This is a genomic window from Brevundimonas sp. (assembly GCF_046299595.1).
In the GTDB taxonomy this organism is placed as follows: Bacteria; Pseudomonadota; Alphaproteobacteria; order Caulobacterales; family Caulobacteraceae; genus Brevundimonas.
Map to the genome: position 1 here is coordinate 1,143,796 of NZ_JBKBHQ010000001.1, position 55,566 is coordinate 1,199,361.

The following is a 55,566-nucleotide window of genomic DNA, read 5'->3' on the forward strand; positions in this document are numbered from 1 at the left end:
CTCCCCCCCTCCCCCCCCCCCCCCCCCCCCCCCCCCCCCCCCCCCCCCCCCCCCCCCCCCCCCCCCCCCCCCCCCCCCCCCCCCCCCCCGCCGCGGCTCCCGCCGCCAGCTCGAACCTGTGGAACGGCGGCGAGCCCGCCCCCCTCGACATTCAGGTGGCCCACAGCAACGGGGTCGTCCTGCAGCTGACCTCGCTTCAGTCGCGCGCCACCGAGACCGTCGTGGGCGTTCGCGTCATCAACGGGCGCGAGCGCGAGGTGAACCTCAATCGCTTCAACAACAACCGCCACGGCTATCTGGTGGTGGACAGCGGCGAGCGCATCTATCTGTCGCCCCCGCCCGGCAATCCGCGCATCAGCATTCAGGCGGGGCAGACACTGGAAGGCGAGCTGGTGTTCCTTGGCCGCCTGCCGCCGGGCCAGAGCGCGGTTCTGGTGCTGAACGAGAACGCCAGCACCGACAACCGCTTAGCCACCGATCCGGGCTTCCGCATCAATCTGCCGCTTCAGGAACTGGGCGCAGCGCAATGAGCGCACGCACCCTCGCCACCGCCCTGATGGGCGCGTCTGTGCTGGCTCTGGCCGCCTGCGGTCAGGGCGGTGAGGGCGGCGCAGGTGCCGGCACTGACGCCGCCATCCAGATCGCCCATCCCAACGGCGTCGTCATGCAGATCACGCGCGTGCAGAGGGGCAGCGACAGCGTTGTCGTCGATGCCCTGATCATGAACGGGCGCGAGCGCGACATCACGCTGAACACGGGCTCGAACAACAGCTTTCTTCTGACCAGCGCGGGCGAGCGGCTCGCCCTTGTCCCGCCCGAGACCAACCCGCGCCTGTCCATACCGGGGGGCCAGAGCATAGAGGCGCGTCTGGTGTTCACCGGCGAGCTGCCCCGCGATGAGCGCCAGCTCACCTTTGTGCTGAACCAGCAGTCCGATGCCGCAAGTCCGCACACCAGCTCGCCGCGTTTCGAGACCGGCCTCACCCTGGACGGAGGCGGCGCGGCGCGCAATCTGCCAGCCAGCAGCGCCCTGTCGGGGATGCGTGCCAACCCGGCCTCCACACTTGGCCCTGCAACAGGGGGCGGCTCCAGCCTGAGCGCGGGCGGGGGATCGGTCAGCAGCCTTCAGGTGGTGGAGGCCCTGCGCACAGAGCTGGGCGCGGTGCAGACCGAGCGCGGCTCGGTCGTCTCGCTGCCGTCCGATGTCACCTTCGACTTCGATCAGGCCAGCCTGCGCCCCGAAGGCCGCAGCGCGCTGGACACCCTCGTGCGCCTGATCGAGGCGGAGGGCGGCTCTGGCACCATCGCCATCGAGGGCCACACGGACTCTGTCGGTGAGGACGCCTACAACCAGCGCCTGTCCGAGCGCCGTGCCGAGGCAGTGCGCGACTATCTGGTGGAGCGCGGCGTGCCGGCCGCCCGGCTTCGCACCTCAGGCTTCGGCGCCTCGCGCCCCGTGGCCGACAACACCCGCCCCGATGGCTCGGACAACGAGGCGGGGCGCCAGCGCAACCGGCGTGTCGAGGTCGTCCTGCCGCGCGCCGCCGAAAACGGCGCGCAAAGCGAGGGTGCCTCGCGGCTGGAGCCCTCGTCCTGATCTGCGCCTTGGCCAGCTTGCTCTGCTTGCCCGTTGCTGACGTAACGTGAGGCCCCTAAGGTTGTCCTGAACAGCAAGTGAGGGTGCCGTGAGTCGAGGCAGATCAATCACAGGCAGGCTTCTGCCCGGAGAACGCGTCATATGGTCGGGCCGTCCGGCGACCGGGCTGGTGTTTACGCCAAGAGATGCATTCCTCATTCCATTCAGCGTGCTCTGGTGCGGGTTCGCGATCTATTGGGTCCTCGGCGTGCTGGACCACGGAGGTGGCACGTTCATCCTCTTCGGGATGGCGTTTGTCGCTCTCGGGCTATTCTTCTGTGTAGGCCGTTTCATTCTCGACGCGGCCTTGAGGGGCAGCACCGAATATGCGCTGACCGACAGGCGCATTCTCATCTCGCGCGCCGGTCCGTTTTCCAGTTTCAAGGCCGTCGCTCTGGACCGGCTCCCCGAAGCGGACATCAGCGAACGCTCCGATGGACGCGGAACCGTCAGATTTGGCCGACCACAAGGCCTGTTCGATTTTCAGCAGTCCGGCTTTTCGGTCTGGATGCCGACTCTGGACCCGACACCACAGTTTATCGCGATCCCCGATGCGAGGAGGGTTTTCGACCTTGTCCAGAACCTTGTCGAGCGCGCCCGCCATTCGCCCGCAGCCGATTTTCGGTGAGTCCGGTTCTGGATGCCTGAGGCGGCACCGGAACAGCTTCAGGAGGCTGAAATGGCAGGCGAGGTGAAAGTCGGCATCGGCGGCTGGACCTATGAGCCGTGGCGCGGCGTCTTCTATCCCGAAGGCCTGACGCAGAAGCGCGAGCTGGAATATGCCTCGCGCCAGCTCACCTCCATCGAGATCAACGGCACCTACTATTCCACCTTCAAGCCGGACTCCTGGAAGAAGTGGCGCGACGAGACGCCCGACGGCTTCGTCTTTTCGGTCAAGGCCAGCCGCTACTGCACCAATCGCAAGGTGCTGTCCGATGGCGGCGAGAGCGTGGAGCGGTTCCTGTCGCAGGGCCTGACAGCGCTGGGTGACAGGCTCGGCCCGATCAACTGGCAGTTCATGGCCACCAAGAAGTTCGATCCCGAGGACTTCGAGGGCTTTCTGAAGCTGCTGCCGCCCGAGAAGGACGGCGTTCGCCTGAGGCACGCCCTGGAGGTTCGCAGCCCCACCTTTGATGTGCAGCCGTTCTACGATCTGGCGGCGAAATACGGCTGTGCCATCGTCTATTGCGAGGACGACGAGGCCCCGCAGTGGCCGCGCATCGATCAGGCGACCGCCGACTTCACCTATGCACGCCTGATGGCGAGCCGCGAGGACGAGCCTGCGGGCCTGAGCGAGGCAGAGATCAGGGCCATCGCCGCACGCCTGCGCGGCTGGGCCGGGCGCGGTGATGTGTTCGCCTATTTCATCAGCGGGGCCAAGGTGCGCAATCCGGCCGCCGCCATGGCCCTGATAAAGGCGCTGAAGTAGGCAACGCCCCCCGTCCCTTCGCGAACGCCCGCTTCCTGCGCGATGTCTGTTTCGGCTAACGACCCATTGCAGACATTGACCCCATTGCTCCACTCCCCGAGATTGGGCTGGGGATGGTGTAATCGAACACACCGGTCACAACCGGAGTCGCAGGTGCAAGCCCTGCTCCCCGCGTCCGCTTTCCGCCCTCAGGCGAACGATCGCTCCCGACCCTTAGCGGAAGTCCGGCCGAGCGAACCCTGAGGCTAGAGGCGCATCACCCGCCTATTGAGCACGCCTTGCGCAAGGAGGGCGAGCATCAAGGTCGCGAGGCACAAGAGCGCTACGAGGAACATGAAATGCGGGTGAGTTCCCCCGGGGCGAGGTGCGTCGAGATCGTAAGGGTCAACCGCGAAGGCTGTGACTTCAGTGATCGCGCCACCCCACAAGCCCAGATGACCCCGACCGTGAGGGTCGAACCTGCCGGTGACATAGCCCAACTTGCCACTGGAGGCGCCCACTTCGCTTTCCGTCAGTGGAGGTCGGTCTACCCATACGCCACGTTCATAGCGCTGACTGCGGTAGTCGTCTTCGCTCGCATAGATGGCGTTGCCTTCGTACTCCCAGACGACGAAGCCGTGCACCGTGACGGAGCGGCCAGCGTAGTGATGAGCGCTCTCCAGGAGGTTCGCCACGCCGACCACCGGCGGCGGTTGATCATCGGTAGATTGCGGCGCAGCCGATGCCCAACCGCCCAGGACAAGCAGAAGCATAAGCGAGGCGACGAGCTTCATGGACGCGCTCCAAATAGCCTGTTTCGAAGCTTAACGCTTCGATGTCCGCTTTCCACCCCTAGCTGACGCTTCTGACGTCTGCTCCGGAGCAGTCCCCTAAGTCCGCTTGCCGGCGCCTGCCGACCGACCGCTCGCGATCCGTTATCGACGTTGGGCGAGTCCGCTTTGAGCCCGATCCAGCATGGCAGCCGCATTCCGGTTGCGGTGGCCGCTCGCCTCATCTGCGAGTCGTTCCTCGATCTGTTCCGGGTCCCAGATTGCTGCGGCCTCGAAGTCGCTAAGGGGGGCGTCAACTGGACGTCTGTGGCCAGTCCCGTGTTGATAGAGTTCGACTGATTTCGTCAGTGCATCTTGGATATAGAACCACTGGTCATTTACCTCGGCGGCGACGGGCGCATTGCCGATCTTCCGCCAACGCTTGAAGGCGTCACGGTGGACCCATAGGCGGAGCTTGAAGGGAAGGCCCGCGATGCTCTCCACAGGCTGAGCCTCGAAAAAGCAGCCCTCATAGAAGCCCACCAGAGGTTCGCTCAGGGCCTGCGCGTATGTGAAGCGGTCCCCGCTGATCGGGACTTCGAAGACTGCTCCTTCGACCACACGTCTGCGTGCCATAGGTTGATGCCTCGTCATCTGTCCGCGCAACAAGGATGTCAGAGCTAACGTCCGCTTTCCACCCCTTGCGGACATTCAGTCGGTCTGCTCCCGGGCTGCGGTCCCGACGCGCACGTTCTTGAGAAACAGCTCGAAAGCCCGAATGTCTTCGGCAAGGCGCAAAGGCGTGGTCATGACGTATGCTTGGTACGTTGTGCCGGGATTGTGGCCCGATGCCGTGGAAGAATGGACACTGATCGCGACATCATCCCCATTGCGCAGTTCGCACGCCACTGATGGAAGGCCTCCCAGCGTCGGCCTTTGGCCGCTGAACAGCCTCGACGTTTCGGGAGACAGGGGACGCCACAGCGCGGATGATGCGTGGAGCTCCGCGCATACAGTCGGACGCGATCGTGCGACTTCGACGCCCATCTGAGGTGACTCATCAACCGTCTCGCACGGGATCTCAGGCGCGCGCACCATGGCATAGAAGCCGAGCGGCTCGCCCTCATCACCTCTGGCCGTGCAGACCGCACTGGACGCGGGAAAAACGGCACTCAGGCCAAGGTGGACATCTTGATATACGCGCCGCCCGTCCGAAACTGTTGGTCTTTCCATCCCGCATTGGATCTTGTCCTCTGGGCAGGGCACCAGGGCTGTCCGCGCCGTTCGGGTGTCGACCCTCACGGCGTGCGCACCGGGCCAGCCGCTGTCATTGATCGTCGACACGATCCAGTGGTCATTAAACCGCTTCGCCTGGAATGGTCTGTCCTCCAGGCTCGCCTGTGAAAGCGCGTCCCACGCGATCCGCTCTGCCTCGTTGCGATCTGTGACAGGCCTGATGCGGACCTGCCATTCGAATGCGCTCGGAGGCAGGGCCGCCCAACCCATGGCCTGGCATGTACCGTGCGTGTGACAGCCACTGCCTGCGATGACGAGCGTGACGGGCACGGGCAGTGCCGCAAAAAGGAAGGCTGTCACCAGCCGAAGCCGCCATGCCGCCAAGCCCGATCCCACCACGGCGATCAGCGCCAAGACGGTCAAGACGATGTGCAGGACGCTCCAGGTATCGAAAACCCTCGCTTCTGACGCAAGATGCCACAGGTAGGAGGCACCGCCAAAGAGAGACAACAGGGCACCAAGAAACAGAACAGCGACCAAAAGCCCAAGAAGGCACGTGGCGAACCACGCCAGAGGCGTTTTCGGCAGGCGTGTGTAACGTGCAGGACGGAATGGAAATCCGACCTTCACCATGGCTGTTGACCCCCGCTCCGTTTCGGCCACGCAACGGTATAGCCAAATGAACTTGGGTCAAAGGCTGGCGCTTACTGGCCGCGGCGGAACACCACCACGCCATAGACGCACGGATCGGCCGAACAGCCCGGCATCATGATCTCGATCTCCAGCGGGCGGGCGGCACCGGCGGGGATTTCCAGCACCGGGATGTTGTCGGCCAGCACGTCTTCGGCGATCACCCGGCCGCCGCTGGTGGCGCGCAGGTCCATGTCGGTGCAGTCGCTGTCGCACGCGCCGATGATGTAGACGGTATCGCTGTCGCTGGTCGTATAGCTGACCGTGGTGCTCTGAGCGTTGTTCAGGGCATCAAAGGCGATGGGCGAATAGTCGGTATAGCCCTGCGGCTCCAGCGCGTCGGCGATGGCGGCGAACTGGGTCAGGACATGGCGCACATAGGGCGACATCTGCTCATCCTGCGCCGAGACGCTGGTGACGCCGAGCCCGAGCACCAGGCTGAGCGAGACGGCGGCGGCCTTCAGGCCACGGTGAAACTTGGACATTGGAAACTCCCTCGAAGGCACTGGACCGCCCTGTCGAGGCAAGCCTTGGGCGCGGAGCTTTCTTTACGCAAGGCAAATGTCGCACCCGCGCACTCACGAACAAACATTTGCCCAGCCGCCTGCCCTTTGCGCCACACCCCCGTTCGGGGGAGTATCAGTGCAGTGTGGGGCGCTCGCGGTTGATGCCGAGCCGGTGGCCGATGCGGTTGACCAGGCTCACCTTGCCGCCCTCGGTGCTGGCCATGGCGCCCGTGCGCCGGTCCAGCCTGCGCGCCTGATGGGCGAAGGCTGCCGCCAGCCCCGCCGTTGCCGCCGCCGCACCCACCTGGGTCACGAGGCGCGAGGGCCTGCGCGCCACGGTCAGGGCATTGGCCAGCTGCAGCCCCATCCACAGGCCCAGCGCGCGGTGCTTGGCCGGGCGCGTCGGGCCGTTCCAGACCCTGAGCGCGGCCAACGTCGAGGCCGAAAAGATCGCCGGAGCCATGAGGCTGAGCGGGTTGCGCGGCGCCTCGACCGGGCTGTGCCGGTCTTCGCGCGAAGGCGACTTCGCCAGCCGCTGGCTCAGCGCCGTGATCCCGACCGACACCGCCGTGGCCAGGGCCAGCCCCATGGCAACGTGACGCGCACTGCGCCCCTCGCTGTTGAGAAAGCTCTGTGCCTTGCTCTCGATTCGGGCGGGCAGGTCGTTCATGGCGGGGCCTCCTTGTCGATTCACCTGAAAAGGCAAACCGATGGTGGCCGGGCCGGTTCCCGGCGCGATCAGCCGCCCTTGGCCGCCTCGTCGGTCTGGATCTGCTGCATGGCGCTTTGCAGATAGTTCTTCTCGCCCATGGCTTCGATCAGGCCGAGCTGGTTTTCGAGGAAGTCGATGTGGGTCTCGGTGTCCGACAGGATGTGCTGGAGGATTTCGCGGCTGACGAAGTCGCCCTTCTGCTCGCACAAGCGGATGGTCTCGATGACCGTCTGGCGGCTGCCCAGTTCCAGATCGAGGTCGACGCGCAGGCACTCGGGCACGCTCTCGCCGATCTTGAGCTTGTGCAGGTCCTGAAGGTTGGGCAGGCCGTCGAGGAACAGCACGCGCTTGATCAGCATGTCGGCGTGCTTCATCTCGCCGATGGATTCCTCATAGACGATGTTGCCCAGGTGCGAGAAACCCCAGCTCTCGAACATGCGTGCGTGAAGGAAATACTGGTTCACGGCGGTCAGCTCGTTGGTGAGCACCGCGTTCAGCCGCTTGATGATTTCGGGGTCGCCCTTCATGTCCGCTCACTCCTGTGCACAAGGCTATTGGGCGGCGAAACGCAGGGCCTCCTGGCTGTCCTGAATCATGCGCCGCATGTCGCAGACACACTTAGCACACTGCGGAGCGCATTGGCTTTTTGCGAATATTTCTCTTGGACGCGTGGCGCCCTGCTCGATGGCGATGCGCACCTCGCGCTCACGAATGCCGTTGCAGTTGCAGATGTACACGCGCGAAAACCCGAACCGGAACCCGACAGGAGATGAGAACGCCTCTCATTACGCTCGATCGGGCCAAGTTGCAAGCGGTTCTCAGTCGCGTTCGCAGGAACCGGAGCGTGCGTGAGCGTCGCGCCTGCGCTTGCGAAAGCCGCCGATTTCGCGCAAGCCCGCCTCATGCGCTTTGAATGTCGGCTCTATCTGATCACCCCGCCTGTCGTTGAGGATGGCGCGCGCTTTGCCGCCCTGCTGGATGAGGCCCTGGACGGCGGCGACGTGGCCGCGCTGCAGATCCGGCTCAAGAGCGCGGCGGGCCCCGCCCCTGACGATCATGTTCTGGCGGTAAGCCGCGCGCTCATGCCCGTCGCCCATGCCCGCGGCATTGCCGTGCTGATGAACGACCGGGCCGATCTGGCGCAGGCTGCGGGGTGCGACGGTGTTCACCTCGGCCAGGGCGATGGCTCGGTGCAGGCGGCGCGGCGTCTGCTGGGCGATCGCGCCATGATCGGCGTCACCTGTCACGACAGCCGCCATCTGGCCATGGAAGCGGCCGAGAGCGGAGCCGACTACGTGGCCTTCGGGGCCTTCTTCGACAGCGGCACCAAACAGGCCAGCCATCGCGCCGAGCCCGAGATTCTCGACATCTGGCAGAGCACCATGGAAGTGCCCTGCGTGGCCATCGGCGGCATCACCCACGACAACGCAGGCGCACTGGCGCGCGCAGGCGCCGACTTCGTGGCGGTCAGCGGCGGGGTCTGGAATCACGCCCACGGCCCCCGCGCCGCCATCGCGGCCATCAATGCCGCCATCGCCGAGGGCAGCGCGGCGCGCAGCGCCTCATAAGGCCTCGCGCGGGGCGCTCGGTGCCGAGCCCGCCACGTTCAAGGGATATTAGGAAGCGCGTGCCATTCAGGGACATTGATGTTCCCTGCCTGATCGGGGCCCGCCGTGCAGAGCCTTCGCGTAACCCATACGTCCCTTCCCACCGCGCCCGTCGGGGCCAGGCCGCTGGTTGCGCGCGCGCGCGCGCGCTCACGCCTGTTTTCGCGGCCCGAGGCGCCGCTGGCCGCAGCTCTGCTGGTCACGGTGCTCGCGCTTGTCGCCATTACCCAGGCCCGCTCGGCCGGCTATGTGGCAGCCCTGTGGGCCGCAGGTGCCGTCGCCATCACCATCTGGCTGCGCTCAGGCTCTGACCGCATCTATGATCTGGCCTTTGCGGGCCTGCTGTCGGTCGGCTTCGCCGCAGGGAACCTTCTGGCGGGCAATCCGCCCATGCTGGCGGCCATGTTCACCACCGCCAACATGATCGAGGTCATCGGTGCGGTGATGCTGGTGCGCCGCTTTGCGCCGGGGCCGGACCTGCGCACGGTCGAGGGGCTGTCACGCTTTCTGGCCGCTGCGGCCGTGGTCGCGCCCCTGCCTGCCGCCGTGTTTGCCGCCGCCTGTCTTGCCGCCATAGGCAACACCGATTTCCTCAGCGCGGTTCAGACCTGGTGGTTCGGACACGCGCTCGGCATCGCCGCCATCGCGCCTGTTGGACTGGCGGTTCGCAGCCTCGATATGCGCCTGCTGCGCCACCCCCTGCGCCTTCTCGAGGGCGTTGTGCTGCTGGGCGGGATCACAGCGACCGCCTTGTGGGTCTTCACCCAGGATACTGCCCCGATGGCTTTCCTGCTGACTCCGCTGCTCATTCTGGCGGCAGCGCGCATGCGCGTGGCCGGGGCCAGCCTCGCCATTCTCATCGTCACGCTTGTCGCCGTCGGCGGCACCCTTGCCGGTCACGGGCCTATGGCTCTGGCAACCAGCCTCGGGCGGCCAGATCAGGTCATTCTGGCGCAGCTGTTCGTGCTGATGGGCTGCCTTCCGGCCCTGGTGGTCGCGGCCCTGCTGGAAGAGCGCGACGCCTTCGCCCGTCAGGCTCAAGCGAGCCAGCGCCGCGCCGAGCGCGCCAGTGCCGCCAAGTCGCGCCTGCTGGCCAACGTCGCCCACGAGATCAAGAGCCCCATCGGCGGCATCATCGGCATCGGCGAGCTGTGGTCGGGCGGCAAGCTCGGGCCGGTCAGCCAGACCCAGGCCGAAATGTCCGACATGCTGGTGCGCACCGCCCGCCAGGTCGAGACCCTCGCTCATGACCTGCTCGATGTGGCGCGCGCCGAGTCCGGCTCGGTGCGCGTGTCGATCACGCCCGTGGACGTCGGCGCCCTGTTCGAGGATTTGCGCCGCGCCGCCCGCATGAGCGCGGGCGAGGCGTGCCCCGAGATCGTGCTGGCCCTGCCGCCCGAACCGGTGCGCGTCAGCGCCGACTCGGTGCGCCTGCATCAGGTGCTCTCGAACCTGCTCACCAATGCGGTCAAATATGCAGGCAGCCACGGCCCGATCACTCTGGGTGCCATCGTCAGCGACGACGAGACGCGCGTGGCTCTGTTCGTGCGCGACCACGGGCCGGGCATCAGCGCGGAGAAGCAGGAGCTTCTGTTCGAGCCCTTCAACCGCCTCGGCATGGAAAAGAGCAGCATCGAGGGCCACGGTGTGGGCCTGGCGCTCGCCAAGCGCCTGACCGAGCTTCAGGGCGGCCAGATCACCGTCACCAGCCGCGAGGGCGAGGGCGCGACCTTCACCGTCGAACTGCCGCTGGCCTAAGTCACGGGGCCCTGATCGCGGGGGCTGATATTCGGAGGGCCTGATCGCGGGGGCCTGATCGGTCGCGACCGCCGCCCCCGGCGAGCCTGCCGAAACCCGAGCGAGAGCGTGGCCGGGCGATTGTCCATACAATAGCCCTACTGCCTCGCCGCCGCGTTACTGCGCAACAGGTGGCATTGGAGGGTGCTGAGTTGAAAATGACAAACGATATTCAATGCGTAACCACAATATTATTACAATAGAGAAAAATCACCAGCTCGCTAGCCCTTCCTGTTAGAGCGAATAACTAGCAACAAACCTATCACGAACACCGTTAATGACACCGGCAACGCTACGAACAGAAAGAATAACTCAGGGTAATCTTCACTCCTTCTCCCGCCGGCAATCCACACTATCGGTGTAAAAGCGCAAACAGCACTTATTACAGTGGCGACAAAACCGAATAATAAAGTGAGCTTATAAAATATTATCTTATTGCGCACTGCGCGCGCTCGTGGAAATTTATTCACGTTTACTGTTCCCTTTAGAGACGAAGCTGCGCAACGCCACGTCATCAGTGTCCAACTCGACCACCCCCACTCTCCGATCTTGACCAGAGGGCGCGGGTCGCGTTCAAATTTTTATCCTCAGTCGTCACTCCGCAATATGGGGTAAAAGGCAATCCCCATCACAGCAATAGATCTCGAAACATCACAATATTGTTCGTATTCCAGAAAACAGTTTTCATCGATATCGGTGACGTCGAACAAAAAGATTATCTCGGTCCCTGTAGAATATCGAGCAACTCTTCCTGCGTCTGAATATCCCGTGAAAAGGTGCCCGTCGGGCCACGCCTCCATGACACGGCCAAGGTCTGACCCAACCCCGAGGCCGTAGTGATCCCGCACCATGGCAGAGCGGGTTTCAAAGTAGGCCACGCGAGAGCTTCCGTTCGACAGAGCCCCATCGAAGCTAACCTTGACATCAAGCCCATCCGCAATCCTGACAATTGCGAAGTTGTAGAGATCACCCTCCAGCAATTCCTCTCCCGCTTCGACGACTTCAAACGCGCTAATAATATATCTATATGTAGCGTTTGTCGGAATTCCAAATGCGTTGCCGCCATTACTATTCACGACATAGTACGTGGAGCCCAAAACCTCTTCATTTTTAACGCACGCGGCGGCAGAGCACGTGAGGGCGAGAAATATTATGGCCGCATACTTATGCATTTTGTTCATGGTCGCGACCCTGATCGTGTTTGCCAGTTTAAGCAAAATGCGGTTTCCAGGCCCCCGTCAAGTAAGGGCCTGATCGCGGCGCCCCTCTGCGCCCATGAAAAAAGGGCGGTCGCCCGCCCCTTTTCCTCGCAGAACTCTCGTGAAACTCAGGCCCGCAGCCGGATCAGCCCGCGCGCTCTGCCGGGGCCATGCCTGCGATCTGCGGCTGGGCGTCGCTGTTCTCGCGGTGGATGAAGCCATAGGTCGGATAGACGGTGGTGCCCAGGCCATTGATCGGGTTGTACCAGACCTTGACCGCGCTCCAGTCGCCGCGCTGGGACACATCGACCACCGTGACGTTTTCCTCGATGCGGCCGCGGCTGCCGCCCCAGTTGGCGTGGGTGATGCGGATCACGCGGTCGGTCAGAATGTCAGAGACGACCGCCACATGGCCACGGTTCATGCGGCCATGGCGCTGGAACACCAGAACCGAGCCCACTTCGGGGGCCGTGCCCACGCGAAAGCGCTCGCTTGCCTGAGTCCACCACGTCCACGCATCGCCGAAGATCTGGATTCCCGACAGCATCCGCGCGAAGGGCACGCATTGCCAGTAGGGCTCGTTGGCGCTGGCGATCGGCGTGGCAATGGCGAAAAAACCGACGGAAGCCGCAACTGCGGCGGCGGTGAGCCGTTTCATCATCTGGCGTGCTCTTGTGTTGCCCCGGGCTGCGCCCGACTCTCAGGGTTCGCCATAAAGCATAAGCCGAAGGGGTTGAAGAACCCTTTTCAGGCGAGTTTCGCCTTTTTCACAGCTTTGTCAGAGGCCGTGATCGCCCCTTTGCGAGCGTTCCGACTCCCGGCCCAGTCACGCATGGCCCAGTCACGCATGGCCCGGCGCGAGGGCTTTTCGATCAGGTGATAGGTCATGGCCGCGATCAGCGGGATGCAGGCCAGAATCAACAGCCACACCAGCAGCGGCAAGGTGCCGTCTCCCTGGTCGAACACGCGCAGGGCCGCATTCACGGCCAGCAGCTTCCACGGCACGCAGACCATATAGACCGAGTAGCTGATCTCGCCGAGATAGACGCCGACGCGCCCGTTAAGCCAGCGCACGGTCAGGGCGCCCTGTTCTGCCTGCCGGGACAGTGCGGCCAGCGACCAGATCAGCAGGGCGAACAGCGCCACGATCACCCCGTCCCACAGCTGCAAGGCGGAGGCAGCGACAATGGCGAGGGTGCTCAAGGCGGCCAGCAGGCCGGCGCGCGGCAGGGCCATGTTGGTGAACGCCAGATAGGTCGCGCACCCCAGTGCAAAGCACGGCACGATCCTGAGCGCGCCCCAGTGGATGGTGGCCTGGGTCAGAGGAAAGCCTGCCAGCGCCTCGAAGCCCGCATAAAGCGCCATCAGGGCACCCAGGCTGGCGATCAGGGCCGTGCGCGGGCGGGTGCGCAGCTTCCAGAACGCCAGGGCGAACACCGGAAACAGCAGATAGGCGAACCACTCTGCCGAGATCGACCACGAGGGATGGTTCCAGCTGGCCTGGGGCGCGAACCCCCAGGCGTGGACCATCAGGAGGTTCGCCGGAAGCGACGACCACGACAGGATGTTCGGATCGATGCCGATGCCTGCCACCGTCGCCGCGCCCGCCAGCACGCCGACGCCGATCAGGGTCGCCAGATGCAGCGGATAGACCCGCGCCAGCCTCGCCCAGAGAAAGCTGCCATAGCGAAAGCCGCCCTCGCCTGCCGCACGCAGGTAAACGTGGCACAGGATGAAGCCCGACAGCACGAAGAACAGCTCGACACCCAGATAGCCCTTGGCCACCAGCCCCGGCAGACCCGCCAGCGACAGGGCGGGCCAGTAGTGGAACAGCACCACCCAGAAGGCTGCGCCAAAGCGCATGGTGGTCAGGGCTCTCAGGTTCTCGGGGGCCGGTCCCGCCAGACTCATGGCGCGCTCTTTTCGGTCGGTGGGTCGAGATGATCGGCCCAGCCTAGCCCCTTTGCACTTGTGATCGGGTTAAGAGGCTCCCGATCAGCCCCGTCACTGCTGGACGGGATTGCCCTGCTCGTCGGTGTTCATGAGAAAATCGACGCTGGCCGCACAGCCGTTGAGCGTCCGTTCGCCCAGCGTCAGGCGCGCGCTCAGCGGATAGGTGCGATCGCTCATGCCGTCGGAACAGGCGGTATCGACCAGCACCAGCTCCAGCGACGTGCCGTCCTCTGCGCTCGCCCGCCACGTTGCCGTGGTGCCCTGGATGCTGGGTCCGGCATTGACGAAGCTGGGGCCTTCGCCCTCGGGATCGCTGTAGGTGAGCGCATCAGGGGTGATGTTCACGGCCCAGAACGGCTCTGTGCCCAGCACGCGCACCGGCTCGCCAAGGTTCACCCCGCCCAGTTCCACCGCCTGCGCGGGCGGCTCTGCGGGGGCGGGCGTGTCGGGGCGCTCGCAGCTGGCGAGCATGAGCGCCGGGACGGCGGCAAGAATGAGCAGTCGGGTCATGGGCAATCCTCCGTTTGTTGCAGCAGGTCACAGCCCGGCGGGCTTCGCAAGTGCTGCTGCGCGCGTCCAGCGGATCACGCCGTGCGCCGCCTCGCCGCGCGCAAAGCCCAGCGAGCGGAACAGGGCATGGGAAGCGGCATTCTCCTCGCGCACCACCGCCACGAACTCGCGGGCAAAACCCTCGGCCTCGGCAGCGGCCAGCGCCGCCTCAAGCGCAGGGCCCGACAGGCGTCTGCCGCGCGCCTCGGGCGAGAGCGCGATGCTGACCTCGGCCGAAGCGCCGTCGCGATCGAGGCGCACCATGGCCATGGGCCAGCCATCAATCTCGATCACATAGAGGCACACGCGCGCCGACGCGATCTGACGCTCCAGCCAGTCGAGGTGATCGGGCCACGACACCTCGGCCCCGTGCAGGGCCATCTGGCGGGTCACGGGATCGTTGCGCCAGGCGTGCAGGCGCGCGCCATCGCGCAACTCGGCCAGCCGGGCACAGGCGCCGGACGCAGCTTCAGTCAGTCGTGCGATCACCCTGTGGGTGCCCAGTCCGTCGATTGCCCCCTGCCCACGCCGCGAAAGCTGCGCGCGCGCGCGCCGGTCCTTCAGCGCGCCCATGGTCCGGCCCAGCTTGTCCCACAGGTGCGGATCGTCCCACCAGCCCACGGCCACGCAGCCGGGCACCGCGCGGTCGGGCTGTTGCTCATCATCAATGCCGGTCAGATGCATGGCCTGATTGTCCGCCACCCCGATGGCCAGGGTCGGCACGCCGCAGCGCGCCAGCTCGAACAGGCTCTGTCCCGCCGCGCTGACGGCCAGATCGCACTGCTGCATCAGGGCCGCCATGGCCTCGGGGCCAAGGCGGCTGTGCACCGTGACGCCCGAAAGCGTATCGGCGGCGCTCACGCCTGCACCCTGCACCAGATGGATGTCCGCATCGGGCAGGGCGGCGCGCACCGCCTCCACCGCCCGAGCCCCGAGGCCGCGCACATCGCTGCCGCCCATCATCACCAGCACGCGCCCGATGTCATCGCGGGTCTGGCTGCGCGGGGGCACATCCCAGAAGGCACGCCTTACCGACTGCCAGTGCAGGCCGCACAGCCACTGCGCCCCGTCGGGCGGATCGGGCGGTCGGCCCGGCGCATGGACCACAAGTCCGCTGTCATAGCGGCGCAGGCCCGTGTCCTCGATGAACAGGGCCTGGGTGCCCGCCAGCGAGGCCATGAATGTGTCGCCGATGTCATAGGCATCCACCAGCACCAGATCGAGATCGGGCGGGGCGGGCACCTTCTTCCACGCCACCGGCTCGAAGCGCGCATCGATCCGCGCCAGCCCCTCACCCTCGACGAACCAGCGCACCCGCCCGCCCAGATCGGCAAAGCGCTCCGCATAGGCCGAGCAGCGCGACAGGTGGCCGAGCCCCTTTTGCGCATCGCCTTCGGTGAAGATGGTCAGACAGCGCCCGTCCAGGGCACCGAAGCCGGGCTCCGGCTCAGTGCTGGCGCCCATGGCCCAGCACCTCGCGCACGGCGTCCATCACCTGCTCCACGTCCGCATCGCTCATGGCCGGATAGAGCGGCAGGGACAGGCACTGGTCGTAATAGCTCTCCGCCTGCGGCAGGCTCACGGCACCGCGTGCGGTGTAATAGGGCTGGGTGTGCACGGGGATGTAATGCACCTGGGTGCCCACGCCGCGCGCCTTCAGCGCTTCCATCACCCCGGTGCGCGTCAGGCCGAGCGCCGCAAAATCGATCCGCACCGTGAACAGGTGATGGCAGGCGTGCTCGCACACCGGCGGCAGGCCAAGGCCCGAGATGCCCGACAGGCCCTGATGATAGCGCGCGATGATCTGGCGGCGGCGCGCGGCGAACCGCTCCAGCTTGGCAAGCTGGCTGGAGCCCAGCGCCGCCTGCACGTCGGTCATGCGATAGTTGAAGCCCAGCGTCTGCATCTCGTAGCGCCACGGGCCGGGCTCGCCGCCGCCGACGAAGCGCGCCACATCGCGGGTGATGCCGTGGCTGCGCAGGGCCAGCAGTGCCTCATAGATCCCGTCGTCATTGGTTGTGACGGCCCCGCCCTCGCCCGTGGTCAGGGTCTTGACCGGGTGGAACGAGAACACGCACGCAGCGGCAAGGCGGCCATTGCCCACGCGCCCGCCGCCCTCATAACTGGAGCCGATGGCATGGGCGGCGTCCTCGATGATCCGCGCACCATGGGCCTGCGCCAGCTCGGCAAGGCCCTCCATGTCGCAAGGGTGGCCGGCGAAATGCACGGGCATGATCAGGCGGGTGCGGGCACTGACCTTCTCGCGGACGGTTTCAGGCGTGATCAGATAGCTGTGCGGGTCGATGTCGGCGAACACCGGCTCCAGCCCGCAATAGAGCGCCGCATTGGAGGTGGCCACGAAGGTATTGGGCGAGGTGATGGCCTCGCTGCCCGGCTCGATGCCGAGCGCGGCCACGGCGATATGCAGCCCCGCCGTGGCGCTCGAGACCGCCACGCAGTGGCGCGCGCCCACATAGTCGGCCAGCTCCCGCTCGAAGGCGGCGATGCGCGGGCCCTGGGTCAGAAAATCGGAGGTCAGCGCCGCCGTCACCGCAGCGATGTCGTCGTCCTCGATCAGCTGGCGCCCATAGGGGATCACGAGGCGGGCTCTCCCATGGCCTGTGCGTTGAAGGCCTTCAGCGCCTCGGCCTCGAGGAAGTGCGGATTGGTGCCCGAGTTGTACTCGAAGCCCGGCGTCACCGGCCTGCCCTGCTCGCCCAGGCGCGTGGTGGCATAGTCGTAGTCATAGTCGGTGAAGCGGATGGTGGGCTTGAGCAGATAGAAGTCGTCGAACTCCAGCGTCAGGTGCGAGTCATCGGCCGGGCACATGACCTCGTGCAGCTTCTCGCCGGGGCGGATGCCGATGATGCGCTGCTCCAGATCGGGTGCCATGGCGGTGGCGATGTCGGTCACGCGCACCGAGGGCAGCTTGGGCACGAAGATCTCGCCGCCATACATCCGCTCGATGTTCTTCAGGGTGAAGGCCACGCCCTGATCCAGCGAGATCCAGAAGCGCGTCATTGCCGCATCGGTGATGGGCAGGTGATCGGTGCCGCGCGCGATCAGGTCGCGGAAGAAGGGCACCACCGAGCCGCGCGAGCCCACCACATTGCCATAGCGCGTCACGGCAAAGCGCGTGACATGGCCGCCCGCCATGTTGTTGGCCGCCACGAACAGCTTGTCGGACGCCAGCTTGGTCGCGCCATAGAGGTTGATCGGATTGGCCGCCTTGTCGGTGGACAGGGCCATGACATGGCTCACGCCATTGGCCAGCGCCGCATGGATGACGTTCTCGGCCCCATGCACATTGGTGCGGATGCACTCGATGGGATTGTATTCGGCGGCGACCACCTGCTTGAGGGCGGCGGCATGGATCACGATGTCCACGCCGTTCATGGCCTGGATCATGCGCTCGCGATCGCGCACGTCGCCGATGAAGAAGCGCATGCGCGGATCCTGAAAGTCAGGATGCTGGCTCATGTCGAACTGCTTCAGCTCGTCGCGCGAGAACACCACGATGCGGCGCGGATTGTGCTCTTTCAGGATCTTGCGGATGAAGGCCCGGCCGAACGAGCCCGTGCCGCCGGTAATCAGGATGGATTTGTTCTCGATCACGCTTTTCGATCCCTGACTTCAAAGAATAACCGGGCCGTGCCCCCTTTTGGGCCCCGGCGCAAGGGGCGAGGGCACGCGGCACCGCTTTAGGCTCCGATTGTGACGGCGTTGCGTGGGCTCAGACGCTGTCGCGCTCGGGTATGCTCGACTGGGGCGCGGTGATCAGGCCGACGAGGAAGGCGAACACCATCGACAGCGCAAAGGTGCGCAGCGGGAACTCCACCACCGAGTGGGCCAGAAGCAACAGCACCGGAATGCTGGCAAAGGCAGCCATGCTGATGCCCCGGCGCGAGCGCTCCCAGCCATTGGCCGCGGCCAGCCCCACCACGATCAGCCCCGCCACCAGCACCAGAGCGCCGATCAGGCCGAACTCCAGGAACACCTCGACATAATCGTTGTGGACCTGATTGGGATAGCCCTCGCTCAGCTCCTCGACCGGCTCGACGGCGGCATAGACGCGCTCGAACGCGCCGCCGCCTGCGCCAAAGGGCAGATACTGCGTGCCCAGCTCCACCGAGCGCGTGACCAGCTGGCCGCGCACCGTGTCGTCGGCGATCATCATGCGGTTGACCGCCTGCCACTGGGTGCCGAGCGCGATGGTGCCCAGCGCCACGGCGGCGATCAGGGCGATGCTGACCAGGCCTGCGCCAGCGAACAGGGCCGTGCGCGGGGCAAGGCGCAGCGGGCCGACGCGCACGGGCTTGCCCTGACGGGGCAGGCGCGCCATCAGGCCGCGCACCGCAAGCACGCCGCTCAGGATCACCGACAGGGCCAGCAGCACCAGAGCGGCGCGCGAGCCGGACAGCGCCACACCGCCCAGCAGCGCAATGCCCACAGCCCCCAGCGCCAGCTTGCCGATCACCCCGTTCACGAGGCCGGGCCGCAGGGCCAGATAGACGGTGAGCGGCAGCACACAGGCGAGGAAGACGCCGAAATTGTTGCGGTTGGCGAACAGGCCCACGGGCGAATGGGTGGTGTTCAGGCTGTGGAAGCGCAGCACGCTTTCAGGCCCGCCGATCTGTTGCATGACGCCTAAGGTCAGACTGATCACCGCCGCGCCCACGATCAGCCAGATGGCCCGGTTGCGCGCACCCGATCCCAGCGACAGCGTCGCCAGCAGCACCGCCACGAAGGGCAGGAAATCCAGCCAGGTGCCAAAGGTGCGATCCGGGCTCAGCGACAGCGGGCGGCTGGCGGGATTGAGCATCAGGCCGTTCAGCTCGGCGGCCAGCTCGGCGCGTCCGCCAAGGCTCGCCCACAGGCCCACAGGCAGAGGTATGAGCTGGACCAGCGGCCAGATCATCATGATGCCCACCAGCACCACCAGCGCGCGCTCGATGCGCGTGACGCCGCGCTCCAGCAGGCGCCACACCGCCCAGCCCAGCAGGGGCAGGCTGATCAGCTGGATGATCAGGCTGGCCAGCGGATTGCCCCGCGAGGCCCCGCCCAGCACCAGCCCTGCGGCCAGAACGATCAGGAACAGAAGCTCGAACGCGCCTTCGCGCCGGGCCAGATTGCGCGGATGCAGGCGCGTCATGACGGGCTCCCCGGCTCGGCTTCAGTGCGCGCCGCACCGATGGACAGGTCGAAATCGGGCCGCGCCGTGGCGGGGGCCGCAGGCGCAGGGGCCGGATCGGCGCGCACGGCGCTCTCGCTGGCCTCGGGCGCGACAAAGGTGCCACGCTCCACGCTGAGCGCATCGACCCACACCACCATGGGCGCGAGGATGTCGCCGGGCACCGCCCGCAGCATCAGCCTCTGGGCCGGGCAGCCCTCGGCGGGCACGCGGATGCCGCCCTGAAGTCTCTGCCATGTGGTCGCGCGGTCGGGCACGCGCAGCTCCAGCAGCACCGGTCCGCGCTCGCAGCGCACGGTCCAGATCATGCGGTCGGTCTCGTCGAGACTTTCGACCAGCACGTCCACGCCCAGCACATAGTCGCCCGCAGGCAGCACCAGCATCTGCTCGACCAGCCAGGGCGCAGCCGTGGTGCCCGAATATTCCACATAGAGCGCCGAGCCCTCGCGCTGGGGCGAGCCGGCAATCTCAAGCAGGGCCTGAGGCAGGGGACTGAGGCGCCAGTCGAAGGGCGGAATGCCCGGCGCGTTCTCGAAGTCGCCGTCATAGACCAGCGACAGGCCATCGTGGCGATCGGCGGGCAGGTGCTGGGCCCAGGCTACATAGGCCGCCTGATAACTGCCCTCGCGGGTCAGGCGCGCCAGATAATAGCCCATCTCGCGGTCAGTGGGCGCGCTGTTGCCACGGCGTAAGGCATCGATCAGGCGATAGGGCCCGGCGGCACTGGCGGCTTCATCGGTGTAGTGCTGGATGAAACTGTCGCGCCAGCGCGGGGCAAAGCGCAGGCGTGCCACCAGCGGGCTCAGCGCCTGCTCGTCTGTGGCCACCACGGCGCTGATGATCGGATAGAGGCTCTCGCGCGTCTCGTTGCGGCGGCGCAGCACGGAATCGGCACTGGCGAAGGCGCGCTCAAAGTTGCCGTCCTGCAAGCTGCGATAGAACCACCACAGGGCGGTTGGGGTGTCGCGGCGCGAGCGGCGCCAGGCGGCATCGAAATAGAGATCGGCGGCGCCCACATCCTCGCGCTCGGCCGAGGCGCGGCCCAGCACGCGAAAGGCGGCGTGGTCGATGGGATTGCGCGCGATGGCCCGGCGGGCGGCGGCCTCGGCCTCGGCCCGCTGGCGCGTGTCCTCGCCTGCATTGGCGATCAGGCGCTCAGCGTGGGCGCTCCAGGCGCGGTGGCTGCCGCCATTGACCATCACCGCCAGGGACGGATCGCGCGAGATCAGCATCTCGCCGATGTGATGACGCCCGATCACCAAGGCCAGCACGAGAGCTACACCGATCAGCGCGAGGCGTGCCCAGCCCGGCGGGCCCTTGGGCTGGGAGCCGCTTCTGCCAGGCGCTGTGCCCTCCCCCCCGGACGAGAGCCTGCGGCGCTTGCGGGGCGGAGGCGGTGTGCGGGGGTCTTCGAGAACCATGGGCGTTCAGGCTCAGGCGACCGACTTGGACTTGCGCGACTTCGCCGGCTCCGGCTCGTTGCCGTAGTCGTAGGAGTAGGCGTAGTCGTAGCCATAGCCGCCATAGCTGGAGCGCTTGGCGTCGAACTTCTCGAGGATGCCGCCGATGATGTCGGCCCCGGCCGCGTTGAGGCGCGCGATGGCGGTCTGGGCTCCGGCGCGGCGGATGCCCCCGGCTCCGGCCACGAACACCACCACCTCGACCGCGCGCGAGATCAGCGGAGAGTCGGCCAGACCCATGACCGGCGGGCCGTCCACGATCACCAGGTCATACTGGCTGGCCGCATCGGTGAGCAGGCGCGACAGCTCCGGCCCGGCCAGCACATCGGCGGGGCTGACGGGGCGCGGGCCGGACGGCAGCAGGGTAAGGTTCTCCTGATCGGTCTTCTGCACCGAGCGCTCGAGCGTGTCGCGCCCTTCCAGGATCGAGGCCAGCCCCATGCGGTTGGGTGCCGAAAAGGCCTTGTGCAGCGACGGATCGCGGATGTCGCCGTCGATCAGCAGCACCGCGCGACCCGTGCGGGCAAAGGTGCGCGCCAGCGAGATCGAGCTGGTGGTCTTGCCCTCGGCCGGCTGGGACGAGGTGATGAGCATGGTGCGCGGCAGGCCGGTGCGCCGCGCGAATTGCAGGGCCGAGCGCACCGAGTTGTAGGCCTCAGAGAAGGCCGAGCGCGGGTCGCGGATGGCCACGGCGGGCTCGACGCCCGAGGGCAGCAGCGGGACACTGCCCAGAAGCGGCAGGCCCAGCTTGGTCTCGACCTCCTCAGGGGTCTTGAGCGATTCATCGAGATACTCGAGGACGAACACGGCCACCGTGGCCAGCACGGTGCCCAGCACCAGGGCCAGCACCAGAATGATGGCCGGGACCGGGTGCACCGGCACCTGGGGCGCATCGGCGCGATCGACCACCGAGACATTGTTGGTGCCCACCCCGCCCGCGATGCCGATCTCGCGATAGCGTTGCAGCAGGCCGTCATAGAGGGTGCGGTTGGTGTCCAGCTCGCGCTGGAGGATGTTGTAGCGGATCGAGCGGCGGTCGAGATCGAGCGCGGCGTTCTCGAGCGAGGTGATCTCGGACTGGAGCGTGCGCTCTTCGTTCAGCGCCGCCTGATAGCGTGCGCGCAGGGCGTTGCGCACGTCGCGGGCCTCGGCCTCGATCTGGCGGTCCAGCTCGGCAATCTGGGCGGCAAGCTGCTGCACGCTGGGGTATTCGGGCTGGAAGCGGGTCAGCTGCTCCTGATACTGGGCCGACAGGTCCGCCCGGCGCGAGCGCAGGTTCTGGATGGTCGGGCTGGCCAGAATCTCGGACAGGGCGAGGCCCGAGGCGGCCGAGGCCGCGCGCCAGCGCTGTTCGGCGGTGACGCGCTCGGCGCGAGCCGTGGCCAGCGAGGCGTTCAGCGCCTCAAGCGATGAGCTGACCAGAGAGCGCCCGCGCCCGTCGTTGGCCGCGCCGGGAATGGAGATGATGCGCTCCTGCGAGGCATAGGCCACCAGCTCGCTCTCGGCTTCCTCGAGACGCACGCGAAGCTGCTGGATGCGCTCTTCCAGGAAGCGGCGGGCATAGGACGAGGCCTCGAAGCGGCGCTCCAGGTTCGAGGCGATGAAGTTCTCGGCCACCGCATTGACCACACGCTGGGCGAGGCGCGGATCGGGGCTCTCGTAGGAGATGCTGATCAGGCGCGAGTTGACCGGCGGGCGCACCTGCAGGTTCTTCAGCAGCTGGTCCACGGCCTCGCGGTTGCGCTGCACCGCCGAGTCCGCACCCGCACGGGCGGGGCGCCCGTTGGCGGCGCCTGCGGCCCGGTCGCTGAGGCGGTTGGAGGCGATGAAGCGGTCATCGCGCGCCAGACCCAGCTCGGTGACGACGCGCTGGGCCAGCGCCCGGCTGGTCAGCAGGCCCACCTGGGTCTGGTAGAACTCCTGGGGAGCCCCGGCGCTGTCGGCAGGCAGCACGCCCTCGACATTGACGACCCGCGCTTCCTCGCGGTCCACCTGGATCACGGCGGTGGCGCGATAGATGGGCGTGGCCAGCAGGGTGTAGGCCAGACCGAGGATCAGGGTCAGGGCGATGATGGCCCCGATGGTCAGGCGGCGCTTGACGATGATGTGCCAGACGCGGCGCAGATCGAGGTTCAGCCCGCCGCCGTCCTGGGAATCGAATACGTCATAGTCGCGGCCGCGTGCGCGTGTGTTCAGCCTGTCGTCCACGTCTGCTTCCCCGCTCCAAGCCCCCTCTCAGAGGCACGCCACTCAACGATTACGTCCGAAACCGGGCCACGCTCAAGAGCAAAGACCCGCGCCCTGACCCTCAGGGCCTCAATTGACCAGCAGGCGGAACACGCCGAGCACAGTGCCCAGAGGTGCCACCTCGCGGATGAGCTGTCGTGCGCGCGAGGTGTCCACGATCACGTCGTCGCCCGCATAAAGCTCGGGGTCCGCCATCTCGCCGCTCTCGATCAGGCTCAGGTCGAAGCGCGCGGCCATGCGCTGCCCGCCGATGGTGCGCAGCACCACCACGTTCGAGCGGTCCGCCAGCGGCGTCACGCCCTTGGCCTGGGCCACCGCCTGCAACAGGGTCAGGCGGCCCATGATCGGCACCACCTGCGGCTCGGTCACCGCGCCGCTGATGGTCACGCGCTGGCTGACCAGCTCGGTCAGGCGCACCGAAACGCTGGGATTGCGAAGATAGCGCGCGCCATAGGCCGCCGCGATGCGCTCGGACAGCTCGGCCGAGCCCAGCCCCGCCGCCTCGATGGGGCCGATCAGCGGCATGACCAGACGGCCCGAGCCGTCGATGCGATAGGTGCCCGACAGGTCCTCGACCCCGAACACCGTCACCTCGATGGTGTCGAACGGTCCCACGCGATAGTCGCCGACGGTGGCCGCCACCGGATCGGCGACCGGCAGTGTGCCCGTATAGACCGGCGTCTGGTTGGCGCGTCCGCCGCACGCCGCCAGCATCAGGGCACCGGCAAGCAGGACCATCACGTTCCGCAGCAACATCAAGCAGGCTCCCGGAGAAAAACCGAAACGAGGCAGGGGAAAAACGAGGCAGGCAAGAAAAGGGCGGACGACATCGCCGAAAATATCGCAGGCGAGCGCCAGGCTTCAGCGCCTGATTAAACCCGAGCCCGCCCTTCGTCCACCGCTTTGACGCGCGCCAGTCTGCGGCCCGAGCGGCGGCACAGGCTCAGCCGTCATCGCCCGTGTGCTCGCGCACGCCCAGCGCATCGGCGAGGCGCACCCTGGCCGAGCCGCGCCTGAGCGGCTTCTGCTGACTTTCGTCAGGGCCCCAGCCCGCCAGATGGATGATGTCGAAACTGGCCTTCAGGCGGCCCTCCTCGTCGCTGAAACGCTCGCGATAGAGCGCCTCGGCGCGCGCCAGCACGTCGCGGCGCAGCGGGCGCACCGGCCCCGGCGGCACATGGGTCTCGCCCATGAGGCGCAGGTCGTGCATCAGGGCGGACACGCTGCCATAGCGCACGCTCACCCGGTCCACCTCGCACACCGGCAGGGCAAAGCCCGCGCGCTGCAGCAGCGCCGCTCCGTCAAAGCCGTCCGCAAACGGTGAGATGCGCGGGCCAGTGCCGCCCAGGATCTCAAGCTCGGCCTCCATCAACACCTGGCGCAGCTCGCCAAGGGTTGTCCCGCCCAGCATCGAGCCCAGAAACAGCCCGTCGGGCCGCAGCGCCCGGCGGATACGCACCAGCGCGCCGGGCAGGTCGCTGACCCAGTGCAGCGACAGCACCGAGACGATCAGGGCCGCCCCCGCCCCCTCGCTCAGGGCCTCGATCCGGGCTGGCGCAAAGGCGACACCGACGCCGTGTTCTGCCGCCCTCGCGCTCACGAGCCCGGCGTGATCGGACAGGTCGAGCCCTTGGCCGAAATCGCGATTGGTGGCGGCAATGGTCTCGAGGGCATTGTCGGCGGCGCGATCATGCAGGAAGCTGGCCTGATCGAGGCGCGCACGGCCAAGGCGCAGCGCGCGCCGTCTCGTGTCGAACAGGTCTGGCGGGAGGGCTGGGCTCATGGACGCAGAAGATGGCCCCATCGCGCGCCCGAGAAAAGGGCCGCTGGCGCCTTGGCTCGCTCAGGCCGCAGTGCTCGATGCCCTGCGCCAGCGCGCGGGCGACCTTCCCGGCGCGGCGCGGCGCGGGGCGGGCCGGCTCGGGCGGGCCGTGGCCGCCCTGATGCTGCCGGATGTGGACGACGACGGCCTGAGCGGCTCTGGCGGCCTGTCGGCCATGGCATGGTCGCGCATCACCTTCCTCGAGGAGCCCGTCTGCGACGGATGCGGGGCGGGCATGGCGGACGATCACGACACCCTTTCGCCCGGACACAGATGCCTCGGGTGCGAGGCCGCTCCCCCCGCCTTCGACCGCGCCCGCGCGGCCTTTGTCTATGACGAGCACTCGCGCGATCTGGTCCTGCGCCTCAAGCACGCCGACCGCCTCGATCTGGTCCCCACCTTCACGCTCTGGCTGAGGCGCGCGGGCGTGAGCCTGATCGAGGATTGCGACGCGCTGGTGCCCGTGCCGCTTCACCCGGCAAGGCTGCTGCGCCGGCGCTTCAACCAGGCCGCCGAACTGGCGCGGCCTCTGGCGCGGGCCAGTCATCGCACCTATCTGGCCGACGCCCTTCAGCGCGTGCGCGACACGGGCACCCAGGGCGGGCTGTCCTCGCGGGGGCGCCAGCGCAATGTGGCGGCGGCATTTGGCGTGAGCCGGGCAGGCGCGATGGCGGTGCGCGGACGGCGCATCCTGCTGGTCGATGACGTGCTGACCACAGGGGCCACCGCCGAGGCCTGTGCGCGGGCGCTGAAACAGGCGGGCGCACGAAGCGTTGACCTTCTGGTGCTGGCGAGGGTGAAATCGGCCCGTGCGCTTCCCAGATAGGGGCCAAAGCGTCCGCATCTGCCCTGACCGGGCCGGACATCAGACACTGCAAGGAGTTGACCGCGTGGCCAAGGTCGAGATCTACACCAAGCCCTTCTGCCCCTTCTGTGCGCGGGCCGAAGCCCTGTTGCGCGACAAGGGCGTCGACTATGTGGAGATTGTCGCCTCCATGGACCCCGAGAAGAAGGCCGAGATGCGCGAGCGTTCGGGGCGCATGACCTATCCGCAGATCTTCATCAACGACACCCATGTGGGCGGGTGCGACGACCTTCACGCGCTCGATGCCGAGGGGCGTCTGGACGCCATGCTGGCGGCCTGAACATGACAGGGCGCGCGCTCAAGATCGGGCTGATCCAGAGCCGCACGCCGGCCAGCGCCGAGGCGGGGTTTTCGCACATCGCGCCCCTGATCCGTCAGGCGGCGGGCGAGGGCGCGCAGCTGATCGTCACGCCCGAAGGCTCGAACCTGCTGGAGATCCGGCGCGAGCGGCGCGAGGCGACCCTGCGCACTGAAGGCGAGGATCCGGCGGTGGCGGGGTTTCAGGCCCTGGCCCGCGAGCTGGCCGTGCCTCTGGTGATCGGCTCGGTCATCGTGCGCGACGACGCCTCGCAGGCGGACGCGCCTGGGGGCGAGGCGCGCGGCGTGAACCGCACCCTCATCATCGATGCCTCGGGCGCGGTTGCGGCGCGCTATGACAAGATTCACGTCTTCGATGTGGACCTGCCCACAGGAGAGCGCCACCGCGAGAGCGCCGTGATCCGCCCCGGTCGCCATGGCGTGGTGCGCGCCATCGAGACGCAGGCCGGCCCGGTCATGACGGGCCTGTCCATCTGCTATGACGTGCGCTTTGCCTATCTCTACCGGATGCTGGCACGGGCGGGGGCCGAGATCATCACCGTGCCTGCCGCCTTCACCGTGCCCACGGGCCGCGCCCACTGGGAGGTCATGCTGCGCGCGCGCGCCATCGAGACCGGCGCCTTCATCATCGCTCCTGCCCAGGGCGGCCAGCATGAGGACGGCCGCGCGACCTTCGGCCACTCCATGATCGTCGATCCGTGGGGCAGCGTGATCGCCCGCCTCGATCACGATGCGCCCGGCGTGCTTCTGGCACAGATCGATCTCGGCGCGGTCGCACGGGCGCGCGCCGCCATCCCCCAGCTCGAACACACGCGCGAAGTGGCGCTGCTGTCATGATCCGCTACGCCCTCGCCTGCGAGCACGAGCACCCCTTCGAAGCCTGGTTCAGCAACAGTGCCGACTTCGACGCCCAGGTCGAGCGCGGCCTCGTCGAGTGCCCGCTCTGTGCCTCGCGCCGCGCGCGAAAGCAGATCATGGCCCCCGCCGTCACGGGCACCAGCAAGACCGCGCCCGCCCCCTCGCCCGAGGCCGTCCAGACCATGATGATGCAGGCCGCCCAGAAGGTGCGTGCCCATGTCGAGGCGAACTTCGAGAACGTGGGTGACAGCTTTGCCAGCGAGGCGCGCGCCATCCATGAGGGCCGCTCGGAGGCGCGGGGTATCTATGGCAATGCCACCGCCGACGAGGTGCGCGCCCTGCGCGAGGACGGGGTGCCCTGCGCGCCCCTGCCCCCGGCACGGCCCCGGCCGGAGACACTGAACTGACCGCGTCTGCCTAGCGCGGCAGGACCGGCGGGTCGGGCAGGCGCGCGGCGCAGGCCTCGGCCCGGGCGATGCGCTCAGCCGCGCCGAGGCCCGCCAGGGTGCGCGCCTCGCGCTCGCGGATGGTCTCGGCTTCCTCGTTCTGACGCAGGGTGAGGCGCTCGTTCATGCTGTCGAGCAGGCTCATGGCCTTGTCGTCGAAGGCCGCCGACCGCGCATCGTGACCGGCCGCGGGCGCGCGGGTGTGCGCCTCCCACTCCGCCGCCGCCGCGCTCTCGAACACGGCCGAACATCGCACCGCCTCGCGCCAGTCCGTGATCGGACCATCCTGCACCAGTGCCAGTCCTGCGATCAGAGCGACAATCGACATCACCAACTCCCCCGGATGAGCGTGTTCACGCGGCGCAGCCCAAGGCGCCGCTGGCACAACTATGCGCCTGAAATCACCGGCGGAAAAGAGCCTCTAGTGCCCGTGGTGCGCGAGGCTTTCATCGCAGGCATCGGCGACCTCGAACCAGTGCGTGTAGTCATGACGGCCCAGCTCTGCCATGGCCGCGCCGACGCTGCGGCCAAAGGCCGGCTGATGATCGCTCATGGCCGCGCTGATGCGCGTGGCCGCCGCCTGATTGCGATCGGCGCGGGCGAGGTTTTCCTCGGTCTGGGGCGCATCGCTGCTCTCGCCGTCACCCCAGACGGCACCGGCGGAAAAGGTGTAGGCCGCCACGCAGCGGGCTGCCTCGTTCATGGCCTGAGCGTGATGATCGTGCCCGCCGGGGTGCCACGCGGCACCGCCAAGGCTTGCAGCCACAGCCAGCGCGGCTGCCAGGGATGTGGCACGGGACATGAAACCGGACAGGTGTGATGACATGATGCGTCTCCCTCTATCGAGGGCGATCATGACCCCGCGGGGCACCCCGCGCCAGTCCCGCTGCTGGCGAAAACGCAGGTTTTTCAAGCGCTCAGGCGGGGCGGCGCACCAGCATCATGTAGTTCACGTCCGCGTCCGCGCTCTCGCGCCAGCGGTCCGTCAGCGGGTTGTAGGTCAGGCCGAACGGCCCCTCGACGCCCACCGGGGCCTCGGAGAGCATCAGGCGGATTTCATCGGGCGTCAGGAACTTTCGCCAGTCGTGGGTGCCCGCAGGCAGCCAGCGCAGCACGTATTCGGCCCCGATCTTCGCCAGGGCCAGGGCCTTGAGCGTGCGGTTCAGGGTCGAGACGATCATCAGCCCGCCCGGCGCCAGCAGGCGCGCCGAATCAAGCAGATAGGCCTTCGGGTCGGCGACGTGCTCGACCACTTCCATGTTCAGGATCAGATCGAACGGTCCGGCCCCTTCCTCGACCAGCTGCTCGACCGTGGCCGGGCGATAGCCGATGCAAAGGCCCATGCGCGCGGCGTGGGCGCGGGCGGTGCCGATGTTCTTTTCCGAGGCATCGATGGCCGTGACCTGAAAGCCCAGCCGCGCCATGGGCTCGGACAGAAGGCCGCCGCCACAGCCGATGTCCAGCAGCCTCAGGCCTGCGAAGGGCTCGCTGGTGCGGGCATCGCGCCCGAAGTGCTCTGCCGCCCGCGCGGTGATGAAGGCAAGGCGAGCCGGGTTCAGCTTGTGCAGCGGCGCGAACGGCCCCCTGGGGTCCCACCAGGTATCGGCGAGAGCGGAAAAGCGGGCCACCTCGTCCGCATCGATGGACGCGCCCGCAGCAGGGTTTTGCGCCTGCCCGGCATCGGGGCTTTCGCCCGGTGAAGCGGTGTGGTTAGAAGCGGTCATGGCATGACCGAAATGGCGGCCATCGGCCCCCGTGGCAAGGCCCGCCTTTGTCGCGCCCTTCAGGATACGCCCGCTGCCCATGTCGCGCCCCGAAACATCGTCGCGTCTTGTCATGAAGTTCGGCGGCACCTCCATGGCCGATCTGGAGCGCATCCGCAGGAGCGCGGCCATCATCGCCGCCGAGGTGCGCGCGGGCCGGCAGGTGTGCGTGGTCGTCTCGGCCATGGCGGGCAAGACCAACGAGCTGGTGGCCTGGACCGACGGAGCGGGCAAGCCCGCCGCAGGCATCGATCCGTGCGATGACGAATATGATGCCGTGGTCGCGTCCGGCGAACAGGTCACGGCGGGGCTGATGGCCCTGACACTTCGCAACATGGGCCACAGGGCGCGATCCATGATGGGCTGGCAGGTGCCGGTGCTGACCGACACGGCCCACGGGCGTGCGCGCATCGAGGACATCCCGCCAGACAATCTGGCCCGCGCGCTGGAGAAGGGCGAGATCGTGGTGGTGCCGGGCTTTCAGGGCGTGACGCGGGACGGTCGCATCGCCACCTTGGGGCGGGGCGGCTCGGATACCTCGGCGGTGGCGGTGGCGGCGGCGCTGGAATGCCCCTGCGACATCTACACCGACGTGGACGGGGTCTATACCACCGATCCGCGCATCGAGCAGAAGGCGCGGCGCATCGACCGCATCTCCTATGAGGAAATGCTCGAGATGGCGTCTCTGGGGGCCAAGGTGCTCCAGACCCGTTCCGTCGAGCTGGCCATGGCCAGACGCGTGCCCGTGCGCGTATTGTCCAGTTTCATCACGCCCGATGCAGACGGGCGGCTGCCGGGTGGCGGCGGCACCTTGATCTGCGACGAGGAGGAGATCGTGGAAAAGCGGATCGTGAGCGGCGTGACCATGAGCCGGGACGAAGCGCGCGTGACCCTGCTGGGCGTGCCCGATGCGGTGGACCGCCCGGCCCTGATCTTCCGCCTGCTGGCCGAGGCGAGCGTGAACGTGGACATGATCGTCCAGTCCCAGTCGCGCAGCGATGCCAGCGTCAATCTGACCTTCACCGTCGGGCGGCGCGATGCGGCGCGGGCTTCCGACCTGATGCAGTCGGCAAAGGCAGAGATCGGCTTTGCCGAGCTGCGTGTCGATGAGGATGTGGCCAAGGTCTCGGTGGTGGGCGTAGGCATGCGCAGCCATGCGGGCGTGGCCCAGACCATGTTCACGGCCCTGTCGGACAAGGGCATACGCATCCAGGCCATCTCGACCTCCGAGATCAAGATCAGTGTGCTGATCGACGCTGCCTATGCCGAGCTGGCCGTGCGCGCGCTGCACGGTGCCTATGGGCTGGGGTATGTCTAGGGGAGCCCCTCCCCGATGAGCCCCCTGCCGCCCGCGCGCGTGCCACGGCCGCTGCTGCGCCAGATCCGCGAGGCCATGGCCGATGGCGGCCCGGCCCAGGCGCGGCTGGACCAGACCGTGCGGATCATCGCCGCCTCCATGGTGGCCGAGGTCTGCTCGCTCTATCTGCGCCGCGCCAATGGCGAGATGGAGCTGTTCGCCACCCAGGGCCTGAACCCCGCCGCCGTGCACAAGACGCGCCTTGCGCCCGGCGAGGGGCTGGTGGGCGAGGTGGTGCGCTCGGCCGCGCCCGTCAGCCTGTCGGATGCGCCGTCCCATCCCAGCTTCTCTTACCGGCCCGAGACCGGCGAAGACCCCTATCATGCCTTTCTCGGCGTGCCCCTGCTGCGCGGCGGGCGGCCCATCGGGGTGCTGGTGGTCCAGAACCAGGCCTCTCGCTCCTATGACATCAGCGAGGTCGACGATCTTCAGACCATCGCCATGGTGCTGGCCGAGCTGGTGGCCGGGGGTGAGCTGCTTGGCCCCGAGAGCCTGCTGCGCGATGTAGAGGTGGCGCCGCACCGGCCCGAGACGCTCAAGGGCATCCGCTTTTCCGAAGGCCTCGCCATCGGCCATGTGGTGCTGCACGAGGCCCCCATCGCGCCCGAGCGCCTGCTGTCCGATGATACGGCCACCGAGCTGGTGCGCCTGCAAGACGCCCTGTCCGCCTTGCGCGACGGGCTCGATGCCATGCTGGAGGGCAGTCACGGCCTGGCCGGTCCGTCCTTCGAGGTGCTCGAGACCTACAGGATGTTCGCCGATGATCGCGGCTGGGTGCGCTCACTCGAAGAAGCCGTGCGCGGCGGTCTGACCGCCGAGGCCGCCGTGGACCGGGTGCGCTCGGGCCACCGCGCGCGCTTTGCGGCCGCCCGCGATCCCTATCTGAAGGAGCGCCTGCACGACCTCGAGGATCTGGCCAACCGCGTGCTGCGCATCCTCGCGGGCGAAAAGCCCGGCGCGCGCAGGCTGCCCGACGATGCGATCCTTGTGGCGCGCAACCTCGGTCCTGCGGACCTGCTGGAGTATCCGCGCGAGCATCTGAAGGGCCTGCTGCTGGAGGAAGGCTCGCCTGCCGCCCACGCCGCCATCGTGGCGCGGGCCTTGCAGATTCCCTGCGTCGGTCGCCTGACCGGCCTGCGCGACCGCCTGTCCGAGGGCGACCTGCTGGTGGTCGATGCCGAGGTGGGCGAGGCTTACTTGCGCCCGCGCGCCGACGTGCTGGAGGCGGTGCGCGCGCGCATCACCGTGCGCGAGCAGCGCCGCGCCGAGTTCGCGGCCCTGAAGGACACGCCTGCCGTCACGCTGGACGGCCAGCGCATCACCCTGCTCGCCAATGCCGGGCTCGCCGTCGATCTGGAGCTGCTCGACGAGACGGGTGCCGAGGGCATCGGCCTGTTCCGCACCGAGTTCCAGTTCATGGTTTCCGAGGAGCTGCCGCGCCTCGATGCCCAGACCGCGCTCTATCGCCGGGTCATGGAGACGGCGGGCACGCGCCCCGTCACCTTCCGCACCCTCGACATCGGCGGTGACAAGGTGCTGCCCTATCTGGACACCGAGCGCGAGGAAAACCCCGCACTGGGACGGCGCGCCATTCGCCTGGGGCTGGACCGGCCCGCCCTGCTGCGCCTTCAGCTACGCGCGCTTCTGGCCGCCTCGGCAGGGCGCGAGCTGAACATCATGTTCCCCATGATCGCCACGGTCGAGGAGTTCCGCGCCGCACGCGAGCTGGTCGATGTGGAGTGCAACTGGGCCAACCGGCGCGGGCGCACCCTGCCCTCGCGCCTGCGCGTCGGGGCCATGATCGAGGTGCCCGCCCTGCTGTGGCACCTCGATGCCCTGCTGCCCCTGACCGATTTCGTCTCGGTCGGCACCAACGACCTGATGCAGTATCTGCACGCGGCGGACCGCACCAATCCGCTGGTCGCCGAGCGTTACGACCCGCTCGCTCCGGCCAGCCTGCGGGCCCTGTCGCGCATCCAGCAGGCCTGCGAGGAGAGCCGCACGCCCGTGTCCGTGTGCGGAGAGATGGCCGGGCGTCCGCTGGAAGCCTTCGCCCTGCTGGCGCTGGGCTATACGCGCCTGTCGGCTCCGGCCAGTGGCGTGGGGCCGGTGCGGCGCATGATCCTGTCGCTCGACGTGGCTGCCGCGCGCCAGGGCCTTGGCACCTTGCTTGGAGCCCCCTCGGCATCCATCCGTGACGAGATCGTCTCTCTGGCGCGGAAATTGAATGTGGCGCTCTAGCCTGTCCCGAAACGGGTTCGGGCGCTCGCTCACACTTAACGAAACATTGCTTTCGCCATGGCCATGGGTTATCCACAGGATCGTTCGAGCACGCCTTCGGGGGAGGGCGCTGGCCGTGATAGGTCGCTGTCACCCGAAAGTTTCGAGTTTCTGAGTTCTGGTCATACGCGTACGGGGGCAGGCGCCATGACGCCGCTGGATACCGGCCATAATCCGGATCTGTTCACTCCAGCCGACAGCTGGCAGGGCGCGCGCACGCCGCAGCCGCCGCTGTCCATCATGGACTATGAGACACTCGGCCAGGGCCTGCGCCACAGCCGCGAAGCGCTGGGCCGCTCGCTCGCCGACATGGTGGCCGCCACCTGCATTCCCGCGCGCTATCTGACCGCGCTTGAGGGCGACGATGCGGCGGCCATGCCCTCGCGCGCCTTTGCCATCGGTCATCTCAAGACCTATGCCCGCGCGCTGGGTCTCGACGAGCATCTGGCGGTCGAGCGCTTCAAGGCCGAGGTGCCCCTGCAATCGGAGGCTCTGCGCGCCCCCACGGGCACCGAGGTGAGCGAGGTGCGCCGCCGCTCGCCCCTGTGGTTCGCCGTTGCCGGCGTGATCGTGGCCGCCGTGGCCGGCTGGAACGTCTATCAGCACGTCTCGAACCTGCCTGATCCGCGCCCCACCACCATCGTCGAGACGCCCGAGACCTGGTCGCTGGGTCAGGTGCCCGGCGTCACCCGCCTCAGCGCGCCCACGCCCGCGCCGCGCGATCAGACCATTCCCGCCCTCTACATCACCCCCGGTCTTGAAGAAGCCCTTGCGCCTTTCGCGGAAACCGCCGCCGTCGGCGAGACCGCGCGCGACGACGCGCCCGTGCAGGCCGCCTTCAACCCGCGCGGCGCCATCTATGGGGCCGAGCCGCGCTCCAGCTATCTAACCATTCAGGCGCGCCGCCCGGCCAGCCTCGTCGTGCGCATGAACGACGGGCGCGTGCTGTTCGCCCGTCAGCTCGCTACCGGAGAGGCTTACCGTGCCCCGCGCAATGCCGCTGCCGTCATCGACGTGTCGGACCCGGGCGCCTTCGACCTTTATCTGAACGGTGAGCACGCCGGTCGCCTCACGGCGGCCCTGACGCCTCTGGCCCCGCTGAACACGCGCGGCGAGCAGCAGTCCCGCCAGGCCGCTGCCGAGGTCGCCGCCGAGGCCGAACGCGCCCGCGTCGCCCTTCAGGCCGAGGCCGCGCCTGCGGCTCCGGCCGCCGCCGCTCCGGCCGCCGCACCCGCCACCTCCGGCCCGATCTCCTACGCCGAGGCCCTGCGTCGCGACGCCGACTAGGGTGCGCTGTCGGTGACGCAGGTGCGCGCCCACGCTGGCCGCGCGCGCACAATCGGACTATCTGATTGCCCATGAGCGCATCGCACATCGGTCACGTCCGCCCCTGGCGCCACATCGAGCGCCGCCGCTCGCGCCAGATCCGCGTCGGGTCGGTTCTGGTGGGCGGGGATGCGCCCATTTCGGTGCAGTCCATGACCAACACGCCCACCTCGGACGCGCGCGCCACCCTCGACCAGATCAGGGCGCTGGAGGAAGCGGGGGCCGACATCGTGCGCGTGTCCTGCCCCGACGAGGACTCCACCGCGGCCTTCCGCACCATCGCGCGCGAGGCGAAGGTGCCTCTGGTCGCGGACATCCACTTTCACTACCGGCGCGGCATCGAGGCCGCCGAGGCGGGCGCGGCGTGCCTGCGTATCAATCCGGGCAATATCGGCTCACCCGACCGGGTGCGCGAGGTGATCAGCGCGGCGCGGGCCAACGGCTGTTCCATGCGCATCGGCGTCAATGCCGGCTCGCTGGAGCGCGACCTGCTGGAAAGGTATGGCGAGCCGTGCCCCGAAGCCATGGTCGAGAGCGCCCTTGGCCATGCCCGCATCCTTCAGGACCACGACTTTCACGAGTTCAAGATTTCGGTGAAGGCGTCCGATCCCTTCCTGACCGTGGCGGCCTATCAGCAGCTCGCCGAGGCCATCGACTGCCCGCTGCATCTGGGCGTGACCGAGGCGGGGCCGCAGCGCATCGGCACCATCAAGTCGTCCATAGGCTTGGGCGCCCTCCTGTGGGCGGGGATCGGCGACACCATCCGCGTCAGTCTCGCCGCCGATCCGGTCGAGGAGGTGCGCGTGGGCTTCGACATCCTCAAGTCGCTGGGGCTGAGGGCGCGCGGCGTCAACATCATCGCCTGCCCGTCCTGCGCGCGGCAGGGCTTTGACGTGATCGAGACGGTGGCCACGCTGGAGGCGCGGCTGGCGCACATCACCACGCCCATGTCGCTGTCGATCATCGGCTGTGTGGTCAACGGGCCGGGCGAGGCGCTGTTCACCGACATCGGCTTTACCGGCGGAGGCAAGGGCGCGGGCATGGTCTATGTCGCCGGTCGCCCCGATCACAAGCAGGACAATGCGGGCATGGTCGAGCACATCGTGGCTCTGGTCGAGGCGCGCGCCGCCGAGATCGAGCGCGAGAAACAGGAGCAGGCCGCATGACGACACTGCTGATCACACCGCCCTCGCCCTATGCGCGCAAAGTGCGCATCGTCGCGCGCGAGAAGGGGCTTCGCCTCGAAGAGCGCGTCGTCGATCCTTACGGCTCGGACCCCGATCTGGTCGCCGTGCACCCGCTGGCCCAGGTGCCGGCCCTGCTGCTGGACGATGGCACGGGCCTGATCGACAGTCCGCTGATCGCGCGCTTTCTCGACGAACAGGGCTCCGGCCCTTCCCTCTATGGCGAGGGTATGCAGCGCCACGGCATCGCCCAGCACGAGGCCCTCGCCAATGGCGCGCTGGAAATGGGCGTCAAGTGGCTGCTGGAAAAGCGCCGCCCCGAAAGCGAGCGCTCTGCCCACTGGATGAGCCGCTGGCATCACAATCTGCTGGCCACCCTTGATCGCCTTGAGGTGCTGGCGCGTCAGGATCAGGCCTTTCATGCAGGTTCCCTGACCACGGTGGTCGCCCTCACATGGCTCGACTTCCGCCACCCGGACGTGGACTGGCGCACCACACGCCCGGCGCTTGAGGCCCTGCAAGGCCTGCTGGAAGCGCGCGACAGCTTCCGCGAGACCCGCCCCGCCTGAGGCGCGTGCGGCGCGGGCCTTCTCAAGCGCGGCCTTGCGGGCTAGACAGCCCCTCCCTTCGCCAGCCATTGCGAGTTTTTCCCGCGTGCGACTGCCCCAGGCCCGTCTCGATCAGGTGCTCGACCGCTTCCATGAGGTCGAGGCGCGCATGAGCGCCGCCAGCGATGGCGCCGAGATCGTGCGCCTGTCGCGCGAGCACGCGGAACTCAAGCCCGTGGCCGACGCCGTGATGAGCCTCGCGCGCGCGCGCCGGGAGCTGGAGGAGCTGGGCGAGCTTCAGGCCGACCCCGAAATGGCCGAGATGGCCCGCGCCGAGATCGAGGCCCTGAAAGAGCGCCTGCCCGAGATCGAGCGCGAGGTCGCCCTGATGCTGGCCCCGCGCGATGCGGACGAGAACGCCTCGGCGGTGATCGAGGTGCGCGCAGGCACCGGCGGGGACGAGGCGGCGCTGTTCGCGGGCGACCTGTTCCGGATGTATTCGCGCTATGCCAGCGCGCGCGGCTGGCGCGTCGAGATCGACAGCGTGTCAGAGGGCGAGGCCGGCGGCTACAAGGAAGTCATCGCCACCATCACCGGCCACGGCGTGTTCGGGCGGCTCAAGTTCGAGAGCGGCGTGCACCGCGTGCAGCGCGTGCCCGTGACCGAGGCGGGCGGGCGCATCCACACCTCGGCCGCCACCGTCGCCGTCCTGCCCGAGGTCGAGGACGTCGAGATCGAGATCCGCGACGCCGACATCCGCGTGGACACCTATCGCTCGTCGGGCGCGGGCGGCCAGCACGTCAACAAGACCGACTCGGCGGTGCGCATCACCCACCTGCCCACGGGCATCGTCGTGACCAGCTCCGAGAAGTCCCAGCACGTCAACCGGGACAAGGCGATGAAGAACCTGCGCATCCGGCTGTATGACCTGCAACGCCAGGAAAAGGATCAGGCCCGCGCCGCCGCGCGCAAGAGCCAGGTCGGCTCGGGCGACCGCTCGGAGCGCATCCGCACCTACAACTTCCCGCAAGGGCGCGTGACCGACCACCGCATCGGCCTGACGCTGCACAGCCTGCCCCAGATTCTGGAAGGCGAGCTTGATCCGGTGCTGGATGCCCTGATCGCCGAGGATCAGGCCGCGCGCCTCGCCGACCTCGAGGCCGAGCTGGCTTAAGGCTGCACGCGCTCGCTGGCTTCCTCGGCCAGTATGGTCAGGCCCTCGGGCGTGACGTCGGCAAAGCCGCCGCGCACGTCGAAGATGCGGCGCGCATTGCCGTCATGCACCGTGACCGCGCCTTCGCGAAGCGCGGTCATGAAGGGCGCGTGATGAGGCAGAACGCCGAAGTCGCCCTCGACGCCCGGCGCATCGACCTGATCCACCAGGCCCGAGAAGACCTCGCGCTCGGGCGAGACGAGGGAGAAGTTCAGTTTGCCGGTCATGCTCAGTTACCCTTGGCACCCATTGCGACGATCACCGTCACTTCGAAGTTTTCAGGTCCGTTCCCATTCAACGCAAAGATCGGCACCAGATCGGACTGCTCGTCGATAAGACCATAAAGAGCGTGATGACCTTCCGGCGTGTTGCGTTCATCCAGCAGCATGGCACCGGGACGATCTAGAATCTCTGCCCGCAGTCTCTCCAGGATGTCCGTTGAGGGCTCGATGAGGGGGGCTTGAACAAAGCAGCTGTGGTCGCCCGGCGATAAATCGACAATCACAGCGGAATGCCTGTGAATGCGACCGGCAAAGATTCTCTGACCACCGGTAACAATCACATCGCGGCGCACATCAACCCACTCGTCTCCGGCAGGATCGATCGAGTAAGGAACGATTGCCTGCCCCAGTACGCGCTCGGCACAAAAGCCCAAGACAGCCTCGCGAAACACTCGAGGTGTTTCCTCGGGATCAAAACGCGCTGCTTGGGCTGCGGCCGCTCCTGCGCAAAGTGAAGCGGCCATCATCGCCGGGATGAAGACCGCAGCCTTCATCACGCGGCTTCCGCTGCCAGCTTCTGGGCCTTCTCGACCGCTTCCTCGATGGTGCCGACCATGTAGAAGGCCGCTTCGGGAAGGTGGTCGTATTCGCCCTCGCAGATGGCCTTGAACGAGCGGATCGTGTCGGCCAGCTCGACGAACTTGCCGGGCTGGTTGGTGAACTGCTCGGCCACGAAGAACGGCTGGGACAGGAAGCGCTGGATCTTGCGCGCGCGGGCCACGACCAGCTTGTCCTCTTCGGACAGCTCGTCCATGCCGAGGATGGCGATGATGTCCTTGAGTGCCTTGTACTGCTGCAGCACTTCCTGGGTCATGCGCGCCACGCGGTAGTGCTCCTCGCCGATCACCAGCGGATCCATGATCCGCGAGGTGGAGTCCAGCGGGTCCACGGCGGGGAAGATGGCCTGGGCGGCGATGTCGCGGCTCAGCACGGTGGTGGCGTCCAGGTGGGCGAACGAGGTGGCAGGCGCCGGATCGGTCAGGTCGTCGGCGGGCACATAGATGGCCTGCACCGAGGTGATCGAGCCCTTGCGGGTCGAGGTGATGCGCTCTTGCAGATTGCCCATCTCGGTCGCCAGGGTCGGCTGATAGCCCACCGCCGAGGGGATGCGGCCCAGCAGGGCCGACACTTCGGAACCGGCCTGGGTAAAGCGGAAGATGTTGTCCACGAACAGCAGCACGTCCTTGCCTTCCTCGTCGCGGAAGTATTCGGCAATGGACAGGCCCGTCAGGGCCACGCGGGCGCGCGCGCCGGGCGGCTCGTTCATCTGGCCATAGACCAGGGCGCACTTGGAGCCTTCGGTCGAGCCGTTGTTCTTGGCCGGGTCCACGTTCACGTTGGACTCGATCATCTCGTGATACAGGTCGTTGCCCTCGCGGGTGCGCTCGCCCACGCCCGCCAGCACCGAATAGCCGCCGTAGGCCTTGGCGATGTTGTTGATCAGTTCCTGCATGGTCACGGTCTTGCCCACGCCCGCGCCGCCGAACAGGCCGATCTTGCCGCCCTTGGTGTAGGGGCACAGCAGGTCGATCACCTTGATGCCGGTGACCAGGATTTCCGAGCTGGTGGACTGCTCCTCGAAGCTCGGCGCCTCCTTGTGGATCGGGCGGTATTCGGTGGTCTGGATCGGGCCGGCCTCGTCGATGGGATCACCCACCACGTTCATGATGCGGCCCAGCGTGCCCGGTCCCACCGGTGCCATGATCGCCTTGCCCGTATCGATGACCGGCTGGCCGCGGGTCAGGCCCTCGGTGGTGTCCATGGCGATGGTGCGCACCATGTTCTCGCCGAGGTGCTGGGCCACTTCGAGCACCAGACGGAAGGGCTCGCCCGTGCGCTGGTCCACGTTCTGGGTCTCCAGCGCGCCGAGGATGGCGGGCAGGTGGCCATCGAACTCGACGTCGACGACGGCGCCGATCACCTGGATGATGCGGCCCGTGGCCACGCCCTCGCTGGTGCGGGCGGCCGCCTTGGGCGCGGCCTTTGCGGCGGCGGGCTTCTTCGCCGCAGGCTTGCGGGCGGCGGGGGCTTTGGCGGCGGTCGTCTTGGTGGCGGTGGCCATGTGTCTGGTTCCGTCTTCGTCGTGAACAGGTGTCTTAGAGCGCTTCGGCGCCCGAGATGATCTCGATCAGTTCCTTGGTGATCTGGGCCTGACGCGATCGGTTGTATTGCAAGGTAAGCGCATTGATGAGGTCGCCGGCGTTGCGCGTGGCGTTGTCCATGGCGCTCATCTGGGCGCCGAAGAAACCGGCCTGGTTCTCATAGAGGGCGGCCAGGATCTGGGTGGTGATCGAGCGCGGCAGCAGGGTCTCGAGGATTTCCTCCTCCGAGGGCTCGTACTCGTAGACCGCGCCGTTCAGGTCCACCGGGGCGGCGTCGCCCTCCACGATGGCCGGGATCAGCTGGCGGCCCGTGGGCACCTGGCTGATGACCGAGCGGAAGCGCGAATAGAACAGCGTCACCACATCCGCGTGCCCGCCCTCGAACTCGGCGGCGATACGCTCGGCGATGGGCTGGGCGGCGGCCAGACCAATGGTCTTGTGGGCCGACAGCTCGAAGGTCTCGAGGATGCGGTCGGGGAAGTTGCGGCGCAGCTGGTCGCGCGACTTGCGGCCCACGGCGAGAATGCGCACGTCCTTGCCCTGGGCGATCAGGCCCTGGATGTGCTCGCGCGCGGCCCGCACCACATTGGTCGAGAACCCGCCCGCAAGGCCCTTGTCGGCGGTGGCGACCACGACCAGATGGCGCTGCGTCTCGCCCGTGCCCACCAGCAGGCGCGGGGCGTCGTCGCCGGACACGCCCTGGGCGAGATTGGCGATGACCGAAGCCATCTTCTCGGCATAGGGACGCGCGGCCATGGCCTGGTCCTGCGCGCGCTTGAGCTTGGCGGCAGCGACCATCTGCATGGCTTTCGTGATCTTCTGCGTGGCCTTCACGCTTCCGATCCGATTGCGCATTTCCTTCAGGCTGGCCATTCGGCTTTCCTCTGTCTCCTGGAGTTCAGCCTATCAGGCGAAGGTCTTGGCGAAGGCGTCGAGGGCGGACTTCAGCTCGGCCTCGATCTCGGGCGTCAGCGCCTTCTTCTCGCGCAGGGCGCTCATCAGGTCGGCGTGGCTGGAGTTCATGCGCGCCAGCAGCTCGCTCTCGAAGCGGCCCACGTCGGCCACGTCGAGGCCATCGAGATAGCCGCGCGTGCCCGCATAGATGGACACCACCTGCTCCTCGACCTTCAGGGGCGCGTACTGGGGCTGCTTGAGCAGCTCCGTCAGGCGCGCGCCGCGCGCCAGCAGGCGCTGGGTGGTGGCATCGAGGTCCGAGCCGAACTTGGCGAAGGCGGCCATCTCGCGATACTGGGCCAGCTCGCCCTTGATGGAACCGGCCACCTGCTTCATCGCCTTCACCTGGGCCGAGGAGCCCACGCGGCTGACCGAGATGCCCACGTTCACGGCCGGGCGGATGCCCTGGTAGAACAGGTCCGTCTCGAGGAAGATCTGGCCGTCGGTGATCGAGATCACATTGGTCGGGATGTAGGCCGACACGTCGTTGGCCTGGGTCTCGATGATCGGCAGGGCGGTCAGCGAGCCCGAGCCATTGTCCGCGTTCAGCTTGGCCGCGCGCTCCAGCAGGCGCGAGTGCAGATAGAACACGTCGCCCGGATAGGCCTCGCGGCCCGGCGGGCGGCGCAGCAGCAGCGACATCTGGCGATAGGCGACCGCCTGCTTGGACAGGTCGTCATAGATGATCAGGGCGTGCATGCCGTTGTCACGGAACCACTCGCCCATGGCACAACCCGCGAAGGGCGCCAGGAACTGCAGGGGCGCGGGCTCGGACGCGGTGGCCGAGACCACGATGGTGTAGTCGAGCGCGCCGTTCTCCTCGAGGGTCTTGACGATCTGGGCGACGGTCGAGCGCTTCTGGCCGATGGCCACATAGATGCAGTAGAGCTTCTCGCTCTCGCTGCCGCTCTCGTTGATCGACTTCTGGTTCAGGATGGTGTCGATGGCCACGGCGGTCTTGCCGGTCTGGCGGTCACCGATGATCAGCTCGCGCTGGCCGCGGCCGATCGGGATCAGGGTGTCGATGGCCTTGAGGCCCGTCTGCATGGGCTCGTGCACCGACTTGCGGGGAATGATGCCCGGCGCCTTCACGTCCACGCGGCGGCGCTCGGCCTCGCCGGTGATCGCGCCCTTGCCGTCGATGGGCTCGCCCAGCGGGTTGACCACGCGGCCCAGCAGGGCCTTGCCCACGGGCACGTCCACGATCTCGCCGAGGCGGCGGACCTCGTCGCCCTCGCCGATGGCGCGGTCGTCGCCGAAGATCACCGCACCGACGTTGTCGCGCTCCAGGTTCAGGGCCATGCCCTTCACCCCGGCCTTGGTGAAGGCGATCATCTCGCCGGCCTGAACGTTGTCGAGGCCGTGGATGCGCGCGATGCCGTCACCCACCGACAGCACCTGGCCGACGTCCGAGACATCGGCCTCGACACCGAAGTTGGCGATCTGGTCTTTCAGGATGGCCGAGATTTCGGCAGCGCGGATATCCATGATGGTCTGGCTCTCTGGCTCTTGGTCCGGCCCTTGGGGACCGGCGGGTTCGATTGTCAGGTCCGGGCAGGCCCGGCAAGGCTGTGCGTGGTCAGTCAGGCGCGCTTGAGCGCGTGTTTCATCTCGTCGAGGCGGGTCTTGAGCGAGGCATCGAACAGGCGCGATCCGACGCGCACGCGAAGCCCGCCCAGAATGGAGGGGTCAACCCGCGTCGACAGCTCGGGCTCGCGGCCCAGCGATCTGGACAGGGTGCCCTTTATGCTGGCGAGCTGGGCACTCGACAGCGCCGTAGCCGAGACGACCTCGGCCGAGACGATGCCCATCTCGCGCGCATAGAGTCTGTCAAAGGCGGCGATCACGGCCTTCAGGGCGTCGGCGCGGCCATTGGTGGCCAGCAGGCCGAGGAACTTCTGCACGCTTGCACCAAGGCCGGCGCGCTGCGCCAGGGCGGTCAGGCCCGCGCGCTTGTCTTCGCTGGAAAAGACCGGCGAGGCGATCAGGTTGCGCAGCTCGGCACTGTCGGCCAGCCAGCCCTTGATGGTGTGCAGATCGCGGCGCACCTGGGCCAGGGCACCCTCGTCCTTGGCCAGGTCGAACAGCGCCTTTGCATAGCGATCACCGACCTGGGTCGTCCTGAAATCGTCTGCCACTGTATCTGCCACTTTATTGGTCCGCACAGAGAATGAGCGTATGTGAATCGGGCGTTGTCTCGCGGCAGGTCCGGCGCAAGCCACACCAGAACCGCCAAAGGCTTGATATGCCTAGAGAAAGCACATGAAGGGCCGCCTCGTCACAAGGCGTCCCGTCTCAGCCGCGCGCCTGTTAGCATGGGCCGCACCGGTCCGCAACCGAGCCCGGCCCGGCGCAGTGCCCGCCTGAGGCCTTGCGGGTCAAAGGGTCGCACGGCCGCCCCTGCACGAACGCCCTTCTGCCCGCTCCGGGCCGCCCCATGATGTTGCGCTGCAAGATGATCCGGGCTAAGGCGGCCGCGCACGTGCTGCCTGCCCTGTCGGGGCGGGTCTAAGCGGTGGCGATTTTGCGCCTTCTCCGCACCCCGGCGTGCAGTCACATACATAGTCAATGCCGCCCCGTCGGCACGCACCGCACCGCGGCGCGCGAGGAATACCGTTCATGAGACTTCAGGCCCTTGATCCCGCACGCCTGCGCGAGACCTGGTTCGGCAATGTGCGCGGCGACCTGCTTTCGGGTCTGGTCGTCGCCCTGGCCCTCATTCCCGAGGCCATTGCCTTTTCGATCATTGCCGGTGTGGACCCGGCGGTGGGCCTTTATGCCTCGTTCGCCATCTGCGTGGTGATCGCCTTTGCGGGCGGGCGGCCCGGCATGATCTCGGCGGCGACGGGGGCCATGGCCCTGCTGATGGTCACCCTGGTGCGCGAGCACGGCCTTCAGTATCTGCTGGCGGCCACGGTCCTGACCGGCGTGCTCCAGATCATCGCGGGCTATCTGAAGCTGGGCGCGCTGATGCGTTTTGTCTCGCGCTCGGTGGTGACGGGCTTCGTCAATGCGCTGGCCATACTGATCTTCCTGGCCCAGATGCCCGAGCTGATCAACATGGGCTGGATGACCTATGCCATGGTCGTGGCGGGGCTGGCCATCATCTATCTGCTGCCGCGCGTGACCCGCGCCGTGCCCTCGCCCCTGGTGGCCATAGTGGGCCTGACGGCGCTCAGCATCGCCATGGGGGCGGACGTGCGGGTGGTGGGCGACATGGGTGCCCTGCCCTCGACCCTGCCGATGTTCCTGCTGCCCGACATCCCGCTCAATCTGGAGACCCTGATGATCATCCTGCCCTATTCGGCGACCCTGGCCGTGGTGGGCCTGCTGGAATCGCTGATGACGGCGACCATCGTGGACGATCTGACCGACACGCCCAGCGACAAGAACCGCGAGTGCCGCGGTCAGGGCCTGTCGAACATCGTGGCCGGCTTCATGGGCGGCATGGCGGGCTGCGCCATGATCGGACAGTCGGTCATCAATGTGAAATCCGGCGGAAGGGGTCGGCTCTCGACCCTGGCTGCGGGGGTGTTCCTGCTGGCCATGATCGTGGCGCTCGGCCCCTGGGTGGCCCAGATCCCCATGCCCGCGCTGGTGGCAGTGATGATCATGGTCGCCATCGGCACCTTCAACTGGGCCTCGATCCGTGACCTGCCGCGCCTGCCGCGCAGCTCCAGCTTCGTGATGCTCTCCACCGTGGTGGTCACCGTCCTGACCCACGACCTGGCCAAGGGCGTGTTCACGGGTGTGCTCTTGTCGGGCATCTTCTTCGCCCAGAAGGTCGCGCGCGTCGTGGCCGTGCGCTCCAGCCTCGAAAGCGCCGCCGCTGCGCCCGGCCACCGCACCTACACCGTGCTGGGGCAGATCTTCTTTGCGTCCGCCGATGCCTTTGTGGCCGGTTTCGACTTCAAGGAAGCGGTCGAGAAGGTGACCATCGACGTCAGCCGCGCGCATTTCTGGGACGTCTCGGCCATCGCCGCGCTCGACAAGGTGATCTTGAAGTTCCGCCGCGAAGGCACGATCGTCGAGGTCGTGGGCCTGAACGAGGCCAGCGCCACCATGGTCGACCGCTTCGCCACCCACGACAAGCCCGGCGCGCTCGAGCGTCTTCTGAGCCACTAGGAGCGCATCATGAACGCGGTCGGCAACAAGGTCATCGCCTGTATCGACACCTCCACCTACGGTGCCAGTGTCTGTGACCACGCCGCCTGGGTCGCGGCGCTGCTGGGGCTGGAGGTCGAGCTTCTGCACGTGCTCGACCGCACGCCCGACGCGGTGCGCACCGATATGTCCGGCAGCATCGGCCTTGGCGCGCAGGATCATCTCATGGAGCGCCTCGTCCGACTGGACGAAGAGCGCGGGCGCCTGCGCATGGAGCGCGGCAGGGCGCTTCTGGGGGCCGCCAGCGAAACCCTCTCTGCGCGCGGGCTGAGCGTCAGCACCCGCCTGCGCCACGGCGGGCTGGTGGACAATGTCACCGAGCTGGAGGGCGAGGCGCGTCTCGTGGTGCTGGGCAAGCGCGGCGAGAACGCCGACTTCGCGCGGCTGCATCTGGGCGGCTCGGTCGAGCAGGTGGTGCGCGCCAGCACCCGGCCCGTGCTGGTCGCCTCGCGCGCCTTCTGCCCCATCGCCCGTGTCGCCCTCGCCTATGACGGCGGTGCCAGCGCGCGCAAGGCCATCACCTTCCTGCTCGGCGAGCCTGCCCTGAAGGGCCTTGAAGTTCATGTTGTCATGGCTGGCGGCACCCGGCCCGAGACCGAAGCGCACATCGGATGGGCGCGCGAGCAGCTGGAGGCCTGGGGCGGCACCTTCCACGTCGCCCTCACCCCCGGCGAGCCCGAGGCCGTGATTACCGACTATATCCGCGAGCGGGATATCGACCTGCTGGCCATGGGTGCCTATGGCCACTCGCCCATCCGCCGGTTCATCGTCGGCAGCACCACCACGGCCATGATCCGCGGCTGTCTCGTGCCGGTGCTGCTGTTCCGCTAGGGCCAGCGACCCGCCGCGCTCACCACAGAGCGCTCACCACAGCACGCCGGCCACGGCCACATAGAGCGGTATGCCCGCCAGCAGGTTGAACGGAAACGTCAGGGCGATGGAGGCGGTCACATAGACGCCCGTGTCGGCCCCCGGCGCGGCCACCTTCATGGCGGCGGGCACGGCGATGTAGGAGGCCGATCCGCACAGGATGGCGAACAGGGCACCGTCCCCGGCCCCGAGGCCCGCCGCGCGCGCCGCCACCATGCCCAGCCCCGCGCACAGCACCGGAAAGGCTATGGCAAAGCCGACCACGCCCGTGCTCAGGCGGCGGCCATCGCTCATGAGGCGGCGCGCGGCCACCAGACCCATCTCCAGCAGGAAGAAGCACAGGGCGCCCTGGAACAGCGGTCCGACAAACACATCGAGGCGCGCCATGCCGCGCTGGCCCGAGATCAGCCCCACCACGAAGCTGCCGATCAGCAGCACGGCGGCAGCGTTGGTGAACACCTCGTGCAGCACCTTGCCCCGGCCCGCGTGCGAGCGGGCGCGCTCGCCGTTCATCAGGATCAGGGCCGTCAGGATGGCGGGAGTCTCCATGATCGCCAGCACCGCCGCCATGTAGCCGCCATAGACCGCGCCGCCTGCATCCAGATGCTGCTGGCCCGCCGCGAACGTCACCACCGAGACCGAGCCATAGGTCGCCGCCATGGCGCACAGGGTCTGGCGGTCCAGCCGCGTGATGCGCTTCAGGATCCCATAGGCCAGCAGAGGCACCAGCGCGCTGAACACCACACCCAGCACGGCGGCCGTTGCGAAATCCGCCGACAGCCCGGCCGCGCGCGCCTCGACCCCGCCTTTGAAGCCGATGCACAGCATCAGATAGAGCGACAGGGCGCGCGTGACCGGCTCTGGCAGGGCCAGGTCCGAGCGCGCAAGGGCGGCGATCATGCCGACCACAAAGAAAAGTATGGCGGGCGAGGTCAGGAATTCGAAGGCGGGGTGCATCGGGCCTCGCTTGGGTCGAGCGATGGGGAGTGCCGCGCGCGGCGGCCATGGGGGGCCATGGGCAGCCATGGGCGTTTTGGGGGCGGCGCTGTTTGAGGCCGCCGCGGCCCCGCTTCAACCTTATTGATCTCATCTAAAAAATAAGCGATGCTTATGCAATGAGACAGCCGATCGACCCCGCCCTGCTGCGCACCTTCCTCACCGTCGCCGAGACCGAGAGCTTTTCGCGCGCCGCCGTCCTGCTGGACCGCACCCAGCCGGCCATGACCCAGCAGGTCCAGAAGCTGGAGGCCCTGCTGGGCTGCACCCTGCTCGAGCGCAGCCGCGCAGGCGTGTTCCTGACCGCCCAGGGCGCGGCCCTCGCGCCCAAGATCAGGCGGCTGTTGGCCATCGAGGAGGAGATCTGGGCGCACCTCGAGGAGACGGGCGTCGAGGGCGATGTGCGGCTAGGTGCGCCCGAGGACATCGCCACCACCTATCTGCCCGGCATCCTCTCCCAGTTCAGCGAGACCCACCCCAAGGTGCGCCTGGCCGTCACCTGCGACTTCACCGCCAACCTGCTGCGCGCCATCGCCGAGGCGCGGCTCGATCTGGCGCTGATCAAGCGCGAGCCCCAGCCAGGCGCGCCCGACACCAATGTCTTTACCGAGCGGCTGGAGTGGGCAGCGCGCAGGCCCGAGGACTTTGCCCTGCGCCCCCTGCCGCTGGTGCTGGCGCCCGCGCCCGATGTCTATCGCAAGCGCGCACTCGAGGCGCTGGACACGGCCTATATTCCCTTTCGCGAGGCTTTCGTATCGCCGTCCCTGTCGGGCCAGATCGCGGCCATGCACGCAGGGCTCGGCGTGGCCGTGATCCCCCAGTCGCTCAAGCCCGCAGGGCTGGCCGCCGCGCGCGACGAACTGCCCGTGCTCGAACCGGTCAGCATCGGCCTGGTGTTCGCCAAGGGCCGCAACAAGGGCCCCGCCGCCCTGCTCGCCCGCGACGTGCGCGACGTCATGAGCCGCCGGTAGGGGCTCTTACTTTGGGGCTTTCACATGGGGGCTTTCACATGGGGGCTTTCACGATATGCGCCGGGGTCCGAACCCGCGATGCCCGCGCGCCTAAGGATAAGGGAGGCTAGTTTTCGGGGATCCAGCACTCATCCTGAAAAGCGCGTCGCAGCGGGGTGTCAACAAAAGCTGGCGCATTGTTAATATACTTGGCCGCTTCGCTTTTACCTTCAGGTGTCAGCCCCTGAAGGTATGTCTTGGCACCGCCTATGCAGAACGGATTGCTGGTTTCTTTCTCAAAGTTGCTTGAAAGCCCTGTCCAGACGACGACATCCAAGCCCTTCTTCGCTGCCCATTCTATCACGGTATTTGGAGTATGGGGTTCACATTGACGGCTACCATCCGCGAAGTAGTAGCCAATTCTGCTCAAGATAGTACCTTCCCTGGATCGCAAATCGCAGATGGTATCGTCTGGATTTCGCCTCTTACTCAACGCATATGCCACCCGGCAAGGACTGCCGTTTTCATCATCAATAACTAGCGTCAGCGCACCGCCACGTGTTTTAGATATTCTTGAAAATTCGAGCTTGAGTTTCGGGCCGTCAAAGCACCATTCGCCATGCTGATCGTCAAACTCGGGTCGACGATCCCAGATCAGGGACCCCCACCCTAGAATTGCGATCTTCATTTGCGCCATTTTGCTTGGATATGCTGGAAAAAACTGGTGCCGCAGAAGGGACTCGAACCCCCGACCCTCGCATTACGAATGCGATGCTCTACCAGCTGAGCTACTGCGGCCCGTCCGGGCGGGCGCGGATGCGCGGGCGGCCCGGAAACAGGCGCGTTCCTTATACGCGCGAGGCGGCTTTGCCAAGCGTCTCGCACACGCCCGCATCGTCGGGGCTGTCGCTGACGAGGATGGCCCCCATGCCCGCTGCGCGCAGGGGCGCGGCCGCAGCCTGCGAGATGGCGATCACGGGCAGATCCTGCGCGCTGGCGCTGATCGCGTGCCGATGAAGCGCATCCACCAGCGCCTCGGCTCCGCGCGGCGAATGGACCAGAACGGCGCCCAGCGCCCCAGACCGCAGGGCTTTCAGCCCGGCCTTCGGCACGGCGCGGCGGGTCTCATAGGCCTCGACCAGATTCACCGCGATCCCTGAAGCGCCCAGCAGGCCCGCCAGATCGCCCGCGCGATCGAGGCCCGCGACGTGGGTGATGGCCCCGCCAGAGGCCTCACGCGCGATCAGGGCGGCCAGCGCCTCGACATCGCCGCCCGCGCTTTTCACGTCGCGAAACCCTGCCCGCCGCGCGGCGCGGGCCGTGGCATCGCCCACGCAATAGACCCTCGCCTCGTGATCGACGTCGCTGCGGGCGAGTGCACGCACCGCGTTGCTGCTGGTGAAGGCCAGAGGCCCTCGCAGCGCAGGCAGGGCCTTGCGCGCAACCACCTTCAGCACCGGCGAGACCAGCGGCGCGAAGCCCATCGCCCTGATCCTTCGCGCGGTGGCACGGGCACCGGGCAGGGTGCGGGTGATCCAGATGCGTCCGGGTGGCGCGCTCATGGCCCGGCTCAGGCCAGCACCAGATCGTTGCCGGCATCGCGGCGCACGGCCTGGCCCAGATCAAGGCCCATGGCCTCGGCCTGATCGCGCGTGCCCATGTCCATGCTGGCGCGGCGGCGCCAGCGCATCGCCCCGTCGGGGTTGAGCGCCTCGACGGTGAGATGCAGCACGCCCTCCTCGATCACCCCGTGAGCACCGATGGCGGTGCGGCACGAGCCCTCCAGCGCGCGCATGGCTCCGCGCTCTGCGGCGACGCACAGGGCCGTCGCGTCATGATCGAGCGCCCCGGCCCAGTCCTGCCCGGCGTCCTCGCTGCGGCATTGCAAGGCCAGCGCCCCCTGTCCGGGGGCGGGCACGAACACCTCGGGATCGAGCAGGGCGGTGATGCGCGCCTCAAGACCCAGACGCCTCAGACCCGCCGCCGCCAGAATGATGGCCTCGAACTCTCCGGCCTCCAGCCGCCTGAGGCGCGTGTCCACATTGCCGCGCAAAAGTCCGACCTCCAGATCGGGGCGCAGGTTCAGAAGCTGGGCCTGACGGCGCAGGCTGGCGGTGCCCACGCGCGCCCCGCGCGGCAGGGCCTCCACACTGCCATAGCGCCTAGAGACCAGCGCATCGCGCGCATCCTCGCGCACGGGCACGGCGCAGATGACAAGGCCGGGCGGCTGGTCGGCGGGCATGTCCTTCATGGAGTGCACGGCCAGATCGGCGCGTCGCTCCAGCAGGGCGGCCTCGATCTCCTTGGTGAACAGCGCCTTGCCGCCCGCCTCCATCAGGCGCCGGTCCTGTATGCGGTCGCCCGTGGTCACGACTTCGAGCAGGGGCGCGGCCCTGTCCGCGTCGGCCCGGATGCCGAGGGACGCCAGCAGGGCGTCGCGGGTCTGGCGGGTCTGGGTCAGGGCCAGGGCCGAGCGGCGCGTGGCGATGCGCACCACGGGCAAGGTCGGGACGGCGGCGGGGGATGGGTCAGCTTCGGACATGATGCTCGCAGGCCTTCGCAGGGGGGCGGCACGGGTCTATAGGACGGACCCCTCAACCGATAAGGCCCCGCCGCGCGCGGGCTCAGCGCCGAACCGCCATGACGCCAGCTTCTGCCGACTATACGAGCACGGACGCGCCCGCAACGTCGCGGGTGGTGCTGGGCATCGAGACCAGCTGCGACGAGACCGCCGCCGCCGTGGTGAGGCGCGAGCCCAGCGGCGCGCTGAGCGTGCTGTCGTCGGTGGTGCTGAGCCAGATCGACGCCCATGCGGCCTTTGGCGGCGTGGTGCCCGAGATCGCCGCGCGCGCCCATGTCGAGGCCATCGCCCCGGTGGCGCGCCGTGCGCTGGCCGAGGCGGGCATGACGCCTTCACAGCTCGATGCCATCGCCGCCACGGCCGGGCCGGGCCTGATCGGCGGGGTCATGGTGGGGCTGTCGTTCGCCAAGGCCATGGCCGTGGGGCTGAAGGTGCCGCTGATCGCGGTCAATCATCTGGAAGGCCACGCCGTCTCGGCCCGGCTGGGGGCGGCGTGCGACTATCCCTTCCTGCTGCTGCTGGTTTCGGGCGGGCACTGCCAGATCCTGAAGGTCGAGGGCATCGGTGCCATGACGCGGCTGGGCACCACGCTCGATGATGCGGCGGGCGAGGCCTTCGACAAGATCGCCAAGGTCATGGGCCTCGGCTATCCGGGCGGTCCGGCGCTGGAGGCGCTGGCGGCCTCGGGGGATGCGGAGCGCTTCGAGCTGCCGCGCGCCCTTCTGGGGCGAGCCGGTTGCGATTTTTCCTTCTCGGGGCTCAAGACGGCGGCGGCGCGCATGGTGCCGCTGCTGCAAGGCGATCAGGACCGCGCCGATCTGGCCGCCAGCGTCCAGAGCGCCATCGCCCGCCAGCTTCACGACCGGGTCGAGCGCGCCATGCGTGACTGGCCAGAGACCCTGGCGCGCCGCTTCGTGGTCGCGGGCGGAGTGGCGGCCAACGGTTGCGTTCGCGCACGCCTCACCGCGCTTTGCGAGGCGCAGGGCTTTTCGTTTCATGCGCCGCCGCTGGCCTATTGCACCGACAATGCCGCCATGATCGCCGCCAGCGGGCTGGAGCGGCTGGTGCTGGGGCTGACATCTCCGCTCGATGCGCCTGCCCGCCCGCGCTGGCCGCTGGACGAGGTCACCGCCGCGCTCAGCCCCGTGCATCGCACCGGGCGCAAGGGCGCGCGCGCATAAGCCTTTGCCAAGCCGCCTGCGCCGCCGCTAAGACTGCTCACCCACAAGAGTTCCGCCCACGGAACCGGAGCCCCAGGAGCCTTCATGTCCCGGACCGACGCCGCCCCGGCCGCCACCAAAACCGCTGCACCCACGCCCTTTCGACGCGCGGGCGTGATCGGGGCGGGCGCGTGGGGCACGGCTCTGGCCCAGGTGTGCGCGAGAGCCGGGCTCGACACCCTGCTTCAGGCGCGCGAGCCCGAGGTGGTGCGCTCCATCCGCAAGCACCGCGTCAACGAGGCCTTCCTGCCGGGCGTCGAGCTGGATGCGCGCATAAACGTCACCGGCAGCCTCGCGGCGCTGGCGGACTGTGACATGGTGCTGGCCGTGGCCCCTGCCCAGCACCTTCGCGCGGCGCTGAGCGCCTTCGCCCCCCATGCGCGCGAGAAGCTGCCGGTGCTGATCTGTGCCAAGGGCGTGGAGCGCGGCTCCCTGGCCCTGATGACCGATGTGCTGGCCGAGACCCTGCCACACGCCGTGCCTGCCGTGCTGTCCGGCCCCAGCTTCGCGGGCGAGGTGGCGCGCGGCCTGCCCACCGCCGTGACCCTGGCGTGCGAGGACGAGGCGCTGGCCGAGGCGCTGGGTCAGGCGCTGTTCACCCCTTCGTTCCGGCCCTATCTGGCGCACGACCTGATCGGGGCCGAGGCGGGCGGCGCGCTCAAGAACGTTCTGGCCATCGCCTGCGGCATCGTCGAGGGACGCGCGCTGGGCCGCAGCGCCCATGCCGCCGTCATCACGCGCGGCTTTGCCGAGATGACCCGTCTGGCCGTGGCCCTTGGCGGGCGCGCCGAGACGGTGGCCGGGCTGTGCGGTCTGGGCGATCTGGTGCTGACCTGTTCCAGCCCCCAGTCGCGCAACATGAGCGTCGGTCTGGCGCTGGGCCGGGGCGAGACGCTGGAGCAGGCGCGCGCGGGCAAGCTGTCGGTGGCCGAGGGTGTCGAGAGCGCGCCGGCGGTGCGTCAGCTGGCCGCGCGCCTGGGCATCGACACGCCCATCTGCGAGGCCGTGGCCATGGTGCTGGAGGGCGAACTGAGCGTCGATCAGGCCATCGACGACCTGCTCTCGCGCCCCCTGCGCAGCGAGTCATGAGTCCACAGCCGCCCTCACCGCCCGAGGAACCAGAGCCCCGCGCCCGTGTCTGGAAGACGCCGCCGGGCGTCGCGCTGGGCGCGGTGTCCGAGATTCCCGACCCCGGCGCGCGCAGCTATGTGCTCCAGATCGGCGAGGCCTTCTTTCACGGCTTCGTCGTGCACAAGGATGGCCGGATCGCGGGCTATGTCGATCGCTGCCCCCATGCGGGCCATCCGCTGGCCATAGAGCTGGACCGCTATCTCAGCCGCGACGGCGAGCTGATCCTGTGCTCGTGGCACGGGGCGGTGTTCCAGCCGCTGAGCGGTCTGTGCGTGGGCGGGCCGTGCGCGGGCGCAAGGCTGACGCCCTGGCCCGTGCGCGATGACGGCGGGATCATCCGCACGGCCTGATCCGCATCAGGTCAGCCTTGGGGCCAGCCTTGGGGCCAGCCTTGGGGCCAGCCTTGGGCGCGAGCCTAGGGCTGCTGCTCGGCGGCAAAGGCCGTGAGGTCCGCATCCAGCGCAGGCACCGCCTTGTCGATGATCTGCTGGCCCTTCTCGGGGCTGGCCAGATCGGGGTCCGAGCCGATGCGGCCATCGGGGAAGCGGGCGCGATAGTCGTGGGCATCGCGGATCGGGCCGATCGGCGCGATGCGGGGCGAATAGCTGGCGCGCTTGATGCTGTCGGGATAGCCCGCCTGGGTCACGGCGATCTCGGAGGGCGTGGCGTGCATCCCGTGGCCTTCGGGGAACATCCGGTTGCAGAAGTCGGTGACGCCCGGCAGATCCCACCAGTTGCGCAACTTCAGCATGAAGGGCGCGCGCTCGTCGGCATAGGACCACTCGGCATAGATCTCGGCAAAGGCCGCCTCGATGGAGGCCACGTTGCCGCCGTGCCCGTTCAGGAAATAGATGCGCTCGAAGCCGTGCCGCGTCAGCGAGCTGACCCAGTCGCCGATCGCCGCCATGAAGGTGCTTGGCCGCAGGGTGATGGTGCCGGGAAACGCCAGGTGGTGCTGGGCCATGCCGATGTTGAAGGTCGGCGCCACGGTGATGGCCTCATTGGCGCTCTCGGCGGCCAGGGCGATGATCTCCGGGCACAGCCAGTCGGTGCCGAGCAGGCCCGTGGGGCCGTGCTGCTCGTTCGAGCCGATGGGCACGACCACGGTGCGCGCGAGCGGCGATTGGCTCTTGAGACGCGCGTCGATCTCGGGCCAGGATGAAAAGGCGATACGCATGACGGGGCACTCCTGAGGTTTACTGACAGCCGGACATGCCCCTGCCATAGAGAAATCCGCGCGCCGTGGCGAGAGCACGTCCCCGCTGCCCGCCGCCGCAGCCCGCAAGCCGACGGAGGCCGTCCTGACCCCTGACCAGACCTTTCCGCCGCCCGAGGATTTCGCCGCGCATGCGGGTCTCGACGGCGCAGCGCTGGCGCGCATGAGCGAGCAGGCGGCGCGCGACCCAGACAGCTTCTGGCGGACCGTGGGCGAGCGCCTGCACTGGTTCAGGCCCTTCACCCAGGTGCAGGACACCAGCTTCGATCCCGCCGATTTCCGCATCCGATGGTATGCCGATGGCGAGCTGAACGCCTGCTACAACTGCGTGGACCGTCACCTGCCCGAGCGCGCCGATCAGGTGGCGATCCTGTTCGAGGGTGACGAGCCGGGCACGGGCGGGTCCATGACCTATGGCGAGCTGCACCGCGAGGTGTGCCGCATGGCCAATGTGCTCAAGTCCCTCGGCGTGGGCCGGGGCGATCGCGTCACCCTCTATCTGCCCATGATCCCGCTGGCCTGCGTGGCCATGCTGGCGTGCGCGCGCATCGGGGCGGTGCATTCGGTGGTGTTCGGCGGCTTCTCGCCCGAGGCGCTGGCGGGCAGGATCGCCGACTGCCGCTCGGATTTCGTCATCACCGCCGACGAGGGGCGGCGCGGCGGGCGGCGCGTGCCGCTCAAGGCCAATGTCGACAGGGCCCTTGAGATCGCGCCCGTCTCGGCGGTGCTCATGCTGCGCTGGACCGGGGCGGAGGTGGCGCTCACGCACGGGCGCGACCACGTCTATGAAGACCTGCGCGATCAGGTTCCGGCCGATTGCCCGGCCGAGCCCATGGGCGCGGAAGACCCCCTGTTCATCCTCTATACCTCGGGCTCGACGGGCAAGCCCAAGGGGGTGCTGCACACCACCGGCGGCTATCTGGCCTGGGCCAGCTTCACCCACGAGATCGTCTTCGACTGGCGCGAGGGCGACATCTACTGGTGCACGGCGGACGTGGGCTGGGTCACGGGCCACAGCTACATCGTCTATGGACCGCTGGCCAACGGGGCTACCACACTGGTATTCGAGGGCGTGCCGACCTGGCCCGATGCCAGCCGCTGCTGGCAGGTGGTGGACCGGCACAAGGTGACGCTGTTCTACACCGCGCCCACGGCCATCCGCGCCCTGATGCGCGAGGGCGACGATTTCGTCACCCGCACCTCGCGCAGCAGCCTGCGCCTGCTGGGCTCCGTCGGCGAGCCCATCAATCCCGAGGCCTGGCTGTGGTATCACCGCGTGGTGGGCGAGGGGCGCTGTCCCATCGTCGATACCTGGTGGCAGACCGAGACCGGCGGCATTCTGATCAGTCCCGTGCCCGGCGCCACCACGCTCAAGCCCGGCTCGGCCACGCGTCCCCTGCCCGGCATCCTGCCGGCCATCGTGACGCCGCAGGGCGACATCCTGCAAGGTCCGGCCGAAGGCCCGCTGTGCATCACCGCCTCATGGCCCGGCCAGATGCGCACCGTCTATGGCGATCACCAGCGTTTCCTCGACACCTATTTCTCGACCTTTCCGGGCAAGTATTTCACCGGCGACGGGGCGCGGCGCGATGGCGACGGCTATTACTGGATCACGGGGCGCATCGACGATGTGCTCAACGTCTCGGGCCACCGGCTCGGCACCGCCGAGATCGAGAGCGCGCTGGTCTCGCACCCGCTGGTGGCCGAGGCTGCCGTGGTGGGCTATCCCCACGACATCAAGGGCCAGGGCGTGTGGGCCTATGTGACGCTGGTGGCCGACAGCGCGCCGTCCGAGGCCCTGCGCGCCGAGCTGGTCGGCCATGTGCGCGCCCAGATCGGCCCCATCGCCAGCCCCGATGTCATCCAGTGGGCACCCGCCCTGCCCAAGACCCGCTCGGGCAAGATCATGCGCCGCATCCTGCGCAAGATCGCCGAGGGCGACACGGGCAGCCTCGGCGACACCTCGACACTGGCCGATCCGGCGGTGGTCGACGAGCTGATCGCCGCGCGCCCCGCCTGATGGCCCGCACATCCGTCACCCCTGCGGGCACGAATCACGGCTTCAGGCATTGATGCTGGACGCAGAACGGGCGCGGCGGCGACACCTTCGGTGCCGTGCCCACGCTTGCGATGATCGCCGCATGAGCCAGACTGTTCGGG

Annotated in this window: 56 protein-coding genes and 2 tRNA genes; 24 read left to right on the plus strand and 34 right to left on the minus strand. The window is 67.9% G+C overall.

Annotated features, from left to right (window positions below; all coding sequences use genetic code 11):
• Nucleotides 1-155: 155 nt before the first annotated feature.
• The 5 genes from ACK4E3_RS05715 to ACK4E3_RS05735 all read left to right on the plus strand — a co-directional run bounded on the left by ACK4E3_RS05715 (nt 156) and on the right by ACK4E3_RS05735 (nt 3,239).
• A complete protein-coding gene (locus ACK4E3_RS05715) occupies nt 156-530 on the plus strand; it encodes a hypothetical protein (protein ID WP_409697609.1) in 375 nt (124 codons plus the stop codon).
• Nucleotides 527-1,597, plus strand: a complete 1,071-nt coding sequence (locus ACK4E3_RS05720) for an OmpA family protein (protein ID WP_409697612.1) — start codon at nt 527-529, stop codon at nt 1,595-1,597. Before ACK4E3_RS05715 ends, ACK4E3_RS05720 begins: the two co-directional genes overlap by 4 nt.
• Nucleotides 1,598-1,766: 169 nt before the next feature.
• A complete protein-coding gene (locus ACK4E3_RS05725) occupies nt 1,767-2,264 on the plus strand; it encodes a hypothetical protein (protein ID WP_409697615.1) in 498 nt (165 codons plus the stop codon).
• A 12-nt stretch (nt 2,265-2,276) separates the two neighbouring features.
• Complete coding sequence (locus ACK4E3_RS05730; RefSeq protein ID WP_409697618.1) at nt 2,277-3,065, plus strand: DUF72 domain-containing protein; 789 nt, start codon at nt 2,277-2,279, stop codon at nt 3,063-3,065.
• Between the two features lie 106 nt (nt 3,066-3,171).
• Nucleotides 3,172-3,239, plus strand: a tRNA-OTHER gene (locus tag ACK4E3_RS05735).
• Nucleotides 3,240-3,310: 71 nt separating this feature from the next.
• Here ACK4E3_RS05735 and ACK4E3_RS05740 read toward each other — a convergent pair.
• From ACK4E3_RS05740 to ACK4E3_RS05770, 7 genes are all read right to left on the minus strand, one after another.
• Nucleotides 3,311-3,838 (minus strand): hypothetical protein, encoded by a 528-nt coding sequence (locus ACK4E3_RS05740; RefSeq protein WP_409697621.1) that lies wholly within the window; start codon nt 3,836-3,838, stop codon nt 3,311-3,313.
• Between the two features lie 141 nt (nt 3,839-3,979).
• On the minus strand, nt 3,980-4,450 hold the full coding sequence (locus ACK4E3_RS05745) for a hypothetical protein (RefSeq protein ID WP_409697624.1): 471 nt from the start codon (nt 4,448-4,450) through the stop codon (nt 3,980-3,982).
• 75 nt (nt 4,451-4,525) lie between these two features.
• On the minus strand, nt 4,526-5,683 hold the full coding sequence (locus ACK4E3_RS05750; protein ID WP_409697627.1) for a hypothetical protein: 1,158 nt from the start codon (nt 5,681-5,683) through the stop codon (nt 4,526-4,528).
• Nucleotides 5,684-5,754: 71 nt separating this feature from the next.
• Nucleotides 5,755-6,225: a hypothetical protein gene (locus ACK4E3_RS05755; RefSeq protein WP_409697630.1), complete on the minus strand. Its 471-nt coding sequence runs from the start codon at nt 6,223-6,225 to the stop codon at nt 5,755-5,757.
• 154 nt (nt 6,226-6,379) lie between these two features.
• Complete coding sequence (locus ACK4E3_RS05760; RefSeq protein ID WP_409697633.1) at nt 6,380-6,916, minus strand: TspO protein; 537 nt, start codon at nt 6,914-6,916, stop codon at nt 6,380-6,382.
• Between the two features lie 68 nt (nt 6,917-6,984).
• The gene (gene bfr, locus ACK4E3_RS05765; RefSeq protein WP_409697636.1) at nt 6,985-7,485 is read right to left on the minus strand and encodes a bacterioferritin; all 501 of its coding nucleotides are present in this window, start codon (nt 7,483-7,485) and stop codon (nt 6,985-6,987) included.
• Between the two features lie 24 nt (nt 7,486-7,509).
• Nucleotides 7,510-7,695: a bacterioferritin-associated ferredoxin gene (locus tag ACK4E3_RS05770; protein WP_409697639.1), complete on the minus strand. Its 186-nt coding sequence runs from the start codon at nt 7,693-7,695 to the stop codon at nt 7,510-7,512.
• A 165-nt stretch (nt 7,696-7,860) separates the two neighbouring features.
• Here ACK4E3_RS05770 and thiE point away from each other — a divergent pair, with 165 nt between their 5' ends.
• Both thiE and ACK4E3_RS05780 read left to right on the plus strand, forming a co-directional pair.
• A complete protein-coding gene (gene thiE / locus ACK4E3_RS05775; protein ID WP_409701113.1) occupies nt 7,861-8,526 on the plus strand; it encodes a thiamine phosphate synthase in 666 nt (221 codons plus the stop codon).
• 105 nt (nt 8,527-8,631) lie between these two features.
• On the plus strand, nt 8,632-10,323 hold the full coding sequence (locus tag ACK4E3_RS05780; protein ID WP_409697642.1) for an ATP-binding protein: 1,692 nt from the start codon (nt 8,632-8,634) through the stop codon (nt 10,321-10,323).
• Between the two features lie 626 nt (nt 10,324-10,949).
• Here the strand turns inward: ACK4E3_RS05780 and ACK4E3_RS05785 are convergent.
• The 12 genes from ACK4E3_RS05785 to ACK4E3_RS05840 form a co-directional block, all read right to left on the minus strand.
• Nucleotides 10,950-11,543, minus strand: a complete 594-nt coding sequence (locus tag ACK4E3_RS05785; protein WP_409697645.1) for a hypothetical protein — start codon at nt 11,541-11,543, stop codon at nt 10,950-10,952.
• Between the two features lie 163 nt (nt 11,544-11,706).
• Nucleotides 11,707-12,222 (minus strand): CHAP domain-containing protein, encoded by a 516-nt coding sequence (locus ACK4E3_RS05790; protein ID WP_409697647.1) that lies wholly within the window; start codon nt 12,220-12,222, stop codon nt 11,707-11,709.
• 86 nt (nt 12,223-12,308) lie between these two features.
• Complete coding sequence (locus ACK4E3_RS05795; RefSeq protein ID WP_409697650.1) at nt 12,309-13,472, minus strand: acyltransferase family protein; 1,164 nt, start codon at nt 13,470-13,472, stop codon at nt 12,309-12,311.
• A gap of 93 nt (nt 13,473-13,565) precedes the next feature.
• Complete coding sequence (locus ACK4E3_RS05800) at nt 13,566-14,024, minus strand: COG3650 family protein (protein WP_409697653.1); 459 nt, start codon at nt 14,022-14,024, stop codon at nt 13,566-13,568.
• 27 nt (nt 14,025-14,051) lie between these two features.
• Nucleotides 14,052-15,527 carry a GNAT family N-acetyltransferase gene (locus ACK4E3_RS05805; RefSeq protein ID WP_409697656.1) on the minus strand — a complete coding sequence of 492 codons (1,476 nt, stop codon included), beginning with the start codon at nt 15,525-15,527 and terminating at the stop codon, nt 14,052-14,054.
• The gene (gene pseC / locus ACK4E3_RS05810; protein ID WP_409697659.1) at nt 15,511-16,662 is read right to left on the minus strand and encodes a UDP-4-amino-4,6-dideoxy-N-acetyl-beta-L-altrosamine transaminase; all 1,152 of its coding nucleotides are present in this window, start codon (nt 16,660-16,662) and stop codon (nt 15,511-15,513) included. The genes ACK4E3_RS05805 and pseC overlap by 17 nt, the downstream gene beginning before the upstream one ends.
• Complete coding sequence (pseB, locus tag ACK4E3_RS05815) at nt 16,659-17,678, minus strand: UDP-N-acetylglucosamine 4,6-dehydratase (inverting) (protein ID WP_409697661.1); 1,020 nt, start codon at nt 17,676-17,678, stop codon at nt 16,659-16,661. The genes pseC and pseB overlap by 4 nt, the downstream gene beginning before the upstream one ends.
• A gap of 118 nt (nt 17,679-17,796) precedes the next feature.
• Complete coding sequence (locus ACK4E3_RS05820) at nt 17,797-19,215, minus strand: O-antigen ligase family protein (protein WP_409697664.1); 1,419 nt, start codon at nt 19,213-19,215, stop codon at nt 17,797-17,799.
• Nucleotides 19,212-20,525, minus strand: a complete 1,314-nt coding sequence (locus ACK4E3_RS05825; RefSeq protein ID WP_409697667.1) for a hypothetical protein — start codon at nt 20,523-20,525, stop codon at nt 19,212-19,214. The genes ACK4E3_RS05820 and ACK4E3_RS05825 overlap by 4 nt, the downstream gene beginning before the upstream one ends.
• A gap of 162 nt (nt 20,526-20,687) precedes the next feature.
• Nucleotides 20,688-22,922 carry a GumC family protein gene (locus ACK4E3_RS05830; protein ID WP_409697670.1) on the minus strand — a complete coding sequence of 745 codons (2,235 nt, stop codon included), beginning with the start codon at nt 22,920-22,922 and terminating at the stop codon, nt 20,688-20,690.
• 108 nt (nt 22,923-23,030) lie between these two features.
• Nucleotides 23,031-23,717 (minus strand): polysaccharide biosynthesis/export family protein, encoded by a 687-nt coding sequence (locus tag ACK4E3_RS05835; RefSeq protein ID WP_409697673.1) that lies wholly within the window; start codon nt 23,715-23,717, stop codon nt 23,031-23,033.
• Between the two features lie 187 nt (nt 23,718-23,904).
• Complete coding sequence (locus ACK4E3_RS05840) at nt 23,905-24,744, minus strand: methyltransferase domain-containing protein (protein WP_409697676.1); 840 nt, start codon at nt 24,742-24,744, stop codon at nt 23,905-23,907.
• Here ACK4E3_RS05840 and ACK4E3_RS05845 point away from each other — a divergent pair.
• From ACK4E3_RS05845 to ACK4E3_RS05860, 4 genes are all read left to right on the plus strand, one after another.
• Entirely contained in the window at nt 24,743-25,609 is an 867-nt protein-coding gene (locus tag ACK4E3_RS05845) for a ComF family protein (protein WP_409697679.1), read from the plus strand. The genes ACK4E3_RS05840 and ACK4E3_RS05845 overlap by 2 nt on opposite strands.
• A 64-nt stretch (nt 25,610-25,673) precedes the next feature.
• Nucleotides 25,674-25,928 (plus strand): glutaredoxin 3, encoded by a 255-nt coding sequence (gene grxC, locus ACK4E3_RS05850; protein WP_409697682.1) that lies wholly within the window; start codon nt 25,674-25,676, stop codon nt 25,926-25,928.
• A 2-nt stretch (nt 25,929-25,930) separates the two neighbouring features.
• Nucleotides 25,931-26,803, plus strand: a complete 873-nt coding sequence (locus ACK4E3_RS05855) for a carbon-nitrogen hydrolase family protein (RefSeq protein WP_409697685.1) — start codon at nt 25,931-25,933, stop codon at nt 26,801-26,803.
• Nucleotides 26,800-27,231 carry a DUF1178 family protein gene (locus tag ACK4E3_RS05860; RefSeq protein WP_409697688.1) on the plus strand — a complete coding sequence of 144 codons (432 nt, stop codon included), beginning with the start codon at nt 26,800-26,802 and terminating at the stop codon, nt 27,229-27,231. The genes ACK4E3_RS05855 and ACK4E3_RS05860 overlap by 4 nt, the downstream gene beginning before the upstream one ends.
• A gap of 10 nt (nt 27,232-27,241) precedes the next feature.
• Here ACK4E3_RS05860 and ACK4E3_RS05865 read toward each other — a convergent pair whose 3' ends face one another.
• The 3 genes from ACK4E3_RS05865 to ubiG form a co-directional block, all read right to left on the minus strand.
• Nucleotides 27,242-27,598 carry a hypothetical protein gene (locus ACK4E3_RS05865; RefSeq protein ID WP_409697691.1) on the minus strand — a complete coding sequence of 119 codons (357 nt, stop codon included), beginning with the start codon at nt 27,596-27,598 and terminating at the stop codon, nt 27,242-27,244.
• A gap of 93 nt (nt 27,599-27,691) precedes the next feature.
• Nucleotides 27,692-28,096 (minus strand): hypothetical protein, encoded by a 405-nt coding sequence (locus tag ACK4E3_RS05870; RefSeq protein ID WP_409697694.1) that lies wholly within the window; start codon nt 28,094-28,096, stop codon nt 27,692-27,694.
• Nucleotides 28,097-28,187: 91 nt separating this feature from the next.
• A complete protein-coding gene (ubiG, locus tag ACK4E3_RS05875) occupies nt 28,188-28,994 on the minus strand; it encodes a bifunctional 2-polyprenyl-6-hydroxyphenol methylase/3-demethylubiquinol 3-O-methyltransferase UbiG (protein WP_409701116.1) in 807 nt (268 codons plus the stop codon).
• Between the two features lie 79 nt (nt 28,995-29,073).
• Between ubiG and ACK4E3_RS05880 the strand changes: the two genes are divergently transcribed.
• From ACK4E3_RS05880 to prfA, 6 genes are all read left to right on the plus strand, one after another.
• Complete coding sequence (locus ACK4E3_RS05880) at nt 29,074-30,351, plus strand: aspartate kinase (protein WP_409697697.1); 1,278 nt, start codon at nt 29,074-29,076, stop codon at nt 30,349-30,351.
• A 15-nt stretch (nt 30,352-30,366) separates the two neighbouring features.
• A complete protein-coding gene (gene ptsP, locus ACK4E3_RS05885) occupies nt 30,367-32,631 on the plus strand; it encodes a phosphoenolpyruvate--protein phosphotransferase (RefSeq protein WP_409697700.1) in 2,265 nt (754 codons plus the stop codon).
• 186 nt (nt 32,632-32,817) lie between these two features.
• On the plus strand, nt 32,818-33,957 hold the full coding sequence (locus ACK4E3_RS05890) for a helix-turn-helix domain-containing protein (protein ID WP_409697703.1): 1,140 nt from the start codon (nt 32,818-32,820) through the stop codon (nt 33,955-33,957).
• Nucleotides 33,958-34,028: 71 nt separating this feature from the next.
• On the plus strand, nt 34,029-35,162 hold the full coding sequence (gene ispG / locus ACK4E3_RS05895) for a flavodoxin-dependent (E)-4-hydroxy-3-methylbut-2-enyl-diphosphate synthase (RefSeq protein WP_409697706.1): 1,134 nt from the start codon (nt 34,029-34,031) through the stop codon (nt 35,160-35,162).
• A complete protein-coding gene (locus ACK4E3_RS05900; protein ID WP_409697709.1) occupies nt 35,159-35,749 on the plus strand; it encodes a glutathione S-transferase N-terminal domain-containing protein in 591 nt (196 codons plus the stop codon). The genes ispG and ACK4E3_RS05900 overlap by 4 nt, the downstream gene beginning before the upstream one ends.
• Nucleotides 35,750-35,834: 85 nt before the next feature.
• On the plus strand, nt 35,835-36,902 hold the full coding sequence (gene prfA, locus ACK4E3_RS05905; RefSeq protein WP_409697712.1) for a peptide chain release factor 1: 1,068 nt from the start codon (nt 35,835-35,837) through the stop codon (nt 36,900-36,902).
• Here prfA and ACK4E3_RS05910 read toward each other — a convergent pair.
• The 6 genes from ACK4E3_RS05910 to ACK4E3_RS05935 form a co-directional block, all read right to left on the minus strand.
• A complete protein-coding gene (locus ACK4E3_RS05910) occupies nt 36,899-37,168 on the minus strand; it encodes an ATP synthase F1 subunit epsilon (protein ID WP_409697715.1) in 270 nt (89 codons plus the stop codon). The genes prfA and ACK4E3_RS05910 overlap by 4 nt on opposite strands.
• A gap of 2 nt (nt 37,169-37,170) precedes the next feature.
• Nucleotides 37,171-37,716: a hypothetical protein gene (locus ACK4E3_RS05915; protein ID WP_409697718.1), complete on the minus strand. Its 546-nt coding sequence runs from the start codon at nt 37,714-37,716 to the stop codon at nt 37,171-37,173.
• Nucleotides 37,716-39,284: a F0F1 ATP synthase subunit beta gene (gene atpD / locus ACK4E3_RS05920; RefSeq protein ID WP_409697721.1), complete on the minus strand. Its 1,569-nt coding sequence runs from the start codon at nt 39,282-39,284 to the stop codon at nt 37,716-37,718. The genes ACK4E3_RS05915 and atpD overlap by 1 nt, the downstream gene beginning before the upstream one ends.
• 34 nt (nt 39,285-39,318) lie before the next feature.
• Entirely contained in the window at nt 39,319-40,197 is an 879-nt protein-coding gene (locus ACK4E3_RS05925) for a F0F1 ATP synthase subunit gamma (protein WP_409697724.1), read from the minus strand.
• Nucleotides 40,198-40,230: 33 nt separating this feature from the next.
• On the minus strand, nt 40,231-41,766 hold the full coding sequence (atpA, locus tag ACK4E3_RS05930; protein ID WP_409697727.1) for a F0F1 ATP synthase subunit alpha: 1,536 nt from the start codon (nt 41,764-41,766) through the stop codon (nt 40,231-40,233).
• A gap of 95 nt (nt 41,767-41,861) precedes the next feature.
• Nucleotides 41,862-42,416, minus strand: coding sequence for a F0F1 ATP synthase subunit delta (locus ACK4E3_RS05935; RefSeq protein WP_409701119.1), 555 nt, complete (start codon nt 42,414-42,416; stop codon nt 41,862-41,864).
• Between the two features lie 481 nt (nt 42,417-42,897).
• On the opposite strand from ACK4E3_RS05935, the gene ACK4E3_RS05940 reads away from it, so the two are divergent.
• The gene (locus ACK4E3_RS05940) at nt 42,898-44,403 is read left to right on the plus strand and encodes a SulP family inorganic anion transporter (RefSeq protein ID WP_409697730.1); all 1,506 of its coding nucleotides are present in this window, start codon (nt 42,898-42,900) and stop codon (nt 44,401-44,403) included.
• A gap of 9 nt (nt 44,404-44,412) precedes the next feature.
• A complete protein-coding gene (locus tag ACK4E3_RS05945) occupies nt 44,413-45,273 on the plus strand; it encodes a universal stress protein (protein ID WP_409697732.1) in 861 nt (286 codons plus the stop codon).
• Nucleotides 45,274-45,306: 33 nt separating this feature from the next.
• Here ACK4E3_RS05945 and ACK4E3_RS05950 read toward each other — a convergent pair whose 3' ends face one another.
• Nucleotides 45,307-46,269, minus strand: coding sequence for a sodium-dependent bicarbonate transport family permease (locus ACK4E3_RS05950; RefSeq protein WP_409697734.1), 963 nt, complete (start codon nt 46,267-46,269; stop codon nt 45,307-45,309).
• A 158-nt stretch (nt 46,270-46,427) separates the two neighbouring features.
• Between ACK4E3_RS05950 and ACK4E3_RS05955 the strand changes: the two genes are divergently transcribed.
• Complete coding sequence (locus tag ACK4E3_RS05955; protein WP_409697737.1) at nt 46,428-47,279, plus strand: LysR family transcriptional regulator; 852 nt, start codon at nt 46,428-46,430, stop codon at nt 47,277-47,279.
• Between the two features lie 106 nt (nt 47,280-47,385).
• Here ACK4E3_RS05955 and ACK4E3_RS05960 read toward each other — a convergent pair whose 3' ends face one another.
• The 4 genes from ACK4E3_RS05960 to hemC form a co-directional block, all read right to left on the minus strand.
• Complete coding sequence (locus tag ACK4E3_RS05960; RefSeq protein ID WP_409697740.1) at nt 47,386-47,946, minus strand: hypothetical protein; 561 nt, start codon at nt 47,944-47,946, stop codon at nt 47,386-47,388.
• Nucleotides 47,947-47,980: 34 nt separating this feature from the next.
• Nucleotides 47,981-48,056: transfer RNA gene (locus tag ACK4E3_RS05965), tRNA-Thr, on the minus strand.
• Nucleotides 48,057-48,106: 50 nt separating this feature from the next.
• Nucleotides 48,107-48,820, minus strand: coding sequence for a uroporphyrinogen-III synthase (locus tag ACK4E3_RS05970; RefSeq protein WP_409697743.1), 714 nt, complete (start codon nt 48,818-48,820; stop codon nt 48,107-48,109).
• A gap of 8 nt (nt 48,821-48,828) precedes the next feature.
• Nucleotides 48,829-49,800 (minus strand): hydroxymethylbilane synthase, encoded by a 972-nt coding sequence (gene hemC, locus ACK4E3_RS05975; RefSeq protein ID WP_409697747.1) that lies wholly within the window; start codon nt 49,798-49,800, stop codon nt 48,829-48,831.
• Nucleotides 49,801-49,898: 98 nt separating this feature from the next.
• Between hemC and tsaD the strand changes: the two genes are divergently transcribed.
• From tsaD to ACK4E3_RS05990, 3 genes are all read left to right on the plus strand, one after another.
• A complete protein-coding gene (gene tsaD / locus ACK4E3_RS05980; RefSeq protein WP_409697750.1) occupies nt 49,899-51,020 on the plus strand; it encodes a tRNA (adenosine(37)-N6)-threonylcarbamoyltransferase complex transferase subunit TsaD in 1,122 nt (373 codons plus the stop codon).
• Between the two features lie 84 nt (nt 51,021-51,104).
• Nucleotides 51,105-52,148 (plus strand): NAD(P)H-dependent glycerol-3-phosphate dehydrogenase, encoded by a 1,044-nt coding sequence (locus tag ACK4E3_RS05985; protein WP_409697753.1) that lies wholly within the window; start codon nt 51,105-51,107, stop codon nt 52,146-52,148.
• Complete coding sequence (locus ACK4E3_RS05990) at nt 52,145-52,540, plus strand: Rieske (2Fe-2S) protein (RefSeq protein ID WP_409697756.1); 396 nt, start codon at nt 52,145-52,147, stop codon at nt 52,538-52,540. Before ACK4E3_RS05985 ends, ACK4E3_RS05990 begins: the two co-directional genes overlap by 4 nt.
• A gap of 65 nt (nt 52,541-52,605) precedes the next feature.
• Here the strand turns inward: ACK4E3_RS05990 and ACK4E3_RS05995 are convergent, their stop codons facing one another.
• Nucleotides 52,606-53,367 carry a creatininase family protein gene (locus tag ACK4E3_RS05995; RefSeq protein WP_409697759.1) on the minus strand — a complete coding sequence of 254 codons (762 nt, stop codon included), beginning with the start codon at nt 53,365-53,367 and terminating at the stop codon, nt 52,606-52,608.
• A 124-nt stretch (nt 53,368-53,491) separates the two neighbouring features.
• Between ACK4E3_RS05995 and acs the strand changes: the two genes are divergently transcribed.
• Entirely contained in the window at nt 53,492-55,426 is a 1,935-nt protein-coding gene (acs, locus tag ACK4E3_RS06000; RefSeq protein WP_409701122.1) for an acetate--CoA ligase, read from the plus strand.
• Nucleotides 55,427-55,566 lie beyond the last annotated feature (140 nt).

Coding starts and splice junctions, on each gene's coding strand:
- ACK4E3_RS05845 (WP_409697679.1), top strand. CDS start 24,743: ATGGACGCAGAAGATGGCCCCATCGCGCGCCCGAGAAAAGGGCCGCTG.
- ACK4E3_RS05990 (WP_409697756.1), top strand. CDS start 52,145: ATGAGTCCACAGCCGCCCTCACCGCCCGAGGAACCAGAGCCCCGCGCC.
- ACK4E3_RS05910 (WP_409697715.1), bottom strand. CDS start 37,168: ATGACCGGCAAACTGAACTTCTCCCTCGTCTCGCCCGAGCGCGAGGTC.
- tsaD (WP_409697750.1), top strand. CDS start 49,899: ATGACGCCAGCTTCTGCCGACTATACGAGCACGGACGCGCCCGCAACG.
- ACK4E3_RS05805 (WP_409697656.1), bottom strand. CDS start 15,527: ATGGGCGCCAGCACTGAGCCGGAGCCCGGCTTCGGTGCCCTGGACGGG.
- ACK4E3_RS05995 (WP_409697759.1), bottom strand. CDS start 53,367: ATGCGTATCGCCTTTTCATCCTGGCCCGAGATCGACGCGCGTCTCAAG.
- ACK4E3_RS05970 (WP_409697743.1), bottom strand. CDS start 48,820: ATGAGCGCGCCACCCGGACGCATCTGGATCACCCGCACCCTGCCCGGT.
- ACK4E3_RS05915 (WP_409697718.1), bottom strand. CDS start 37,716: ATGAAGGCTGCGGTCTTCATCCCGGCGATGATGGCCGCTTCACTTTGC.
- ACK4E3_RS05720 (WP_409697612.1), top strand. CDS start 527: ATGAGCGCACGCACCCTCGCCACCGCCCTGATGGGCGCGTCTGTGCTG.
- ubiG (WP_409701116.1), bottom strand. CDS start 28,994: ATGACCGCTTCTAACCACACCGCTTCACCGGGCGAAAGCCCCGATGCC.
- ACK4E3_RS05955 (WP_409697737.1), top strand. CDS start 46,428: ATGAGACAGCCGATCGACCCCGCCCTGCTGCGCACCTTCCTCACCGTC.
- ACK4E3_RS05855 (WP_409697685.1), top strand. CDS start 25,931: ATGACAGGGCGCGCGCTCAAGATCGGGCTGATCCAGAGCCGCACGCCG.
- ispG (WP_409697706.1), top strand. CDS start 34,029: ATGAGCGCATCGCACATCGGTCACGTCCGCCCCTGGCGCCACATCGAG.
- ACK4E3_RS05740 (WP_409697621.1), bottom strand. CDS start 3,838: ATGAAGCTCGTCGCCTCGCTTATGCTTCTGCTTGTCCTGGGCGGTTGG.
- atpA (WP_409697727.1), bottom strand. CDS start 41,766: ATGGATATCCGCGCTGCCGAAATCTCGGCCATCCTGAAAGACCAGATC.
- ACK4E3_RS05745 (WP_409697624.1), bottom strand. CDS start 4,450: ATGGCACGCAGACGTGTGGTCGAAGGAGCAGTCTTCGAAGTCCCGATC.
- ACK4E3_RS05960 (WP_409697740.1), bottom strand. CDS start 47,946: ATGAAGATCGCAATTCTAGGGTGGGGGTCCCTGATCTGGGATCGTCGA.
- ACK4E3_RS05840 (WP_409697676.1), bottom strand. CDS start 24,744: ATGAGCCCAGCCCTCCCGCCAGACCTGTTCGACACGAGACGGCGCGCG.
- ACK4E3_RS05880 (WP_409697697.1), top strand. CDS start 29,074: ATGTCGCGCCCCGAAACATCGTCGCGTCTTGTCATGAAGTTCGGCGGC.
- ptsP (WP_409697700.1), top strand. CDS start 30,367: ATGAGCCCCCTGCCGCCCGCGCGCGTGCCACGGCCGCTGCTGCGCCAG.
- atpD (WP_409697721.1), bottom strand. CDS start 39,284: ATGGCCACCGCCACCAAGACGACCGCCGCCAAAGCCCCCGCCGCCCGC.
- ACK4E3_RS05865 (WP_409697691.1), bottom strand. CDS start 27,598: ATGTCGATTGTCGCTCTGATCGCAGGACTGGCACTGGTGCAGGATGGT.
- ACK4E3_RS05835 (WP_409697673.1), bottom strand. CDS start 23,717: ATGTTGCTGCGGAACGTGATGGTCCTGCTTGCCGGTGCCCTGATGCTG.
- ACK4E3_RS05785 (WP_409697645.1), bottom strand. CDS start 11,543: ATGAACAAAATGCATAAGTATGCGGCCATAATATTTCTCGCCCTCACG.
- ACK4E3_RS05730 (WP_409697618.1), top strand. CDS start 2,277: ATGCCTGAGGCGGCACCGGAACAGCTTCAGGAGGCTGAAATGGCAGGC.
- ACK4E3_RS05940 (WP_409697730.1), top strand. CDS start 42,898: ATGAGACTTCAGGCCCTTGATCCCGCACGCCTGCGCGAGACCTGGTTC.
- ACK4E3_RS05925 (WP_409697724.1), bottom strand. CDS start 40,197: ATGGCCAGCCTGAAGGAAATGCGCAATCGGATCGGAAGCGTGAAGGCC.
- ACK4E3_RS05950 (WP_409697734.1), bottom strand. CDS start 46,269: ATGCACCCCGCCTTCGAATTCCTGACCTCGCCCGCCATACTTTTCTTT.
- thiE (WP_409701113.1), top strand. CDS start 7,861: ATGCGCTTTGAATGTCGGCTCTATCTGATCACCCCGCCTGTCGTTGAG.
- ACK4E3_RS05860 (WP_409697688.1), top strand. CDS start 26,800: ATGATCCGCTACGCCCTCGCCTGCGAGCACGAGCACCCCTTCGAAGCC.
- ACK4E3_RS05795 (WP_409697650.1), bottom strand. CDS start 13,472: ATGAGTCTGGCGGGACCGGCCCCCGAGAACCTGAGAGCCCTGACCACC.
- ACK4E3_RS05760 (WP_409697633.1), bottom strand. CDS start 6,916: ATGAACGACCTGCCCGCCCGAATCGAGAGCAAGGCACAGAGCTTTCTC.
- ACK4E3_RS05890 (WP_409697703.1), top strand. CDS start 32,818: ATGACGCCGCTGGATACCGGCCATAATCCGGATCTGTTCACTCCAGCC.
- ACK4E3_RS05820 (WP_409697664.1), bottom strand. CDS start 19,215: ATGACGCGCCTGCATCCGCGCAATCTGGCCCGGCGCGAAGGCGCGTTC.
- ACK4E3_RS05945 (WP_409697732.1), top strand. CDS start 44,413: ATGAACGCGGTCGGCAACAAGGTCATCGCCTGTATCGACACCTCCACC.
- ACK4E3_RS05750 (WP_409697627.1), bottom strand. CDS start 5,683: ATGGTGAAGGTCGGATTTCCATTCCGTCCTGCACGTTACACACGCCTG.
- bfr (WP_409697636.1), bottom strand. CDS start 7,485: ATGAAGGGCGACCCCGAAATCATCAAGCGGCTGAACGCGGTGCTCACC.
- ACK4E3_RS05985 (WP_409697753.1), top strand. CDS start 51,105: ATGTCCCGGACCGACGCCGCCCCGGCCGCCACCAAAACCGCTGCACCC.
- ACK4E3_RS05900 (WP_409697709.1), top strand. CDS start 35,159: ATGACGACACTGCTGATCACACCGCCCTCGCCCTATGCGCGCAAAGTG.
- ACK4E3_RS05800 (WP_409697653.1), bottom strand. CDS start 14,024: ATGACCCGACTGCTCATTCTTGCCGCCGTCCCGGCGCTCATGCTCGCC.
- ACK4E3_RS05755 (WP_409697630.1), bottom strand. CDS start 6,225: ATGTCCAAGTTTCACCGTGGCCTGAAGGCCGCCGCCGTCTCGCTCAGC.
- ACK4E3_RS05870 (WP_409697694.1), bottom strand. CDS start 28,096: ATGTCATCACACCTGTCCGGTTTCATGTCCCGTGCCACATCCCTGGCA.
- ACK4E3_RS05790 (WP_409697647.1), bottom strand. CDS start 12,222: ATGATGAAACGGCTCACCGCCGCCGCAGTTGCGGCTTCCGTCGGTTTT.
- hemC (WP_409697747.1), bottom strand. CDS start 49,800: ATGTCCGAAGCTGACCCATCCCCCGCCGCCGTCCCGACCTTGCCCGTG.